This window comes from Enterococcus sp. DIV1059_2 (assembly GCF_051713685.1).
Taxonomy (GTDB): domain Bacteria; phylum Bacillota; class Bacilli; order Lactobacillales; family Enterococcaceae; genus Enterococcus_D; species Enterococcus_D casseliflavus.
Genome location: NZ_JBIOQK010000001.1, coordinates 3,555,172 through 3,612,842, shown reverse-complemented (window position 1 = coordinate 3,612,842; position 57,671 = coordinate 3,555,172). Strand labels below are relative to the sequence as shown.

The following is a 57,671-nucleotide window of genomic DNA, read 5'->3' as shown; positions in this document are numbered from 1 at the left end:
ATTCCCCTTCTTCCTTTTTACTTTCAAGACAAGGGATATCTTCATTTTCATGATGAACATAAAAAATTTGATCGAGAGAGGATAGATTCATATTATTGGCTTTTATCAAATCCACCTCGCCATTTTCCACAACTGATTCTGGAAAAGAATGAAAATAACGATCGGACCTTTCGAAGAAACTTATTTCGTTTAACTTGTAGGAATTCTGGGCCTCGATGACGGCGTGTACGGTATTTTTTATAGCCAGCAATTCATCGATCTTTTTTTGGATCGTTTGTTCGGCTTCAATAAAAAAAGGTGCCATGTTTGATTGGGTCAAAATGGTTTTGATGGAACGAAGCGAGTAACCAATATTTTTTAAAACGAGAATCTGATAGAGTTTGTAGACATTTTCTTCATCAAAGAAAAAATACCCGTTTTCATTCCGTTCCTTTGGTGTGAGCAATTCGATATCAATATAGTGTCGAATCGTGTGTTTTGAAATAGAAAACAATGATGCTAGTTCACTTGTTGTAAGTAATTTCATAAGCAGCCTCCTGAGGATAAGTATATCGTGTCGGGTAACCACACAGTCAATAGCTTATGAAAAAATATGTAATACATCTTCTTCTAAAACACAATTCTCGTATACTGTTATACCAAAATTGTAGATGGCAGTTTCTTTTTCTCTGTGATACGATACCTCGGTCAATTAATGACCTGCAAACAGTCAAATGCTTTTCCTTACTGCTTTATTTTGTATGAATAGTGGCATGGAAATTTTTTCTATAGGTAAATGGCTCATTTGGTGGATCAAAGGTAAAAAAGAAAGGCAGAGGTAAAGATGAAAAAAGGGTTTGTATCACTTTTTAGTGTGCTGTTATTAGTAGCTCCGTCTATGATAAATTCATACCAAGTAGCAGCGGATGTGATTGAAACTGAAAAAAATCAGAATCAAGAAATTACTACTAATAATAAAGCGACTACTGAAGATACTGGAAAAGAAACAATTGAAAGCAGCTTTTCGGAAAAAGACAATGATGGTGTAGAAAGTACGTCTGTCAATGAAACCAATGTTAGCGAAACGGATACCGCGGAGGAAGATTCCTCGAAAGAAAGCCGCAATGGGGAAGCTACCTCTGAGCAGACAAAAACCACGGAAAGCCAGACGATTTCGAGTTCGCCACAAGCAAATAACAGCAACCCTTCATCAGCGAACGAAGTGGATCAAGTGATACAAGATGCAGCAATTCCAGATATAGCTTCAGGAACCGCAGGGACTTCTCCTTGGCGGATTGATTCTAACGGTGTTTTACATATTGGTGCAGGACAGCTGGAAGATAATGTAATGAATCTCTGGGGTGGGTATTTAGAGACGATCAAAGAAATAGTCTTTGAAGGAAATGTTATAGCTGGATTAAGCTTACGAAGTTTTTTTGATGGAATGATAAACTTAACGGCTATTCAAAATTTGGATAGACTAGATACTTCTAATGTCAGAGATATGTATAGGATGTTTATTAATACTCATAGCCTTTCGTCCGTGGATGTTTCAAATTTTGACACGAGGCAAGTTCAAGATATGAGCGAAATGTTTTATGGCACCGGGATTGAAGCATTAGATTTATCCAGTTTTGATACGAGTCAAGTAACCAACATGAATGGGATGTTTTTCTTATCAAACTTAAAGCAAGTCAATCTTGCAAATTTTGATACAAGTCAAGTCGTAGATATGGGGAGTATGTTTTCACGGGCAAATTTTACATCTATAGATGTTTCTAGCTTTGAAACAAGTCAAGTCACGAATATGGCTTCAATGTTTGATCGTGCTGGGGAAGTTTCCTCTTTAGATCTCTCCAACTTTGACACGAGTAAGGTCAGAGATATGAGATATATGTTCAATGGCTTAGCAGAATTGGCATCGCTTGATGTAAGTTCTTTCGATACTGCACAGGTTCAAAACATGGCGAGTATGTTTACTGGTACTCAATCTTTAACAAACATCAACTTGTCAAGTTTTGACACCAGTCTTGTAAAAAATATGGACAATATGTTTGAAGGTATAGGTGTTTCTTCATTAGATGTTTCAAGCTTTGACACAAGCCAAGTGACCAGCATGACTGCCATGTTTAGAAATGCGGCAAGCATCACTGATTTAGATCTTTCAAATTTTAAAACCTCAAATGTGATAGGATTTTCTTTAATGTTTGCTGGAATGACGAACTTAGTATCATTAGATTTATCAAGCTTTGATACTAGCAAGGAATTTGGATATCTTAGCGCTATGTTTGACGGAGCAACGATGCTGAAACAGCTTAAATTAGGAACCAATATAAAAAAATTATATCCAGTTGCAGCACTTCCAGCCATTCCTGTAAGTAATATGTATACAGGCTATTGGCAAAATGTTGGTTCTGGAACAGTCGATAATCCCAAAGGAACCACTATATTGACAAGTGCAGATTTGTTACGTACTTATGCTGGAGGAACGATGGCGGATACGTATGTTTGGCAAAAACAAGCTTCTGCTTCGATTCAAGTCCATGATTCAACCATTTATACGGGAGATAGCTGGCACGCAGAAGATAACTTTGATAGTGCATTAGATAAAGATGGCAATCCAGTAGCTTTCCAAGATGTAACGGTAGAAGGCAGCGTAGATACTAACACTCCAGGGACATATCAAGTGAATTATCGCTATGATGGCGTGACTAGTACGGCCACGATTACGGTCAAAGCGAATCAAACTGCAGTCAATGTCCATGATTCAACGATCTACGTGGGGGATAACTGGGAAGCAGAAGATAATTTCGATAGTGCATTAGATAAAGATGGTAATTCAGTAGATTTCCAAGATCTAACGGTTGATACGAGTCAAGCTGATACGAGTAAAGCAGGTAGCTTTGAAGTTACCTATACGTATGATGGTGTAACCAGTAAAGCGATTGTTACAGTCAAAGAAAAACAAACCGCGGTGAACGTCCATGATTCAACGATCTACGTGGGAGATAACTGGGAAGCGAAAGATAATTTCGATAGCGCGTTAGACATGGATGGTAATTCAGTAGATTTCCAAGATCTGACGGTTGATGCGAGTCAAGCAGATACAAGTAAAGCAGGAACTTTCGAAGTTACCTATACGTATGATGGTGTAACGAGTATAGCGACTGTTACGGTCAAAGAAAAACAAACCGCAGTGAACGTCCATGATTCAACGATCTACGTGGGAGATAACTGGGAAGCGAAAGACAATTTCGATAGTGCATTAGACAAAGATGGCAATTCAATAGATTTCCAAGATCTGACGGTTGATGCGGGTAAAGCCGATACAAGTAAAGCGGGAACTTTCGAAGTTACCTATACGTATGATGGTGTAACGAGTACAGCGATTGTTACGGTTAAAGAAAAAATGACAGCCGTCAATGTCCATGATTCTACGATTTACGTAGGAGATAACTGGCAAGCAGAAGATAATTTTGATAGTGCGTTAGATAAAGATGGCAACGACGTTGCACTTTCAGATCTGACGGTCGATGCGAGTGAAGCCGACACGAGTAAAGCAGGCAGTTTTGACGTCATCTATACGTATGATGGTGTAACGAGTACAGCGACTATCACGGTCAAAGAGAAAATGACAGCCGTCAATGTTCACGATTCTACGATCTATGTGGGAGATAACTGGGAAGCGAAAGATAATTTCGATAGCGCGTTAGACAAGGATGGTAATTCAGTAGATTTCCAAGATCTGATTGTCGATGCTAGTAAAGCCGACACGAGTAAAGCAGGCAGCTTTGAAGTTACCTATACGTATGATGGTGTAACGAGTATAGCAACTGTTACAGTCAAAGAAAAAATGACAGCCGTCAATGTCCACGATTCCACGATCTATGTGGGAGATAACTGGGAAGCGAAAGATAATTTCGATGGTGCGTTAGATAAAGATGGTAACGACGTCGCATTTTCTGCCCTGACAGTAGATACAAGTCAAGTTGATCCGAGCAAAGCAGGTAGTTACAAAGTAATGTATACTTACGATGGGATTACAGTAACGGCCACCATCACAGTAAAAGAAAAACCTAGCCAAGAAGAACCTGCAGATGATTCAGAGCATACATCACAAGAACAAGAGAAAGAGAATCAGAAAAAGATAAACTCTGATAGTAAGAAACATGAAGCACTCCCAAAAACAAACGAAAGTAAATCAGTGGCTGAATTAGCAGCAGGTTTCATAATTGTGTTATTGGTAGGTGTAACTTTCTTTTGGAAAAAAAGAAAAGCGAATAAATCGTAACGATTAAATAAAGTACTTGGGATTCATTCCCAAGTACTTTATTTGTGCATTATAAATTTTTATCAGAACCAAAGGTATAAATGAACCCTGATAGTCGCAAGTTATTATTTATCGAAAATGATTGGCATAAGACTCTCATAATTTAGTATCAATTTTTTAAAGAGAGTATTGAAAAAATAGTACCAAGAAAACGACCAGTGTATGGGCATGGACTAAGCCGTTCTATGATAGATGTATCACTTCAATAGATAATTCATATGCTTTCTTGAAAAAGGAATTTCTTCCTAACAATGAATGAATAGATCGTATGTTGAGTGTTTGTTCCCGAGAAAAATGCACATCTATATCCTTTACAAACTGAATTTTTCCTTTTGGGTATGCTGTTTTTCCAAATAAACACGTTGAATCAGAAAAAGTAACTCAGCCCATCGTCCGTCATTTTCTATCGAGTTCAAATAAAACACTTTTTTCTTAGGATCGGATCGTACTAATGTATCAGTAACGACGATATCGGCTATCTCGTAATTATCGGTAATATTGATGTGTTCTTTATTAAAGAAGTTCATAAGACTATTTTCAATATAAAAACTGGCGGAATAGTCTTTTACTAGTTGTAAGTATATTGTAACTTCTGTCTTTATATTAGCGGTGTGGAGCGTATAGAGCAGACTTGATAAATATTTGGTGTGTTTTTCATCTTTGGTGTAGATAGAAACAGTTTTTTTTATGACATTCATATAGTCATTTTGAACATTTGATCGAAAAGATAAGGGTGGAATAAATAGTTGGGCGAAGCAGTCAATCGTATCTCCTATCAAAAAATAAAAAGCGTTGAATAAGGTTAAATAGTAGAGAACAAGATGCCTGTTCTGATCAGAGAGTTTGTCGTTTATTAGAACAGAACTAGCTGCCAAAACGTCGCGAGAGAACGTGCAATAAGAATGATCTGATTCGAAAAAAGTTTTTCCTAGTTTTATCTTTTCTTCTATAGGGATAATGTCTGAAATAAAAAGATGGGAAAGAAAATTAAAATAGAGAATCTCGTTATTTTTCGTACTATCATCAAGGGATCCGAAGCTGTTTTTTTGAAAGATTACTGCTGCATCAAAACTTTCAAAAATAATTGTAAACAAAGTTCGAGTCAATAAGGATTCTGGTTGAACCAAACGATGATTACTATGGATTCTTGTTTGCAAAACAGCATATAAAATATAAAGTGATCTATTTTTTGTAAAAGAACGTTTGTAAGATTCTTCCAGTATTTCTTCGGGAACTGATGCGCGAATACTGTGAAGGGAGATATCTTGAAATGGCCACTCTAAATCATGAAAAGAATCTTGCAAGTATAGATAAGAGAACAAGCGAATATTCATTTCATCGCCAACTAAAGTATAGTAGCCTTCCCTAACTGTAATGCGGAAATCAAAACCTGAGAAAAACTCATTTAATTTTTGGGTTAGTATGTTCAGATAGCTGGGGGAAATAAAGAGTTCATTTAATATATGATCTTTATGCAGTGCGCTTCGAGTAAGCAACAAAACGGTATAATTAAAAGCTGCATTGTTTTTTAATAGGTGCAATTTCAGAGAGTAGGCGGAAGAGACTGAATGTTCTTTAAATTCAGAGTTGATTTTTATCGTCCCAGAGTTTTTTATGAGAATAAAACTGCTGATGCTATGAAATTCCTCAAAATGCTTGTTGATGATGGTTAAGGTATCACGTACTTTTCGAGGAGTGATCTGCAGGCTTTCGGCAATTTCTTTTGTGGTTGTTTGTTCTTTGTTTATGATAAAAAATAAAACAGATATTTCCCTTCTTAAGTAATCAGGTATCACATAATCCTCCCCTTTTCTCCAACACAATTTCCGTACATTGGTATACCAGAATTGTAGATAGCGAGCGCTTTTTCTGTGTGCTATCATACCACCATGATTTAAAAAACGCAAAATAATCTAACGTTTTTTTATTGCTAATAAATTTATTAATTACAAATAAATGTTGTGCGAAAATAATTTTCATTAATAAATTGAATATGTGATAAATGTAAGAAAGAAAGGCAGCGCTAAAAATGAAAAAAAGATTAGTAATACTTTTTAGTATGTTTATATTGACAATCCCTTCTGTGATAAATTCCAGCCAAGTCGTAGCTGATGTTATTGAAAATCGGCTAACACAAAATGAAGAAAATCTTACTCCAAATGAAACAAGCATTGATGATAGTGGAGAAAAAACTTGTGAAAGCAATACAATGAGTAAAGAGACCGTTGTTAGCACTAATACTTTAAAAAGTGGATCGCAGACCGATGGGGCTGATTTTGTCAGTGAAACCGTTGCAACTAAGGAGAGCGTTGAACACACTGAACCAACGGAAAGTAAGACAGTTTCGAGTGACCAAAAATTAAGTAGTAAGGAGGGGGGCAATGACAAGGAGAAGCAAGCAAATAGTTCCGCTGTTGGCGACATAGCTACAGGAACAAATGGAACGAGTGCTTGGGTAATTGATGAAAATGGGATTTTACATATTTACTCAGGGAAGCTTCCTGAATTTCCAGCGGGAGGTGATAAGCCATCGTGGTTTGACTACGGACAGTCAATTAAAAAAGTTGTGTTGGAGGGAGAGGTGATTGCAGGCACTCACCTTGACTATTTTTTTGCGTACCTTACAAATGTAACTCAAATTGATAATTTAAATTTCTTGAATACGAATGCCACAACAACTATGATAGGTACTTTTCAACATCTGCCTGCACTTAAACAAATAGACGTATCCGGTCTTAATACGGCTAGTTTAGTTTCAATGGATTCTATGTTTTTTGGTTCAAGTGCACTTACGACTTTAGATATTTCAAGTTGGGATATGTCTAATATTGATACGTGGAAGTATGACACTAGCGCATTTCCTCCTAACTTGAATTATATAACTTTAGGTAAAAAAACAGTACTTGGCGGCTATTATTTAAATGCGCCACCGAATGACGGAGTTTACGGTGGTGTTTGGATAAATGTTGAAACTAAAGCTAGGTATGATAGAGAAAAACTAACTAAAACCTATGATGGTGATACGATGGCTGGCGACTATATGTGGGCGAAAGTTCCTAAATTAAATGTAAGGAACATTACCTTATATACAGGGGAAAGCTGGAACCCACAAGATGGTTTTATTTCTGCCTCAGACGATTTGGGAGATGAACTATATTCTCTGACTAATGATATTAAGATTCTTGGTGATCAAGTAGACTTAAGTTACCCAGGCGTTTATGAAGTAGAATATCGGTACTATTATAATAGTGCCAATACTACTAATTCTGTCAGCGGTATCTCTAAAGTGACAGTAAAAGATAATAAAACGACAGTCAATGTTCATGATTCCACGATCTATGCAGGAGATAGCTGGCAAGCTGAGGACAACTTTGATAGTGCATTAGACAAAGAGGGCAATCCGTTATATTTCCAAGACCTTGTGGTTGATGAGAGTAACGCCGATACGAGTAAAGCAGGAACCTTTGAAGTCAAGTACACGTATGATGGTGTAACCAGCATAGCAACCGTGACAGTCAAAGAAAAACAAACAACAGTCAATGTTCATGATTCCACGATCTATGTGGGGGATAACTGGCAAGCAGAAGATAATTTCGATAGTGCGTTGGATAAAGATGGCAACGATGTTGATTTTTCAGCTTTAACTGTCGATGCTAGTAAAGCCGACACGAGTAAGGTAGGTAGCTTCGAAGTTGCCTATACGTACGACGGTATAACCAGTACAGCGATCATTACGGTCAAAGAAAAAATGACAGCCGTCAATGTCCATGACTCAACGATCTACGTGGGGGATAACTGGCAAGCAGAAGATAACTTCGATAGTGCGTTGGATAAAGATGGTAATCCGATAGATTTCCAAGAACTGACGGTCGATGCTAGTAAAGCCGATACAAGTAAAGCAGGAACTTTCGAAGTTACCTACACGTATGATGGTATAACCAGTACAGCGATTATTACGGTCAAAGAAAAAATGACAGCCGTCAATGTCCATGATTCAACGATCTACGTGGGGGATAGCTGGCAAGCAGAAGATAATTTCGATAGTGCGTTAGACAAAGATGGCAACAATGTTGATTTTTCAGCTCTAACGGTCGATGCTAGTAAAGCAGATATGGGTAAAGAAGGAACCTTCGAAGTTACCTATACGTATGATGGTGTAACGAGTACAGCGATCATTACGGTTAAAGAGAAAATGACAGCCATCAATGTCCATGACTCTACGATTTATGTGGGAGATAAATGGACGGCAAAAGAAAATTTTGACAATGCATTAGACAAAGCAGGAAAGAAAGTCGTGTACGAAGACTTGACAGTAGACGCCAGTCAAGTTGATCCGAGCAAAGCCGGTAGCTATGAAGTATCGTATAGTTATGATGGAATTACGATAACGTCTACAGTCACAGTAAAAGAAAAACCTAGCCAAGAAAAACCTGCAGATGATTCAACGCATGCGACACCAGAACAAGAGAAAGAGAATCAGAAAAAAACAACTCCTGATAGTAAGAAACAGGTAACACTTCCTAAAACAAATGAAAATAAATCAGTAGTTGAATTAGTAGCAGGTGTCATAATTGTGCTTCTAACAGGTGTAATTTTCTTTTGGAAAAAAAGAAAAGCGAATAAAGCGTAATGGCTAAAAAATAAAGTATGCGGGATTTATTTCCGGGTACTTTATTTTATTTGAAAAAGACTTCAGTCAAGTTTTTCTTTTTTGCTAGGTGAGAGATAGAAATCTTCACAGAGGCCATGTAGATTACACAAAATCAACTCCCGAGTAACAGAATATGGATGATGAATCTATTAAATTTACTGTTCAGAAATGACTTTTACGAATTTCTTTATGCAATTTTTGCAAATCATCCGATACAGTGTAAGGGACTATAATACCCTGTATTTTGTTACATTTCTTGTATAATTTATTTGTTTTATTATTCTCTCTAACATAGAAAGAAGCTAATCAAAGAATCGTTTCTTATAATTAGCTTCTTTTTTACTACTTAGCTATTGTGGAGAGATACCATTTTATTTACTTATTCCTAGATAGTTTTCTTATCTTAACTTTTTGTTTATCCGATTTTCTTATAACGATAACCAAGAGTCTTTTTAGCAAAATATCAATTTTGACTCCGATACTATTTTCATCAAAAATAGTATAGTAGGCTCCTGATAGAATCGTTTCTTCTGGAAAGCTAACAATTGGAATCTGGATACCCGTGCCGCCAGGAGAGCTATGGATAGATTTTTAGTGGAAATTTATTTCACAGAGAATCATATCTTCTTACATGAAGGATGGTAAGAAGGTACTGACACCATTCTCATCAAAGAGAGGGTCACCTTTCAATTACTAATTATATTAAGTAGGAATTTTCGTAAGTAGATTAGCGTTCTTGAGAAAATTATATCTCCCTAAAATCAACCTTTGATCAACTCTACCAGCACATCAGCTGTTTCCTGTGGGTGGCTGATTGGAAAATGATGACCCAATGGCAGATCGACTATTTTAGTCGTTTCTCTTGGCGGTAAATAGCTTTTATCCTCGGTTCCCCATATGATCGGAATTGAAGGGTCTATTCTTTGGTGAAGGGTCATTTCTTTTAACAACTGATTTAGTTGAAGTGTTGTGTTGACTATCCGTGAAGAACGAACACTCTTCTTCACTCTTTTTAAATATTCACTAGAAGAGACTGCTTCGTCTATCAGCAGTCCTTTTTTTGTAAAATAGGCGAGTAGTTGTCGTTCAGAGGCATGCTTTAAAGCTAGTTTACTGAGCCATGTTGCAGGGACCGAATCGGTTTTGTGGACAGGTGGTTGTAAAAGAATCAGTTGATCGTTCTCTGAAAAGAAGCGCTGTTCAGCGGCTGTTAGTAACAAGGCAGCACCAAAAGAATGGCCGATAAAGGCAGAGCCATCAGGCAGGATATTCTTTAGTGAGCGTATCAACTCAAGATATGGTGTCAACAGCTGTTGCTTTTTAATAAACGGAGATCTTCCGAATCCTGGTAAGTCTGCAATGATAATTTTTCTGCCTGTTTGTTTATTCAATGCTAGTCCCAGTTGAAAGAGATCGGTGCCATCGCTAAATAAGCCATGCAAAAGCACGAGAGGAGTAGCAGAGCCCTCCAATTGATAGACCGTCGCTTCGTTGACAGCTATGCGTGTGTAGGGTGTTAGGCTTTCTTCCCCATAGGTCAAGCGAAAATCAATGTCAGCTACTGCTAATGGGATGTTTGATGCTGCTATTTTTTTTATCAGTTCCGGTTCAAAATCGCGTTTTGTCAGCCGGTTGTCAAACGTTCTATTGGTCAAAAAGTTTAAACTGTTTTCAGGAATACCCGTTAGTTTGCTTCCGCCAGCTGCCATAACGAACTTGAGTAAACCAAAAGGAACAGTCAGCCGAGGTTTGTTTCGATTAAGACTTTCAGAAATCAGTCCCATCAGTTGAACGATCTCTTTATCGGCGTGTTTATCGGCAACAAGGGGATACGTCATTTCGTCTTTTGTCTCATTGAATATGGTTTTGACAATAAATTGAGCGAGTACATTTTTATTGATCAACGGCAGTCGATAGTCGGTTCCTCCGGGGATAACAGGTAAGGCTCCACTTCGGATTATTTTTATAAATAAGCCAAAGCCTTCGAGTTGTTCGGTGCTGCCGGTTTGCTCATCACCGATGACGGTTGGCGGATTGATTACTGCTAAAGGAATATGGTGCTTTTTCGCTTCTTGTCGAATATAAATATCAGATAAAAACTTCATCTGCTCATAAGGCGGGGTTCCAAGTAACGCTGGATGCACCTCTTTGAACACATCCGTCGTTTCCCAGACAGAAGAATCATCCGTGAATGGGCTCATGTACCCAGCTACGTGGATGATCTTTTTCAATTTGTTTCTCTTGTTGATTTCTGTTGTAAGGGTCATGAGGTTTTTGCTGCCTTCTAAAAAGGAGTTCTTCGCGGCTGCTTCTGATAAAGTGATATCCATCGGACCGCCGCAGTGAAGAATCATGTTGCAGTGCATTGCTCGTTCGTGGTCGATCGCATTTAGGCCTAAGTTTTCTTTTGTTAAATCGCCTGTTACCAACGCTATTTTTTCAGGGGCTAATGCTTGTAATGGTCTTGCTTTCGCTGGATTTCTGACAAGTAATGTTAAGAAAACATCTTCCCTTGCGAGTTGTTTGACGATTTCTTTGCCAATAAACCCAGTTGCCCCGATAATTAAAATATTCATTATTTTCTCCTTCTTTAGAACTGTTTAGTCCTAATTTTATATAAAAAAATTACTCTTAAACGAGTAATTTAAATAAATTTTTGGCTGTAGTAGTGAGATACTGACTCTCTTTTTTTACTTCTGCTAAAAAGAGTGCCCCTTCAAGGTTATTCACAAAAATCTCCGCCGTTTCTTTGACGTTGATGTCTTCACGAAATGCTTTAGTATTTATTCCTTCTTGAATCAATCCCTCGCAGATACGCGTTAAATAATCAAAAAAATGATTGATTTTTTCTTGGACCTGCCGATCATTTTTCGGCGCTTGCATAATGAAAGTAATGAAGGGACAGCTGCCTTGATAGTCCCGCTCTTCAATTTCTTCAACCAAACTTTGTAGAAAGGTCAGCATTTTTTCTTCCAAAGTTAGATTAGTCTGTTTCAAAATGTCTGCTAGTTTTTCTCGGTATACAGTGATCCAAAAATCAATCACTGCTAGTAATAATTCCTCCTTACTTGAGAAATGGTAATAGACATTTGATTTTGACACACCGCTTTGTTGCACGACCTCATCCATACTGGTATACGTGTAGCCGACTTTGAGAAAAAGACTGGCGGCTGTTTCAATCACTCGGTTTTTATTTGAATGTTTATAATTTGTCATAATAGAACTATATAGTACTAATTGAATCTTGTCAATTTTTTGTTGACCGATTGATTCATTTTCTTTTTATTGTTGTAAAATTAATGTTAAAAAATAATTTAAGGTTCTTTTTTTAATGATTGGTATGTATAATAAGAACATGCAGTAAGAAAGTGTATGCTGAAAAGAGGACTCTTATGAAAAAATTTGCAATTGGCTGTTTTGGAATCAGCCTTTTTATGACGATCGTTGGCCTTTTTTTACAGACGATTTTGATCCCTATTCAAGATTTTGACACAATCAGCAAAGAAGAACTTAAGAATATCCAACTTGATCTTGCTATTAATTATCCATTAGGAACTGGTATGCTCTATGTCGGGCTTCCTTTGTTAGTATGCTCGAGTGGTTATTTGGTTTTTTGTTATTTTAGAGATAGGAAGAACTGAAGCTTATCTTGAAAAAAATGCTTAAGAGGAACGCAATATAATATGATGTACGTTTGTATTTAAATGAAAAGGTAAATATTGTTTGTTTGGATCTGTAATGTTTGAGGAAATACTAACTAATTAAGGAAGTGCTTTATGAAAATAAATGATGTTTTGCATAGACGCCAGTATACGATTAATTTATCTTCTAATACTCCACCGCTTGATTTAGCTTCTTTAAGTAATATGGGGGTCTGGAGTAATCCAAAAGAGAAACATTATATATTGACTTTGACACACAATGACGATCCCATTAACGATTCTTCTATGTTTGAGAAAATTTTTAAGGAGCGTACTGGATTACAGTCAAAAGATTTTATATATGAAGCAAAACATGGACCGATGACCCTACAACGTGCTGTTGATTCGACTTGGTTTTGAAAATATAGAGTTTTTTGAATAGATGCAATAGCACAATGCATGAAATCATGGTATTGAGATTATTTTGAAGGAATTGAAAATAATGAATTTTTTTAGGGAAGCAGGTCTGAATAGCTATGAACAATCACGAAAAGAATCGAAAACAACATTCAATTAGCAATCTATCTAGTAATTCCTTTAACGTAATGAATACAAAATCTGATCCTTCACAAACTGGATCACCAATACCTTTTCAAAATGGCGACTTTTCATCAGTTGATCGAAACATTCATTCTTCAAAAACAGTCGCTGAAATGCTTTGTTTCTATTTAGCAGGTAGTATTATTGCGGCAATTGGGTGTTATTTGTATATTAAGCTGCCCTTATTTGCTAATTTACTGGAGAATACGATTTTATCTTTTGCTATTACTTTTGGGATTATCATCCTAAGCTTTGTTTTGTCTCATTTTATAACGAAAGTACTTACTGCTCATATCAGAAATAAATGACCAATATGAAATGAATTGTGAGGATAAATAGATGTATTCAAATTACCAGAAGCTGCCGCACTATTTAAAAAAGTGGTATGCATTATTTTATATTTTACCATTGATGCTTCTCTTATTTGTTAATGCCCTGACAGCTTGGTTATCTTTTCCCATAAACATAGGATTTCTATTGATTCTTTATGGAGTAAGTTGTTTGATTGCTACCAAGGCGTCTCAAGGTAAAAAAGAATGGTTTGTTCTAGATGGCATCACTTTTTGGATTGCCTTGATCACTCTTTCTATCATTTAATTGAAATAAAGGGGTAGCCTTTGATGCAGAGATAATAGTGGAGAACCGATTATTGCGCATGTCGTCTCTTCTTTCGTTGTGATGGTAGCAACCATCTTGATCTAAAAATTACTGTGCAGTGGCTGTCTATAAGCGTAAAGGAATTGAGGATGGCTTGGTTGTACGCCTAGAAGCTCTAAAATTAGGTTGATTGAAGCCGATTTGAGAGTTCAGATAAGCGTTACGGGCTTGCTATTTTTTGCAGTCGTTATATACTGATGTCTATACTTCATGTTTTCGTATGTCGTCATCATTTCGGTAGTATTGCTGATATGAAAGACCGCAGCAAAAGTGAGCGAATAGGAGGAAGTAGTGATGCAGCAAACAGAAGAAACTGAATTATTTGTAGAATGCCCAGTGGCTAGCGTCCAGAAGGTCGTACGCGGCAAGTGGTCCATGGTCATCTTGTCCTTTTTACGGCACAAAACGCTTCGTTTCGGTGCGCTTAGTCGTAAAATGCCCATGGTGACCCAAGCAAATTTGACAAAGGAATTGCGCATGCTTGAAAGCTATGGCCTCATTCATCGTGAAGTCTATCCGCAAGTGCCGCCAAAAGTTGAATACTCACTGACCGAAATGGGGCATAAATTCATGCCAGTTTTGGATGCCTTAGAAACATTTGCTTCTACCTATGAGTCAGAAAACGAAAAAGTAGTCAATCCTTGAAGCGTTCAAGGATTTTTTTTGTGCCTGAAATCCGTATGATTACACAAATCTATTGAAAACGATAGTACCTATCAAAAAATATGGTACTTTTTATTATTGAGGGAACAGGTCATAATGAAATCATCTGAAGAAAGAAGGTTTTTTTATGAAAAAAATGATACTGAATCAATATGGCTCTGTAGATGTTATGCAAATGGTTGAAGCTGCTATCCCTGAGCCGGCTGCTAAACAAATTGTGATCAAAACCGCAGCGATCGGCGTGAATGATCCTGATATTGTTATTCGTGCGAATGGACCATTTCCAACGATGCCAAAAGAATTGAAACCTGTGCTTCCACACTCTTTGGGACAAGACTTTTCTGGTATCGTAACAGCTGTCGGAGATGATGTGACCCGCTTTTCAGTAGGTGATCATGTGGTTGGGATGGCGTTTATGAGTACATATTCTGAATACATTTTGTTAGACGAGTCAGCAGTTGTTGCTGCTGTACCGAAGGAGCTGGACTTGGTGCCGTTAGGTGGATTTTTCCTTGGCGTGGCCACAGCTTATGGTGCAACCATTCGTGATGGTTAAGCAAAAGCTGGACAAAAAGTACTGATCCATGGCGGTGCTGGCGGTGTCGGGTCTAAAGCTGTTCAGCTGGCAAAACATGCCGGAGCGTATGTCATAGCAACAGGTAGCGCTGAACAAGCTGACTATATGAAGGCACTAGGTGCGTATGAAACGATCGATTATCAGACAGAAGATTTCACAAAATTGGTTTCTGATGTCGATTTAGTGGTCAACTTGACTGGTCCTAAAACATTGGAGAACAGTTATCAAGTAATCAAAAAAGGCGGGCGCGTCACTTCTGTTAATGCGCCAATCAACCAAGAAGAAACGGAGCGTAGAGGAATTACTGGTATGTATTCTATGGGATTCATGTCTGTTGAAGAGCTAAAAGAAGTCATTGATCTTTATGCGCAAGGAAAACTTGATGTCCTTGTAGACAAGACATATCCCTTTGAATTAGAAGCAATCAAGCAAGCTCACCTTGATTTCGAAGCAGGCGGAAATACTGGCAAAAAGATCATTGTCTTTGATAAATAGGGAGTAGTAAATAGAAATCGTACAATAGAGATTTTAAGAGCGAGCGTAACAGAACGCTGTCCGTTGTTTAGCTACAAGCACAGTGCTCCAGAGAAATGAGTTTAATCGATGGATTCTTCAGTTACTTGATCAAGGCAGAATTTCCAAAAATTTTCTAAGAATTACCATGAAAAGAGACAAGATACGAATCAGTAAGAATCAATACAAGTCCGCTTCCTTTCGAAACGGAAGCGGACTTGTATTGGTTTCCTTCAATAAAAACCCTATTAGTTTTCAGTATCTAACATCCGATTCATAAACCATTCCACTTGTTGGGGGGCATCGTGGTCAAAGAATGCGGACTCTTTTTTATCTAAAGCGGCTATTTTTTCAACGTCTTCCTGGGAAAGCTCAAAGTCAAAAATAGCAATGTTTTCAGCCATCCGTTCTGGACGAACTGTTTTTGCTAAAGCGACGATCCCTCTTTGCATCAACCAGCGAAGCACAACTTGGCCAACCGTTTTGCCATATTGCTTGCCAATTTCTGCTAATGTCGGATTGGTAAATAGGTCATGGCGTCCTTCTGCAAAAGGTGCCCAAGCTTCAACTTGAACGTCGTATTTTTCATGCCATTCCTGATCTTCCACTCGTTGATTCCAAGGGTTCACTTCGATTTGATTGATTTGAGGTTTCACCTCATTCAAGCCGACAAACTCGATCATCTTAGCTGATTTGAAATTTGAAACGCCAATTGCACGTAATTTCCCTGTTTTTTGAGCAGCAACCATTGAGCGCCAAGCACCATAAATATCTCCATATGGTTGGTGAATAAGGTAGAGATCAAGATAAGACAATCCCATTGTTTCAAGCGAATGTTCAATCGTTTCTTTAGCTTTATCTTCGGAAGCTTGGAGAATAAATAATTTAGAGGTAACAAAAAGTTGTTCTCGAGTGACTAGACCTTCACTGATGGCACGCTTGATTCCCTCGCCGGTTTCTTTTTCATTTCCATAAATAGAAGCAGTGTCGATCAGGCGATACCCAGCTTTGATTGCTTGGTAAACAGCTTCAGCTGTTTCTTCCAAAGGAATTTGATAAACGCCAAATCCTAGTTGCGGCATGGTGACACCATTATTGAGTGTGATTGTTTGCATAGTGTTTCCTCCTCTAATTTTCATTACATGTTCTATCCTAAACCTTGGAGTTAGGTCTATAGCAAGTAAAAGATTTTATTTCTTTCGTTCCCATAATTTTTCCACTTTATCAGGAGTCATATTTCCTGCTTTGAATTTTGCGATATGCTCATCATACGTTTCTATCTTATAAATAAGCAGGTCTCGTACTTCCTGCATTTCTGCTAACTTTTTCTCTAATTCTTCGAGTTGATCGGATAAAATCTGTTTTTGGGCTTTTTCGACATTTTGACTTTCACGCACTTGTGCCAATTGGGCAAATTCAATTAGTGATTCGATCGACAATCCTGCATTTCGTAAATGTTTTACTAAATAGATCCAGTTTAGATCATTCGTTGTGTACACCCGATAGCCACTCTCATTGCGTTGAACAGGTGGGATCACACCGACTCGTTCATAATAGCGCAACGTGTCTACGCTCAAATCAAACATTTCCGCTGCTTTTTTTATATTCATCGTTGGTTCTCCTTATCTTTTTCTATAAGTAATCATAAACCCTAAAGTGGACTCTAGGGCAAGTGGTTTAAAATAGTTTATTTAAAAGAATATATTTTGTTCGTTATGGCGACTGGGAAGAAAAAGCTACAAGCATTTTTATTTCAACAGAATGATTTGAGCAATCATCAGTATTGAAAGCTTCTTTCTTAGTGTGTTTCAAAGCATATCATGCTCTCTTAGTATTCCGAAATACATGCATAGGTTATTGTTTTGCTATCTATATGAGCGAGGCATTTTTTTCCATAGATTTTAAATAAATCCATCTCATGGTATGATGATGATGAAAATTCTTAACTTGGATCAAGGAAACAATCGGTTCTTGTTATGAAAAACGAAAAAAAGCTGATGAGAGTGTGACTATTCATGAATATAAAAGAAGTAAGTAGTATGAATCAAAAGTTAGAACAACAATTAATTGAAGTTTGGGAGAGTTCTGTTAAGGCGACGCACACCTTTTTGTCAGAGTCTGAAATCCAAGCCATTAAGCAATACATTCCAGAGGCATTGCATCATGTGCCGCATTTGATTGTCGTAGAAAGTGAGCATGGAGAGCCAGCTGGTTTCATGGGGATCTCGGATCGAAATCTTGAAATGCTGTTTATAGCAAATGAACAAAGAGGCAAGGGCCTAGGAAAGAAACTCTTGGCATACGGGATGGAAAACTATGCTGTAAATGAACTGGGAGTAAATGAACAGAATCCTCAGGCGAAAGGATTTTATGAGCATATGGGATTTGAGGTATACAAAAGAAGCGAGTTAGACGAACAAGGAAATCCTTATCCGATTCTTTATATGAAGAAAGTTGCTAAAAAGTAGCTGTTTTTTTCATTCTTTGTTTTTGAGGATGGCTTGGCTGTATGCCTAGAAGCTCTAAAATTAGGTTGATTGAAGACGATTTTAGAAACAAGATAAGCGTCACAAGCTTTTTATTTTCAGCAGTCGTTATATATGACTGTCTATCATTCATCATTTTATAGGTCGTCATCATTTAGATTACGCTGGTAATGTGAAAGGCTGCTACCCAATCAAGTCAGCTTCATTTGCAATGCCTCCAAAAAACTTTCCAATTTGAATGAAAAGCTCACACAAAGCAGCCTCCGAAACTGTTTTTCGGGGGCTGCTTGGGATTTGGGGGGCTTAGCTAGCTAAGCAATGATTGATCACTAAAAAATGATCAAAACAGAATAGGCAATTTTTTGTTTTCAATCAAAAAAGTTTGATCGTTTTATCAAGCAGAGGATGGCACAAGTAAGTGGAAAGTAGGTAGTGGCTATTTTTTGTGTTCAGGATGGGGAAGTAGATTTGTCTAGGATACACGTGAGGATAAACGTTTGAGGATCATTTGTTTTTGACTTACCTATGTGCCATCACTGCGGAAACCCTGTGGATGAAGGCGTCATGTACGACACCAAATACTCGGATGAGAGCTAAGGACGGTTGATTGCCCGTGCCTGACACGCTTTTTCTAACCGCAAAGTCGTAAGGGCTGAAGAGCTGCAACGCTGAGTAAGTTGGCTGCCCCGTGCGGTTTTTGGTGTTTTTTGAACCCTACAAGCTGCTATTGCTGCTCGTCTATTCGTCGCAAGCTTGGAAGGCTTTCTCAGAAAATGCCCGTCAGCTGTCAGCACGTTGTCTTTTGCATCAGGAAGCATCAGCGTTCCAACAAATCTTGGTGACCCAGAAGGAAACCACTCATTTTTGGCAACTTTTATCCCAGAGATCGTTGCGCTAGAAGTAGGTCCGTCCGTACTTTCCAGAAAAAAGGCAGCTGAAAGTGGGCAGATACCAAACAAAAAGGCGGTTATGACGACCACAAGCGCTCTAAAAAAACTCAGTCCTTTCTTTTCAATGGTCATTGTTCTTATCTGCACTTCATGATAGCACCGAAACGCGAAGTATTTTTCGCGTTTTTTTGTTTTTAAAATAAAAAATTAGATATTCGCTTTTTTTAGATAAATGGTATACCTGAGATGGAATAAAAATAATAAAAGAAAGGACAGGATTTACAATGAAAAAAACATCATTAGTTGCAGGTTTCGTTTTAGGTGTAGGCGTTTTGTTCACTCTAGGTGCGTGCTCAACAGTGGAAGAATCAGGGGAAGTGGTCTCTGGGTCAGGAACCGAAACGTTGATCAGTGATTCTTCAGATGAGGTGATCGTGGGAAGTGAAAAATTGAGTGATGACGGGTATTTTGAAGAAATCGTAACCAAGGGAATCGATCCGAAAGTCAAAGATGTTGTTTGGTATGAAACGAATTATGAAAATGCTGGTTGGGATCACATTCGCTTTTTAGTGAACCATGTAAAAATTGTGAATGTAGAAGCGTTCAAACACAAAGACAAAGAATACAAAACATTGCTTTCACTGAAATACCAATTGTTTAATGAAGATTCGAAAGACAAAAAAATCAAACCTGACAAAGCATATTTGGTGTTGAATGATGGCAAGAAAATTGAAGCGGAAGTATTTGTGGACTATTTAGATGATGAAATTTTGACCCATGACAAACACAAAGATGGCTTTATTCACTTTAAAGTAGCGCAAGAACAAAGTTTGCCAGCGATCAAAGCAATCGAAATCGAATTTAAATCAGATGGCGATCTGACACATACGTACCATATTGATCTTTCTTCCGCTGCTGAAAAATAGTATCTAACGATAGGAGGTTGAAAAAAATGGATACTAGCAAGAAAAAACTATCATTGTTGAGTTTTTTTGCGATAACTGCTTCAATGGTGATGACGGTATATGAGTATCCAACCTTTGCGACATCGAAGATGAATCTAGTTTTTTATTTACTCGTCGGCGGTTTCCTCTGGTTTATCCCTGTAGCCCTTTGCTCTGCGGAGATGGCTACTGTAAAAGGATGGGAAAAAGGGGGACTCTATACCTGGGTCTCAAAAACATTAGGGAGAAAATGGGGCTTTGCTGCCATTTTCTTCCAATGGTTCCAAATCACGGTAGGCTTTATTACGATGATTTACTTTATTGTCGGGGCGCTTTCCTATGCCCTAAATTGGCCGGATCTTAATACCAATGTTTGGCTGAAGCTGATTGCCACTTTAGTGATCTTTTGGTTGATTACGATCTCGCAATTTGGCGGAACAAAAAATACCGCGAAGATTGCCAAAGTAGGGTTCTTTGTGGGGATCGTCGCAACTGGGATCATACTTTTTATCCTAGGAATTGTCTACATTGCTCAAGGAAATCCCATCAAAGTTTCCTTTGACTCAGGCGCTTGGATTCCTGATTTTACGAAAATCAATACGCTGGTCGTTTTTGTTTCCTTTATTTTGGCCTATGCAGGGGTTGAATCTTCTGCCAGTCACGTAAAAGATATGGACAATCCTGGAAAGAATTACCCGAAAGCCATTTTGATTTTAGTTGTAGCAACGATTCTTTTGGATACGTTAGGTGGGGCAACGGTGGCTGCCACGATTCCCCAAAATCAATTGTCTCTTGATACTGGTGTGATTCAAGCCTATTCTTATTTGATCCATCATTTTGGCGGCGGGGAATGGCTGGTTCGTTTGATTGCCGTGGTCATCTGTTTAGGTGTCATTGCAGAAATTGCCGCTTGGGTAGTTGGCCCATCGACGGCGATGCTTGAAGCAGCTGAAAATGGCTTGCTGCCAAAACAAATGGCCAAAGTCAATCAACACAATGTCCCAATCAATATCGTTTTGGTGCAAGGCATCATTGTTTCTATTTGGGCGGTTGTCTTGACATTAGGCGGCGGGGGCGCCAATCTATCCTTCTTCGTTGCGATGGCTTTGACGGTCTGCATCTATCTGGTTGCTTATGTTCTCTTGTTTCTTTCGTATATTAAGTTAGTCAAAGAAAAAGACGACTTAACAAGAACGTATCATATTCCTGGTGGGAAAAATGTGAAAATTGGTGTTGCGATGGTTGGTTTGCTTGTTTCTATTTTTTCTTTCTTTATTTCCTTCTTTCCACCGAGCGATATTGGATCGGGAAAAGGCGGAACCTATTTGGCCATCTTGATCATCAGCTGGCTGATAATTGTCGTGATACCGTTTGTCATCTATAAATACGTAGGTGAAAAAGCAAGCGATAAAAAATAAAAAGCACAACCTATGAGGAGGAGAGCTGCATGTTATTTAGTAAAAAAAATCGAAAAGAAGCCCAATATTTGGAACCTATCTATGGGAATGAGGCAATGGATCGGGCGATCCCTATGTACAAATTGCCAAAAGAGTCCTTGGTACCGCGGGACGCCTATGAACTAGTCAAAGATCAATTGATCGATGAAGGGGTCTCAAGACAAAATTTGGCGACGTTTTGTCAAACCTACATGGAACCAGAAGCAGTCAAAATCATGAGTGAAACCCTTGATAAAAACGCCATCGATAAAACCGAGTACCCACGGACAGCAGAAATTGAAAATCGCTGTGTCAACATGATCGCTGATTTATGGCATGCACCAGAAGCGTCTGATTTTATCGGTACATCAACGGTAGGCTCAAGTGAAGCGTGTATGCTAGGTGGATTGGCCTTGAAATTTGCTTGGCGCAATCGGGCAAAAAAACTTGGTTTAGATATCAATAAACGAAAACCAAACTTAGTGATTTCTTCTGCCTATCAAGTCGTTTGGGAAAAATTCTGTGTCTACTGGGACATTGAAATGCGGACGATCCCTATCGATGAAGAACATGGCAGCATCAATGTCGAAAAGGTCACAGACTATTTAGATGAATATACGATCGGGGTCGTCGGTATCTTAGGGATCACTTACACTGGACGATACGATGACATCAAAGCACTAGATAAGAAATTAGAGGAATACAACAAACACACCGACTACAAAGTTTACATCCACGTGGATGCGGCTAGTGGTGGATTGTACACACCATTTATGGAACCAGAGCTTGAATGGGATTTCCGTTTGAAAAACGTTCGTTCCATCAGTACGTCTGGACATAAATATGGGTTAGTCTATCCTGGTATCGGTTGGGTGCTTTGGAAAGAAAAAGATTTCCTTCCAGAAGAATTGGTCTTCAAAGTAAGTTATCTTGGCGGTGAAATGCCAACGATGGCCATCAACTTTTCAAGAAGCGCCAGCCAAATCATCGGACAATATTACACCTTTATCCGCAATGGGTTTGAAGGCTACCGCTTGATCCACAAAAAGACCAGTGATGTTGCCCAATATTTGGCAAAAGAAATTGAAAACATGGGTTACTTCGATATTTATAATGATGGGTCACGGTTGCCGATCGTCTGCTACAAATTAAAAGAAGATGCCGATATTTCTTGGAATCTGTATGATTTGACGGATGAATTTGCGATGAAAGGCTGGCAAGTCCCTACCTATCCATTACCTGATAATCTATCACATATCAATATCCAACGTTTTGTCTGCCGGGCAGATTTAAGTATGCAAATGGCAATGGATCTGGTGCAAGACATGAAAGAAGGAATCGAGCGCTTGAACAAGCGACCAAGCCGTCATGTTTCATCCGACCAAACCTATGGCTTTTCCCATTAAGAAACGGTATCGCTAGAAACCCGTTCATTGCTTTTTTCAATGAAGAAAAAGACCCTTTATGAAACGTTTTTTGCAAGACTGAATGAACAATGGTTTATAGAAAAATCAAAGGCGGTTGCATCGACTGCCTTTGATTTTTTTGCTTATACGAACGGGTAAGTACTTGATAGGGTCATTTTTTAAGAGAAAGTAAAAAAATGGCGCTTGATAATTTCATTTATTGACATTTCTAGCTTGTGATAGTATTAATTATTATGGTCTAAATATATTTTTTTAGAGAAGAATGTTTTACATAAATAAAAAGAAACTCCGAGAACATTGTCGCGAGAAAATTCTGAGAAAAGTTCGTCTGGCAGGGCGCATTTTTGTTCGTTCGTTTTGGTTTATTTGGGGAGTAAGTGAAGGAAAAGTATGTGTAGAAAGGGCATGTTTTTACTGCATTTGTTTGTTTCATAGGGAATGTACTGCTATCTTTTTCTGTAAATTGGTTGTAACTATTCGAAAAGAATAAGGATTTACACAGGAGGAAAAACAGTCATGTATAAAGAAGACTTACTGGATAAAGACTTGAAATTGGAGTATATCTTGCTCAAATTCTTGTATTTATCGACGGGTCATATCAAAAAAAGTGATGCGTGTCGGGAATTAGAGATTACGATGCCAACCTTGACGAAACTATCAGAAAATCTTCAGCAACAACTAAAAAATGAGAAGGTCTCTTTTGCAATCAACCGTTATACCCTTGATCTGCAAGTAAACGACAGCGTCTCATTGGATGATTTGACCGACACGTTATTGAAAAAATCTGTAAAATATCAAATCATCCATTATTTGTTTCAACATGCAGGCTATGATGCTTTTGTATTAGCCGATGAATTAAAAATAAGCGTCGGGACACTGAATCGTGTGATTGCAGAGTGCAATCAGCTGCTGCAGCATTTTGAATTAAAGATAAAGAACAAAAAGCTAGCGGGAACGATGACGCAACGCATTTATTTTTACTATAATTTTTTAAAAATGGGAGAAACAGCGATCGATTCTGTTTTGATCGATGACCTGGTGGCGGAGCTAGCGAAAAAAATAACCCTCTCGATTGCGCAACAAAAGCAGTTGAAGATCTGGCTATTTGTGATCATGAAAAAAGTCACGCCTCACACAACCTTGGGAAGCTTAAGTCCGGAGGAACAAATCAAAATCAATCGCTGCCAAGAAATGCCGATTTGTCGCTTTATTCGACAGGCCTATGTGTCGAAAAAAAGCATCTGTTCAGTAGACGAAGCCAAGATCGTCCCCTTCTTTATCTGTCTTTTTCTCGTTACGGTAGGAGGAATTCCTTACGAGGAGCTTCGCTTAGGGTTGTATACCAATAAAAATCCTGTTTTTGAGATTACCGATGAAGTCATGGCAGCGATCCAGTCCATTTATTGTCTTGAAGCCTCGCATACGACGATCGATATTAAAGCCAGTGTCTTCTCCTTGATCGCACAAGTCTATTACTTTCATGGGGTAAATTACTCCATTGACAGAGTCACCTTGAATTATTACCACAAGCTATTTCACAATTCCTTGCGAGATCAAGTGATTACAGACATCCTGCAACACATTATTGCACCAACCAACTTGTTTACGCCCACGAAACTCAACTACCTCAAGAAACGTCTGGTCTTTTTAATCTATCTGTTATCACCGAAAGAGGAATATCGGGTACGGATCGGGGTCTTAAATATGGGCTCCAGTCTTTTAGCAGATGCTTCCATTTACTTGTTAAAAAATGAACTAAAAGGGAAACAAAATGTAACTATTTCTCCTTACAACAATGAGGAAGAATACGATTTGCTGATTTCAAACGCCCGTGTCCCTCAACTTGGCAACAATTATGGTCAATTTTATCAAGTGACTGCCATCGGTGCCGATTTAGATGTCAATCAGGTTTCTGCGATCGTCGATCAAATTGCTTACTCTAAGTACCATTCTTTTGTGGTGTGAGCCATTACTTGTTAGTTAAAAAGCAGTGAGTCAACAGATAGGTGATTCGCTGCTTTTTCAATTATCTGCAAAGGATGAGAAGGAAAAGGAGCTTGAATTGCTCTTATCATTGATGACGGAATAAGAATAGGGATCAGTCAAGCAGCTTTCTGCTAGATAAATGTGCCCAATATCCTTGTATAACGTATCGCAACAGAGCAGAAGACATCAAGCGTGAAAATAATAGAAGGGATTCAAAATGCTGATTTTGGAAGGAGGTAAAAAAAGACCCACATAGAGATGTGAGTCTGGCATCGTTAATTGGCTCTATCAATATCGACAAACCGACTAGCTATATTTTTCCAAAAACAGAAGTATGATAAAATAGAATTCAACTAATAGTTTAGTTCTGATTTCCTCTATTCCGCACTCCGTTCATTGAAAAGTTAATCTCAAGGAAGTTGTCTTAATGGTAGAGAGAAGAAAAAGTCAAAGAATTAAGGCAATCTAAAAAGATGACTCAAAAAAGCTTAACAGAAATTCTGAACGATAATTTTTTTTTAATAACTAATGAAAGCGTTTAAACAAACCCTGAGATAGAACTCAACCAATAGTTTAGTCCCCATTCCCTCTATTCAACGATCCGTTCATTGAAAAATTAATCTGAAGGGAGTTATATTAATGTTAGATTTAGGAAAAAATATCAAAGAATTAAGACAATCTAAAAAGATGACCCAAAAAAGCCTAGCAAAAATGTTGAACGTTACGCCACAAGCTGTATCTAAGTGGGAAAGAAACGAGAGCAATCCAGACATTCAGACGCTTATATCTTTGAGTAACTACTTCAATGTTTCTGTTGACGAGATGTTAGGAAGGAAAAGACCTACTTTTTTTGAGACTCTTTTTTCTAAAAAGAAAGGATACCAGCAAATGGAAAAAACAGGAGATTTAATTAAACCAAAAGATTCAGTAGGAGAAAAGAAATGGAAAAAAGTTGTTATATTCGATATCGTTTTCAGCTTCATTGCAGACCAAGGACTTTTACAAACGCAAGCTTTAAGTAGGAAACTGGAGATGCTTATGCAGAAAAGAGGACAGAAAGTTTTCATTGAGACTTATAATTCGAATCAGGTAAATCAATATGGCGGTGAAGCCGATCTTATTTTGCTGACTCCAACTTTCGGATATGCGAAAAACGAAATTGAACAGAATTTTCCTACAACACCAGTCATAGCTATTTCAAAAAAAGATTACGGGATGCTTAATGTTGAAAAATTGTACCAAGAGATAGAAAATGCATTCGATCGATAGCAGTTCTCAAAAGATTTGCTATTTTTGTTTTACGTTTCCCTTTGGGCCTTTGGTTGGTTCAGCAACCTTATCCGCTATTTCGTTTGATTGAGTTTCTGTTCGTAGACTCAAAGTTGTGCGGCACCACTTCCTGCACATTGTCATTACTGTATTCGGCTTGTGGTTCACTGCACTTGCCAGTAACTATCTGTGAGTGGATTTGCACCAGCTAGAGAAGTGCCATCCATGTCCAGTAGACTCAAAAAAGATGAAAATCACTAACAAAAAATCTGAGCCAGAATGTGGTTTATTCTGTCCCAGATTTGATGTTGTGCAACTCATTAGTCCTTATTAACGAAGAGCTCATTAGTTTTGATTTTCTAATTTCTCTAGAACCTTTTTGGGAATTGCGTCTTTTTCAACGCCATTCGGGCCTTTTATTGTACGCTTTTCACTGATCACCGCTTTTACATATGAATTTGGTGTTAAGGGTTTTGCGTTATCTTCTGATAATGAAACCTCAAGGGTTTGGGTGCTGCCATCTTCTTTTACAAAGTTTAATGTGTAATCGTAAGAATACCAAGGAGACTGGTCGCCGATGCCGCTCTTACTTTCGTGTTGGACTTTAGGCGGAATCTCAGACGGGACATACGCGTAAGCTGTTTGTCCTGAGTAGGTGGATTGATAATATTCATATCCTTTGTATCCAACAAACCCTAAAAGTACGACTAAGATGAATCCGATTATTTTTTTCATATAAACCATCCTTATCCTCAAATATGGAGCTATTATAACAGAATGGTTCTATAGATGACCTTTCATCAGACGAACAGTTTTGCAAGGAGAAACGTTACTAGCCAGTCGTGAAAAAGCAGGGAACGCCGCTAGTAAAGGGTTCTATCTATAAATCGTCAGGGGATTGGTGCTTAGAGCGACTAGAAATAAGAGGGGAAGCAGACGGTAAGACCTTAATTAAAAAACACAGTATGGAAAATGTTTCTTTTATGTATGCCCAGCAGCAGACAGCTTGATGAGACGTGCCGTTTGTTTTTTCACTATAGAAAGGCGAAAGAGGGCGCACCAGTTTCATAAAAAACCAGCAAAGGCGCTCCGTAAGAGACCGTCTTTGCTGGTTTTTTTCTGCCGAAAATGCTTGAGAGCAGTCCATGGCAGCTTTTTATGGTTCGATTTTACTATACAAATCGAGGGCTCTTTTTCTGGCTTCGTTGTGGTCAACTACAGGCAACGGATAGTCGGTGCCTAAAACTACCTTTAGGTCGGCTTGTTCTTCGTCAGTCATCAAGTAGGGTTCATGGATGAATTTTAGCGACAACTGGGCGAGTTCGGGAACAAATTGTTTGATAAACGTCCCATCCTTGTCAAATTTTTTCCCTTGTGTGATGGGGTTGAAAATTCGAAAGTAAGGAACCGCATCGGTGCCAGTCGAAGCTGCCCACTGCCAGCCGCCGATATTGCTGGCAGCGTCGTAGTCGATCAATTGTCGAGCAAAATAGGCTTCTCCTTGCCGCCAATCGATCAGTAAATCTTTGGTTAGAAAGGAAGCGACGATCATCCGTAGACGGTTATGCATCCAACCGGTCTGATTCAGCTGCCGCATTGCGGCATCAATGATCGGATAGCCGGTTTGCCCTGCTTGCCATTTGGTTAGCTCCTCTTCATTTTTTCGCCAATCCATGTTTCGATATTTCTCAATGAGTTCATAGTTTTTTTGTTCAGGATGGCTGAAGTAGATCATATGATAAAAATCTCGCCAAGCCAGTTCTTTTAAAAAGGTCGCTTTGCCAGTGCTTGATGGCATTCCTTGGCAAGCGGCCCAAACCTTCCGAATGGAGATTTGTCCAAAAGACAAGAAAGGGGACAGGCGGCTGGTTCCTTTGATCGAAGGGATATCACGGTCTTTTTCATAGGTGGCCAAACGCTTTTGCACAAATGCTTGCAATTGCTTGTACGCATAGTCTTCCCCAACGATCGTTGAAAAATCGGTCTTTCTATTTTCTAGCAGCTTAGCAAGCAGCGCTGTCCCTGCTTTGAAGTGAGGGGCATCATCAAAATGAACGGCTTTTTCAAAATCGAGAGCCTGCTTTTGATACACCGGTTTGGGCAATTGAATCCATTTCTTATAGTAGGGGGTAAATTTTTTGTAGTACGTCCCATCCTCTTTGGTGACTTCTGTTGGTTGATGCAGATGATGATCTTCAAAAGAATGGACAGTGATGCCTTTTTTCTCGACCAATTCTTTTATGTAGAGATCACGTTTACGACCAAATCCACGGTTATCAAAGTTGAAGTAAAGCTGGCTCCATTCTGGATAGCAAGCGAACAACTGATCAAAGGCTTCTGTCAAAGTCCCTGTCAATAGGTGGATCGTCAGATTTTGCTTTTGGGCAGTCTCGATAAAGTGAGCAACTGCGCTAAAAAAGTAATCATGGCTTGGCGCCTCGGGGAGAAACTGCTTGTCATTGAGATGAAATACACACAACAAATGGTCGTTTTCTTGAAGAGACGCAAGCGACTCAGTCAGTGCCGTGTTGTCCTCTAAGCGTAGATCCTTTCTAAACCACATCACATGAATTGCCATACAAACCTCCTTGATAGTATAACCGTGCAAAAAACGATCGGATTTCGTTTATAGTAATGGAAAGATGGGATTTATTCAAATTTGGCGATTGCGTCAGCTAACCAGAAATCTTGGCAAGCGTCCGTGATTATAGAAAGCATATGGAACAAGAAGATACGTCGCTTTTCAATAGCCGATCTTGTAAACAAAAAAATCGAACACAGAACAAGAGTCTGCGTTCGATTCTAGCAATCAACAAAATTATTTCATTTTCCGTTCATCTGGCACGATGTCTGCTTTTAACAACCAGATGTGGAAGAACCATTCTGCCACACCGATCAATACTGCTGGGATCAATACTAGCATCCAAATATCATTTGTATAGTCCATATAAGTCAGATACAGCCATAGGATAAGGGCTGCTGCGCCGGCATCTGCAACCGTTGCCGCGATGTTACCGATCTTGCGCAAAATGACCAAGTCGCCTAGCACATAGATCATCACCACAATGATCACACCGACGATCGTCGAGTCCATAAAACTGACATCGTAAATCCCTGACAACACAATCCACAAAATCGCCCAAATCATTAGTGCTTTGACAACCAACGCTTTTAGATGTTTCATTTCATACACTCCTTTTTATTATTTATTCCAAAAGCAAGAAGGTCATCGTTAGTGATAACCTTCTATTTCAAGGCTATCATCTGACATTTTTTGTGTCAAAAAAAAGGATTGGTTTGGTTTTTTATTCAAAAGCACTAGCAAGAGGCACATGTTGCGAGCAGATTCGCTTTCTCCATTCATTTACTTGAGAAGCGATCTTGTTACATGGTTCGATTGTTGGTTATCAGTTGGTATTTGTTTTAATATATCTTGTAAGATTAGTTAGTAGTATTGCTAATATTATTCTTAAAAAAAGCAGGTAATCGCCTATTAGATAGTTTCTAGCAGGATAAAAAAATTCGACTCTTTTCATCAATATCAGAAACAATTTTTAATTGAAATTCGCTTAGTTTACTAGGGCTTCTTCTGCTTGATCTGGTTCTAGTACAACTTCCTTTCCTATTTCGGAAGCAGCAGCTTCTTCCTCAGGATCTTCAATTCCTAAGAATAGTTGAATAATAAATGATGCGGAAAAAGCAATGATACAACCGATGATTGCATAGATAAAATTCGAAAATCCATCCGCGCCAATATAGCTTGGAAGTGATACGAGACTTGGCGCAACTTGGGCATAGCGTCCAACATTCATAACTCCTATAAACAGACCACCCAATCCACCTCCGACCATTGCTGAAATCAATGGTTTTTTAAACCTTAAGCTAATGCCGTATAGGACAGGTTCAGTTATTCCTAAGAGAGCAGAAATACCTGAGGAAATCGCAAGTTGCCTAACTGAACTATTTTTTGTTTTGACAGCTACTGCAAAAGCGGCGGCACCTTGAGAAACATTCGAAATCAACATTCCCGGTCCAACGACTGTATCGATCCCTATCGTGGCAAGAGAATTGATGCCCAATGAAATCAATACATAATGCATACCAGTCATCACTAAAAGAGGATTCAAAATACCAACCACAGTTGGTGCCAGCCAACTTACATGTTCATTCAGAAAAGTTACCATATCTCCTAATCCTGAGCCAATCAGAGCACCTAATGGTCCTAGTAAGACTAAAGTTACTGGCGCAACAATAGCTAGAGTTAGAAGAGGTACCATAATGAGTTTGATGGATTTATGAACAATTTTATCTATAAAAGGTTCAACATAAGACATAAACCAAACTGCAAGAATGATTGGTACAACGGATGAACTATAAGTGGCAACTGTGACTGGAAAAGCAAGAAACCTTACGGCATTTCCCGTCTCTATACTGTTATTCAACAGGCCTATGAAAGTGGGATGAACAAGTGCTCCTGCTATAGCCATAGCAATGTAAGGATTGACGGAAAATGTTTTAGCAGCTGAATTTGCTAATAAAAGTGGTAAGAAGTAAAAAGCAGCATCACTTATCATCTCTAGAAGAATATAGGTTTCTGATTCTGTTGACAAGACTCCTAATAAAGAGATGATTGCAAGCAGGGCTTTTAACATCCCGGCACCAGCAATGGCAGGGACGATTGGCATAAAAATTCCTGTGATCATATCGATGATTTTAGTTAATACACCATTTTTCTTTTTCGCTGTGGATTCCATACTAACCCCCGTTAAACAGTTATAGTTTCTTTTATTAAATCTGTTGGTGAACTGCTGTTTCCTAGATAGACTTCGTAAGGAATTTCTTCTAGCTCCCATTGTTCAGAATCAGGATTGTACCATTTCAATTTTTCGATAGGACATTTAATCGTAATATTCTTTTTTTCTCCAGGAAGTAGATGCACTTTCTTGAACCCGCGTAATACTTTGATGGGACGATCGATTTGCGAGTGACTAAATCCTACATATAATTGAACAACTTCTGCTCCAGGTAGTTTCCCTGTGTTTTCAACTGTACATTTTGCTGTCAAAAGCTTTTTATCTATTGTAAAATCATGGTTTGAAATATCAAAATTGGTATAAGAAAGCCCATAACCAAAAGGAATCGAAGGCACTTTTCCTTCCTTTTCCAACTTCGCATATCCATGGTAATACTCATAGGTGATTTGATCTGCATTCCAATCAATCTGTGGCAGATCTTTCTCTTTGTAAGGGATTACAAATGGGAGTTTTCCACTCGGATTGGCTTCTCCAAAGAGGATTTTTGCCAGCGCTGTGCCACCTTCCATTCCTGTGTAGTAGGTAAAGAGAATCGCAGATACTGCATTTTTCCATTTTTCAATCATAATTGTATTACCACCAACTAAAGCAACAACTGAATTATTGTTTTCTGGGCCAACTTGGTTTATTAGTAAAATATCTTCAGAATGGAGTTCTAATGATTCTTTTCGATCACCGCCTTTAGCGTCAAAAATCGCACCAGCAGGAACCTCTCTGTTTTCTGCTTCACCAGTATATTCACCTTCATCATCATAATTATATCCAACAACAAAAATCGCTGCGTCCGCTTCTCTGGCAATCGTTTTTGCTAATTCAATATCTGATCCTTCGTTATAAATAACCTGAATGTGTGGAGAGTATTTTTTTAATCCTTCTAAATAACTGATAACATAGGGAGGGTAAACTCGACTAGAACCACGATCGCCTGTATTTTCTTCAGTCGCTAATTTTCCAAAAATAGCAACTTTTTTAATATTTGCGTTTAAAGGAAGACAGTTGTTTTCATTTTTTATCAAAGTAATCGATTGTTCTGCAGCATCTAAAGCTAGACGTATATGTTTTTTGTAATCAATGGTTTCTTTGGAATCATCGTTTTTCCTAGCTTCTTCAAAGACGAGTAGGGTACGAATAATTCTTAATGCAGCATCGTCAATTGTTTCTACAGGTACTAATCCATCTTCGACAGCTTTTTCTAATTTTTCTCCGTAATGATTTGTTACATGCATTTCAATATCTAATCCTGCCAATGCTGCTTTTACAGTGTCTCTCGTTCCGTTAACGAAATCACTAATGACAAAGCCGTCGAAATTCCATTCATTTTTTAGTACATCTCGAACTAAATAAGTACTATTGCCAGTATGTTCGCCAAAATATTTATTATAAGAAGTCATTACCGAAGCTGCACCAGAATCAATAACATCTTTAAAATGCGATAAATAAATTTCTCGTTCTGTTCTTTTGCTAGCATGAACATCGACTTTAAAACGAGCATTTTCCATACTGTTAAATGCATAATGCTTGACGCAAGCAACCACACTTTCAGATTGAACACCTTCTGAAAGGGCAGATCCCATCGCACCGAGAAGGAATGAATCTTCTCCGTAGACTTCTTGACTGCGCCCCCAACCGGGATTATAAGGTAAATTAATACACACGCCGCCAAAAAAATTCCCACCACTATCTTTGATTTCTTTCGCAATCGCTATTCCAATTTGCTTTTCTAACTCAGTGTCGAAGGAAGCGCCCCTTGCCATAGAAACTGGAAAACAAGTTGTTTTGTCTCTGCCGGTTACTGCACCGCGAGGACCGTCTACAAATTTCATGGAGGGAACATTCAATCGTTCATTTCCACCGGCCTCATAAGGAAATTCGTTGTAATGCTGCCCATTTGCCATATCCCTTCTTACATCTGCTAAAACCATATTGCCGCTCATCAAGTGCACTTTTTCTTTTAGGGTCATTTGCTTCAAAATCTTCTCAGCTGCTTCCGTATATTGGAGCCGATTTTTTCTCATATTCACATCAATTTTCATTTGATCTCCTTCCTTGTTACATTTTATCTGTTAGTGATACCGTTTCCATTATTAAGTTAGTTTTGCGTACTAACTTAATAGGTGAAATATAAATCATAAAATATAAAAAGTCAATGGAAATTTTAGTTATTATGATTAAATAAATAGATATAATTTGGAATATTGAAGAAAAAAGAGCACGACCCAATAGAGTCGTGCTCTTAATCATTTTCTCCTAACAGCTCGAAAATAATTGATCCCGGTTCCTGTAAATACTACGAAACTAGCCAATAGAAACAAGAATCCTACGGGAATCAGGTAGAAATTTTCATGTAAAATACCGGATTGATCGATATATTCTACGGCGCTTGCTTTGATGAAGAAGCAGGCAAAGCCGAATAGTAGTAAAAATGTTCCGATCAAGGTCGTGATCAAATTGAGTTTGGCGCGTCGGGTCTCGCTGCCGTCTTTGATTAGTTTTTCAGTGATCTTGTTCACTTGAGTTCCTCCTAAAATCAATTCATCAAGCGAGAGTTCAAAAATCGTGGCGATGGCAATCAGCATTTCTAAATCTGGTAGATTGCGATTGTTTTCCCAGTTCGAAACGGCTTGTCTCGTCACGTGTAGTTGAGTGGCAAATTGTTCTTGGGTCAAGTTATTTCTCGTACGTACTTCTTTGATTTTTTCGCCAAATTCCATCTTTTCTTCCTTTCGCTGATGTGACTTAAGCATAGTCGAAACCCTCATTGGTTCCAAGAAAGCAGGGCTTGCTGCTTGATAAATCAAGGGAAAGTGGTGCTTGCGTCACTTGTTTGTCCGCTATTGGTTAGGGAGAGAGCCAATCATCTTTAATAATCAAAGCGATCAGCTGCTAAGTAAACGATTTGATGTGTGTTATTTTTACAATGTATCTTTTCTTTTATTATAGCATTGTGATCGAGGGGAGGGAAATGTGTGATACGGGTCTTTCGCTACTTGATTGGTAGATGTCTAATAGCTGTCGAGAGTATCGAGCGGGGAGCAGCGCAACAGCAAGTTTCTTTTCTTAAAGAAAATCACTTAGTTGACAAATCGCAAAACATCTTGTTTAATATACCCCGAGGGGTATAAGAAAGGAGCAAGAAATGTTTTCACTATTTAAGCGCATACCAAGTATGTCAACAGCAGATTTACAAAAAGAAGGAGCCAAAGAATGGACGGTTCTGGATGTACGCACGCCAGCGGAGTACCGCAGCGGGCACATTGCCTATGCGAAAAATGTACCGTTAAATAAGGTTGCTGGATTTACTCAAAAAGGCGACAAGAAACTGGCAGTCATTTGCCAATCGGGGATGCGAAGCAAACAAGCAGCCAAAATCCTAAGTAAAAAAGGTTTTGATGTGGTCAACGTTCGTGGCGGCATGAATCAATGGCGCGGAACAACCAAAGGAGGAAAGTAATGATGGAAAAAATAGTTATTGTCGGTGGGGTAGCAGGGGGAATGTCGGCAGCCACGCGCTTACGTCGGCTTAAAGAAGCAGCGGAGATCATTGTTTTTGAAAAAGGTCCTTTTGTCTCTTTTGCGAATTGTGGGCTGCCGTATGCCATTTCTGGTGAGATCAAAGAGCGAGATGCCCTATTGGTCCAAACACCTGAAGCATTAAAGAAACGGTTCAACTTAGATGTACGGCCTTTTCATGAAGTACTGGCGATCGAGCCAGAGGAGAAAACGGTAACGGTCAAACATGGCGAACACGTCTTCACGGAATCTTATGATGCGTTGATTTTATCGCCGGGGGCAAAACCGCTAGTACCAGCGATCAAAGGGCTAGAAGAAGCAACCAACGCTTTTTCTTTGCGCAATGTTCCTGACTTAGACCAAATCATGGCGCATCTTGAAGACAAAAAGCCTCAAAAAGCGACGATCATTGGCGCTGGGTTTATTGGGTTAGAAGTCGCTGAAAATTTACATAAAAAAGGCCTCGAAGTAACGATCGTAGAAAAAGCACCCCACGTATTGCCACCTTTGGACGAAGAAATGGCTGCGTATATCAAAAATGAATTGATCAAGCAAGGGGTCAAAGTTTTGACCTCGCAGTCAGCGACCGCTTTTGAAAAAGCAGGGCAAGAAATCGTTCTGGAAGATGGCACGGTCCTGGCTTCAGATGTCACGATTCTTTCGGTTGGTGTTCAACCAGAAACGGATTTGGCGAAACGTGCTGGTATTGAATTGGGACACCGGGGGGGTATCCTAGTAGATGAGCAATACCAAACCAGCAAGAAAGATATTTACGCGGTGGGTGATGCCATCGTTGTGAAACAACAAATCACCAACGAAGACACGTTGATCTCCCTGGCGTCACCAGCCAACCGCCAAGGTCGGCAAGTAGCTGATGTGTTGGGAGGACTGGCTCGTAAAAACAAAGGCAGTATCGGGACTGCGATCGTGCGCGTATTAGATCTTGCAGCAGCTTCCACAGGGTTGAGTGAGCGCAGCGCCAAACTGGCAGGGCTAAATCCCCAGGTGGTTCATCTGTTAGGCAAAGACCATGCAGGGTATTATCCTGATGCGACGGATATTTATTTGAAACTGATTTTTGATGCGGATACTGGAAAAATCTACGGTGCGCAAGGCATCGGTGCCAAAGGAGTCGATAAACGGATCGATATATTGGCAACAGCGATCAAAGGCGGCTTAACGATCTTTGACTTGCCTGAACTGGAATTCACCTATGCACCGCCTTTTGGCTCAGCCAAAGATCCAGTGAATATGCTTGGCTATGCAGCGATCAATCTGGCGGAAGGAATCAGTGAGAATATTCAGTGGCACGAATTGACGGATGCCTTAGAAAACGGTAAGCAGTTGTTGGATGTTCGTTCAGAGATGGAATTAGCCAATAATGGACGTTTTCAACAAGCGCTCCACATTCCGTTAGATGAATTGAGGGATCGGTTGTCTGAATTGGATCCAAGCGTTTCGTATGTCGTTACGTGTCATAGCGGATTGAGAAGCTACATTGCCGAACGCATCTTAAAACAAGCGGGCATCAATTGTCAAAACCTCGATGGTGCCTTTTCGTTGTATAATACTATTAAGCCGGAGATGATTATTCATGATTAAAGCAATATCTATGGAGGAATTTGCCCAAAAAGAAAAACGTGAACCACTTGAGATCCTTGATGTCAGAGAAGTCGATGAGTTTGCACAAGGACACATCAAAACAGCACAAAACCTACCGTTGAGCGAACTGACAGAACAAATCAGCGACTTAGAGAAGGATAAAAACTACTATGTCATCTGTCATTCAGGGGCTCGTTCGCAAATGGCATCTGAGTTTTTGAGCCAGCAAGGGTTTCAAGTGACCAATGTCCTCGGCGGCATGTCAGCATGGAGAGGAGAAATCAAACGATGACCGCATGCAACAAAGATATCTTGAATCGGTTAAAACGAACCGAAGGCCAGTTGCGGGGGATTCAAAAAATGATCGAAGACGAGAAAGAATGCGTCGATGTCATCACGCAATTGTCCGCCGTCAGTTCCAGTGTTAACCGTATTATGGGGATCATTGTCGCTGAAAATTTGAAAAATTGTTTGGAAAATCCAGACAGCGACACGGAAACCCAAAAGCAGAAAATCGATCAAGCCGTTCAGCTGATCGTGAAGAAATAACGGGATTTTTGAAAGGTTTGTCGCGTTTTTATCATCCCGTTCAAAAGGTTCAGAAGAGCACCAAGTTCTTCTGAACCTTTTTATTATTTATCAGTGATTGCTTGTCGACACCAATAGAGGAAACAAGCGGAAATTGTCGGTATGTTTTGTTTTTTAATTATGAAGGAATATACACCGAGAAGGCTGTATGGTTAAATGGAGGGAGAAACGTCAAAACGCCCGATGGGTCGTTGAGTATATGTAGCGACCAACGATCGCTTTTCTTGTGACTAAAATCACAATAAGCGAGTGGGTGTTACGCAGTTATGACGAATGAGAGAGGAGAGCTTCTTGAACAAAAAAATACAGTCTTTTACATTGCCTTTGATTGCTTCCAATTTGTTTCAAATCATTATTGCGCAAGTTTCATTAGCGATTATTTCAAGAAGATCCACGGAAGCATTGGCGGCGATCGCACTGATCGACGGGTTTCTTTATGCTTTTGCGGGTATCTTAGGTGCGATTGGTCTGGCTTTTAATATTTATGGCGCAAAGGCAGTCGGACAAAGAGAAGAGACGCAGTTAAATGATTATCTGTCCTCGGTTCTTTTTCTAGTAGTCGCGATCGGCGTGAGCTTTTTCCTGATTTTCCTGCTTTTTGGACGCGGCATTTTGCAGGTTATTTACGGATTTAGTGGGGAGCTGCTAAGGACCGCAACATTGTATCTTGCAATCATGTCTCCCTATATTTTACTTACGTTAGTCACGTTTGTTTTTACTAGCCTTTTAAAAATTGAAAAGAAAACGAACTACATCCTCGGTGTTTCCATTATTAGTGCGTTGGTACAGGTGTTGCTTAGCTATCTATTGATCAACGGCAATCTCGGTTTTCCCGCAATGGGGGTCTTAGGCAGTGGCATCGCAAATATGCTTGCGACTTTGTGCTTGCTGGGGATTTATGGGGTTCTTTTACGAGAAAGTCTAGCCAGGGGGCTGAAACAAAGACCACGAAAACGCACCTTTTTATTGAAAAAAGCGGTCCCCTTAATGATTCAGGAATGTTTTGAGGGTTTAGTCTTTATTATTGCTTTTGAAGCTTTCGTCTCACGATTGGGTGTCAGTACGTTGGCAGCCTATGCGATCGGCAGCCAAGGATTGATGATCGCACGTTTGCCTGCTTTGATGTATGGCAACGCAGTGACCGTCTTTGCTAGTGAGGCGAATGGACAGAAAAACCGTCAGAAGATTTTAGCAGTGGGGAAAAGTGCCTTCGCTTCTTCTTTTGTGGCTTATGTTGGAATCGCCAGTCTGATCTGGGTCTTTCGTCCCGCTTTTTTTCAGTTGTTTACTACAGATGTCGCTGTTTTAGACTTGTTGCCAGCTATTCTGCCAATTATGCTGGGGATAATGCTCGTCAGTCCGTTATATGAAATCACAAAATACCTATTACAAAGCTTGGAGTGCAGTCGCACGGTTTGTGTGTTGACAGGATGCGTCAACAGTCTGGTTTTAATGGGAATCATGGGCTTTTGGAGTAGTGGGCAGCTGAACTTTTTCTTCCTATACTGTCTATACGGCATGAATTTCCTGATTCTCGGTGGTTTCTTTGCAGGGCTGTTTTATTGGACGATCAAGCAGCGTGATCCTCAGGGCAAAGGACGCCTTTGAGGGTTAAAAAAGCGAAGGTGCTGCTGAGCCTTCGCTTTTTCGTCGCCTACAATTGGACAGGGGGATTAATTGTGGCTGACTTCTTCGTAAAAAATGGCGTTGCGTTCTGCAATCAGTTGGGTTTCCCTTCGCTCTAATTCAAGAAAGGTTTCGTCTGCCAGCAATTCGGCAGCAGAGTAGCCGGCAGCCAAGAAATTTTCGGCATAGGTCAATTTTTGATTCGTAATGTTTCTTCGTTGCTCGGCAATAATGAGTAGCTGTTTTACATTCATATACACACTCCATTCTTTTATAAAAAGCAAGTACTAAAAAGAGGACAGCTAAGGCAGTACTTGCAAGTCAACGGTGAAGGTAGGGCTGCGCGCTTGCTTGGCTATTCATCGTTCATGAGGAGAACGTCCGGTTTGTTTCTGATTGGTCGTTTTTATACGGAAGCTTTGTACTAAGTATAAAAAAATTTCCCCCGAAGCAACAGAACCTAGTCGTTTACATAAAGCAACCATTGGTTTACATTCTTTGGACAAGCGGGTGTTACAAGAAAATCAAGCAATTTTGTCCTGGAAAACGGTGGGATTTGACGACAAAAAAACCTGCGACCAGCCTGAAGCAGTCGCAGGTTTCATAGATTAGTAGAAGTAGCTTAAACGGGTTGTTTTGCTGGGCGCAGCAAGACTTCGCTGATCGCCACATGTTTGGGCTGTTGAATGGCATAAACCACTGCATTTGCTACATCTTCTGGCGTTAGGCTGTTGCCTTCTACGCGAGAGGTTTCTTTCAAGGCTGCTTCTAGTTGAGCATTGCCGACGGTTTCAAACAATTCCGTGGAGACCATTCCTGGAGAGACGATGGTAGAGCGAATGCCATGTTCACGTTCTTCTTGTCGCAAGCCTTCCATGATTGCACGAACTGCAAACTTTGTCCCGTTGTACACGGCAGAACCTGGGTAAATGACATGTCCGGCAACTGAGTCAGTGGCGATGATCAAACCGTCTTGCTGTTTTTGCATGATGGGCAGCACAGCGCCGATTCCGTTCAATACCCCCATGATATTGATATCCAGCATTTTTTGCCAGCTGTCATAGTTCAACTCTGCCAAGTTTCCTTGAGGCATGATGCCAGCATTATTGAAAAGGACATCAATCCGACCAAAGGAGGTCATGGCTAAATCAATGACTTGTTGGACTTGTTCGCGATTGGTGACATCAGCTGTTTGATACAAGACATTTTCTCCTAATTTTTCAGCCAGTGCTTTGATGCGCTCTTCACGGCGGGCAGCGATCACTACTTTTGCCCCTTGCTCGGCTAGTTTAACGGCAGTTGCTTCCCCAATTCCTGAAGATGCTCCCATAATTACGATAACTTTTTCTTTGATTTCTGTCATTTGTATTTCCTCCAATGAATGATTTTTTCAGCGAATCCTGCTACTGCCAATGGTGAACCTGTGAAACGATAGGTGATTGACAATACAGTGCTTGCGGTGTATTTTAATTGTAGAACTTGAAGTTAGGTTTAGGTCAAGCAATAAACAAAATTTTTTTTAGGAGCGATGCAAGTGAGTTACTCGATTGGCGAAGTATCACAAACGACTAATATCCCCATCTCGACTCTGCGTTATTACGATCGAGAAGGGATGTTTCCGAAGCTGGCCCGCAGTAATGGCGGCATTCGGGTGTTTTCAGAAAAAGAAGTAGCGACGATCAAAGTGATCGATTGTTTGAAGAATACTGGCATGCCTATCAAAGACATCAAGAATTTCTTGGATTGGGGCGAGGAAGGCGATGCGTCTTTGCAGAAACGGCAGCAGCTGTTTCATGAACGTCTGGAAGAAGTCACAAAGCAAATGGCAGCCTTGCAAGAAACCATGAATACGATCAAATACAAATGTTGGTACTACGATACCGCGATGGCAGCAGGCACCGAAGCGGTGGTGAAAGAGTTGCCGCTAGAAGAAATACCAGAAGAAGTCCGAGCATACAAACTGTAAGCCCATCGAAAAACCACCTGCTGTTTTTGCAGGTGGTTTTTCGATTCTACTAGTTTTTCTGGGAAAATCAACCTTGCCAGTTGCCATTTTCTAACGGCAGTTCGGCAGTCCCATGAAAATTGGGTTTTGTTCGTCGGCAGTGTTACTCAATAACGCCTACAGGAATCAAATAGCGGGGTTCATTTTCCGGTGGCAGCTGCAGCAGCTCTGTGAGTTCATGATCCGTGAAGGCGCCGATCGGCACAGCACCTAAGCCTAACGCTTGGGCTTGCAAAAGGACGTTTTGGGCGGAATGACCGACTTCGATATAGGCATAGCGTTCGATTCCTCGGTCCCCATAGCGCTCGATCAGTCGTTCATAAACCACTGTATAAAGCAATGTGGCAGGTGCCCGTTGAATCGCTGGCTGGTCCAACGAACCTTCCGCCAGTGCGGTCCGAAAATCGCCGGCAAGAACTTTTGCTAAGACATGTTGCTCAGGTTGATACAGATAAAGCCCTGGCTCAAGCCCCGTTACCTGTGTGATTACGACATAGAGATCTAAGGGATACAAGGCACCAGCCGAAGGCGCTGTCCGGCGACCATCTTCTGTAGTGACACCGGCAGCGGCCCATAAAAGCTGTGCCAGCTGTTCTTGTGTTACCTCAGTGTCTAGAAAATCCCGTTGCGAGCGCCGCTCGAAGAGAGCTTCCGCCACACTGGTTTCCCCGTCTAAGATTGGTTGCGGCAATGGAAAGGTTTCATAGGAAACTGCTGATTCAGAAGAAGTGGCGGTGTTGGTAGTCGGTTGTTCTTCAATTGGTGCCGTATCCGCACTGCAGCCAGTGAGGAGTAAGCCCAACACCAAAAGAGCGCCTAAATGAACAAAGCGAAATCGTTTGTAACGGGTCATGAGGGTTCCTCCTTTTCTAAGGACTTCGTGTTATTTATAAGTATAACAAGGATTGCTTTTTCATGCGTTTTTATTCACAAACGGGTGAGCAGTGACAAGCGTATCAGCTCAATCAGGTCATAGGAAAAGCAGACTTTTTAATATTTTCTAAAGGCTTAAAAAGTATTTGCCATCGAGACATCATCAAGATTCTGTTCTGGCTCTTTCCATCAATGATCATTGGAGAAGGATGCAGCAAATGCCAGAGTGTTATCTAAAGGAAGAGAATCATCAGAAGATGGAGAACTGCCCTTTAAGGAGCTTTCTGGAATCAATAAAGCCCCTTTGTCTCTTGCGACAAAGGGGGCGGGGCTAACTATTCATTTCTGCGACTTCTTCCTCCATATCAAATTCCAACTGTTTGGCAGCATTGAGCTGGTCGCTATAGTAGCTGGCAAGCTCTTCAGCAGATTGCGGTGTTAGATTGTTGAAGGCAAAAGTCACATAGGTGCCATGATCCTCCAGGCAGATCGAATTGATGGTGAAGCGGTGTTTGTCATCATAAAAGGTATAACTTTCGCCTGGTACGAATAGTTGCTCGGGATGAGTACGGATACGGAAGCCGTTGAAACTCATTTGATACATTTCGAACGTCTTCGCATCATAAGAAAGCTGACGATTGATGGCGATACTCAAGGCTTCACTATCACTTTCGATAAAACGGTTTTTCCCGATCAAAATGGCATAAAACAAGCCATAGAGGTTATAGAGCGACCAAACCAAGGTCACGATATAGCCGAATTCATAGCCTTCTCCTCGGTACAAACGATACCCAGCCACCAGACAGGCAAAGGAAATCCAAGTAAAGAGGATGATGTGGGGCAAGACGGTCCGCCAATCAAAGGCGTTGCTGCCGACGATCTCTTTTTTGGTCACGTTGAATTTTTTCTGTGATTTCATAAATTCTTTGATCAATGCCCCAGTGTGGATAGGAGCGACAAAGCAATCATAGATGTGGGAGCTTGTCAGGTTCCTGATCTTAGGGACATACAGCCGAAACGACAGGGAAATCATAATGAAAGGCGGTAAAAAGAACAGCAACAATTGGTGATTGTTGCTTCTGACGATAAAGATATCAAAAACCATAAATAAGGTTGGTGCCAATAAAAAGATGATTTTTTGGAAAGAGGTAAACCAATACAAATAGGAGTTGTAATAACAAAGTTTTTGCATGAACGACAATCCTTTTAAGCGGCGTGGTTTGAAGTGGTCAAAAATTTGTTTCGTTCCTTGCGCCCACCGAGTCCGTTGTGAGGTCAGCTCTTTGGCAGTGTAAGGAGTGATCCCCAAGGCATAGGCTTTATTGATAAAAATCGTTTCATAGCCGGCGTCTTGTAAAAGCATCCCGGTCGCCATATCTTCGGTGATACTGCTGGTAGGAACGCCGCCGATCTCTTCAAGGGCACTGCGACGAATGATGGCATTGGTACCGATATGGATCAAAGCATTCTCACGAGAAAGTGCGGGTTCTAGAAAGCGCATGAATAATTCCTGTTCGTTGTACATGGATTTGCGCAGTAATTGAAAAGGATCTTTGTTATAAAATGTTTGTGGATATTGCACCAATGCAACTTTAGGATTGCGGAAATAGTCGACAGCTTCAAAAATAATGTTCTTTTTGACGATAAAGTCAGCATCCAGAAGCAAAATCAAGTCACTGCTGGTTTGGGACAAGGCATAGTTGATATTCCCAGCTTTAGCATTGGCATTTCCTTCGCGGGTCAAATAGCCGAGGTTCATTCGCTCGGCCATTTCTTTTAGTTCCTCTCGATGGCCATCATCGCAGATATAGATTTTTTTGTTGGGGTATTTCAAGGCTTTGACAGCTAGTGCGGTGGCGATCACCAGCTTGATGTCTTCATTGTAAGTACAAATAAAAGCGGCGACACTTGGCAAGAATTCTTCTGCTTCATCCCCCTCGTAGCGGTATTCTTTTGAGAGCTTATTGGAAAAAAGGTAAACAAAAAAGCCATAGACAAACAAACCAATGACTTCCGCAATATAGAGAATGATCCCAAATACTAGTGAAGCAGAACTATCCATAGGGATCGTGAAAAACAAACGCCAAACCAAGTAAATAAGCAGAAAAGCAATCGTGATCTTCGAAAACAACTGTTTGATGCGATTATTTTTCTTTGCCAGAAAATACAACAAGAAAATGACCAAAAACAACCCAGATAAATAAACCAATTCCAAACCGATCTCCTCCTTTGTTATACTAAAATAGTAATAAGTTTTTAAAAATAAATCAAAGCAAACGATTGCATGTTTTTTAACATGTAAGAAAGAAGAAGGAGGACAAGTACGAAGAAGCGAAAAAAGGACATACAAAAACCCTCCAACAACGAATTGCTGGAGGGTTTCATTTAATTGGCAGCTGCCAATGCTGCTTGGTTTTGTTTGGCATGATAGGCTTCCACGTCTAGGATTGCCTGTTTAAACATTTCTCGCGTGATCTCATAAGGCACGTGGACGATGTCATTGGTGGTCATTGCTTTGTCTAAGATTGCCTCAAGATCGCTGGTGTCGTTAAGGCCCATATCCGCTAGGCAAACCGGCAGTTTGTTTTCCTTCATAAAGGCGTAGATGCGCTGGAAGAGGGCATCTTGCTGATCGAGCTGCAACAAGGCCAAAACGCCGTAACTAACGGATGCGCCGTGTAAATAGTCTTCCATTTTTTCCAAAACGGTCGTTCCGTAGTAAAAGGAATGAGCAAGGGCGGAGTTGTAATCATTGATGACTAAGACGGAAACTAAGCCGGTGGTCACGATGATATCCAAGACGACTTGCTCAATGGCATAAGACGGCTGATTGGCGGCACTGTCTTTCAAGGCTTGTGTGCCGTATTGCAATAAGCGTTCCGTACACATTTTGCCGATTTGGATGCCTAACCCATCGGTGTAATCTAGCTGATCGCCCCGCGCTGAAAATGTCGATTCGATCTCTTTGGAGAGGGCATCGCCGATTCCTGCCCATAAGTACTTGTCGGGGGCTTGGGCGATGATCTCACTGTCGATAAAGGCATGGGTCGGCGGTTGCGAAGGGAAAAACAACCCTTGCATCTCGCCGTTTTCTTTATAGATGACACAAACCGCGGTGACTGGTGAGCAGTTGGAGCCAATCGTTGGGAAGGTGAAGACTGGTTTGCCAGCTTTTTCCCCAACCACTTTGACGGTATCGCAGACGCGGCCGCCACCAACGGCGAATAGAACATCGGCGGCTTGGACACTTGGAGTAGCGAACAGCTGATCGACGTTTTCATAGGTCGAGTTGCCGCCGTACCACAAGGTATCCGTCACTTGGACTGCTGACGTTAACGCGGCTTTGATCTTGTCTTCGGCTTTTTCAAGGGCGGTTTTTCCGCCGATGATCACGGCATTGGTGCCGTATGGTTTTACGATGTCATTTACTTTTTCGTAGGCGTCCGCCCCGATTGTGTAGTTTGGCAAAAAGATACTTTGACTCATACTTTTCTCCTTCTTTCTTGGCCACGAGATTGGCTAAAATTGGTCCGGTAATTTGATGGATCACCATGCCGACTGCGGCAGGGGTAACGGCTGCAGCAATGGCGGCAAAGTGGGCATTGGCTAACGAGATCGCTAGGCCAGTATTTTTCATTCCTAATTGAAACATGATGGATTTGGCTTGGGTGGCACTGACGCCCATCACACGGCTCAGACCATAGCCTGCGCCGTAGCCGATCAAGTTATGGAGCAAGACTAAGAAAATCACGATCAAGCCAGATTGGACGATGACGGCGCCGTTGCGAGCGACAGTTCCTGCAACGATCAATAAGATACTGACGGAAGAAATCAACACAAATGATTGCAGAAATCGCTCGATGTGCTTGGCAATGAGTTTGTGGACGATCACCCCTAAAATGATCGGCAAAAGCACCATCTGCAAGACAGACAAGAGCATTTCCCAGAAGGAGATCTCGGTGTACTGACCAGCTAAGACATAAACCAAAAAGGGTGTAACGACGGTCGCTAACAAGGTTGATACCGTGGTCATGGAAACGGTGAGGGCGACATCGCCTTTGCCGATGAAGGTCATGACATTGCTGGCGGTTCCGCCAGAAACGCAGCCTAGTAAGACAAAACCGATGATCAAACCAGAAGAAAGACCAAACAGCTGCGCTAAGCTGTAAGCCACCAAAGGGCTGATGGTGAACTGGAAAAGCACCCCTAAGATGAATGCTTTGGGCTGTAAGACGACCATTTTAAACGCAGCAACGTTTAGAGTCATCCCCATACAAAACATGATGATGCTCAAAAGAATCGTTGTACGAGGCGGAATCCATAAGAAGGGTTGCGGGAAAAAATAAGAGACGATCATCAATAAAATCATGATGTAGATCAAATACTTGTTTACAAAAGCAGCGATCGTGTTGACGGTTTTCATAATAAAAAATCATCCTTCCTTTTTCTGCTTGACCAATCAAGTGTCCAAACAGAAGGGGTCTTTAGAATAAGTGCAGTGCATAACCGCGGGGAATCGGCAGCAGTTGGTCAACGAGCGTTTTGGATCTATCTGACATCAAGGTGTCAGCTTGCAAAAGGCCGCTTTCTTGAAAATGAGTATAAAAAAACACTCCATCTCAAGAAGCTGTTCTTCTTTTTGGATGCAATGTGAATAGGGACTCTTTGAATGTATAAAATCAAACAGTCCCGACTATAATAATAAAATAATTCGTTTGCTAACATTGGTGCGGGTCATATACGCCACCGTCCTTTTCTTTATTTTGAATTTTCTAAATATTTAAATTATTTCTACCTAGTCTACAAAAGAGTCAACGCTTTGTCAATCGTTTGAGAAAATTTTTTTCATTTTTTTGGGTGTTTTTTAAAAAACATGGGTTTCTATGGGGAAAAACAGCAAGAATTGGGTTGTGCTGTGCTTTTTTCCCCTTCGTTTAGAAACAGAATAGTTGTTGGATCTTGGTTTTTGTCCTACGATGATACTAGCAAGAGTTGGAAAAAGAAACGAGAGGAGCAAAGAAAATGAAAATTTTTGTCGTTGGTGCTACTGGACGAGTAGGCCAAAAATTGATCACCTTTCTAGAAAAACAAGGACACATCGTTTATGCTGGTGCGCGCAGCAGTGAGAAAATCACAGAAACGGAGACGATCAAGCCCGTGTTCTTTGATTTACACACGGAACCGGAAGAGATGGCGGCGAAATTCGCAGATGCGGAAGCGGTATACTTCGTGGCGGGTTCCCGAGGCAAAGACTTGCTGCAATCTGATCTGTATGGTGCGGTCAAAGTGATGCAAGCCGCTGAAGCAAAAGGAATCAAGCGCTACATCCACCTTAGCTCAGCCTATGCCTTAGAGCCTGAACAGTGGCAAAGTGAAGGCGTGGCGTCATTGATGGATTACACGATCGCCAAATTTTTCTCTGATCGCTGGCTGATCGACAACACTGCACTAGACTATACGATTTTGCAGCCGGGTGCGTTGAAAGAAACACCAGGTTCTAGTTTGATCGAGATCAGTGAAACGACCTCTGGTGCGATCCCCATCGAGGATGTCGCCGTCTTGTTAGGTGAAATGCTGGAACGTCCAGCAACTTATCAAAAAGTCATCAAAGTCCAAGCTGGGGAAACCCCCATCAGCGAGGCACTGGATCAGCTTTAAGGCGAGCCTTTGGGCTTGAAGAGAATGTACTGAAGGAGCTGTACGGCAATGAATCGTTGGCGTGCGGCTTTTTTTTGTGAAGAAGCCAGCCACTTTTCATTTTTGAAAGCGGTGACTCTTGACTTTGGAAAAATAGTTTGTTACGCTTATTGCTAACTTTAGAGGGGGTGGTAAACGAATGTCAAGCGACTCGAGTGACGGTGAGCAGAAACACTATTTTGACTTGCCTTACTTTTTAATTGAATAGGAGACAAACAACAGCGCGTTATTTAGGAGCAGTTTCTAAATAAGGGGCTTATTTGTGTTATCCATCAATGAAAAAGAAAAGGAAGAAGAAAAAAATGAATAAAAAAGAGTTTCAGTTATCAGTGTCAGAAACAATCGAACAGTATCAGGTGCCGTCAATCGATCAAGGGTTGACTGAGGCGCAAGTAACCGAGCGGTTAGAAACCTACGGATTGAACCAATTAGCGGTCAAAAAAACCGCCAAGTGGCGGTTGCTGCTGCGACAATTCCATAACACGATCATCTACATTTTGATTTTCTCTGCCATCTTAACGCTGCTGATGGGGCATTTCTCCGATGCCGTGATCATTGGCATCGTCGTGCTGGTCAATGCGTTGATCGGTTATTACCAAGAAGCGAATGCTTCCGATGCATTAGAACGGATCAAAGAGATGCTATCAGCAGAAGCCACGGTCTATCGGAATGGGATTCGTCAAGATATTCCAGCTGCCGAAGTCGTTCCAGGGGATGTCGTATTCCTAGAAGCTGGTGACAATGTGCCCGCAGATCTGCGAATCATCGAAGCCGACAACTTGCGTATCCAAGAATCCGCCTTGACTGGTGAAGCCGATTCGGTGGAAAAAATAACAGATGCCTTAATGGATGAAGCAACTCCATTAGCGGAACAACGGAATTTGGCGTTTGCTTCGACTTCCGTGACGTCAGGAAGCGGGAAAGGGATCGTGATCGCTACTGGCGTCACGACTGAAATCGGGAAAATCTCAGCTGAAGTCAATCAAACGGAAGAACGAAAAACGCCGTTGATGAAAGAGATCGATGGACTGGGGAAAGGCATCACCTATGTGATCATGGGCGTGGCGGTCTTGCTATTTGTCGTCAGCTTGTTCCAGCAAACCTATGCGATCTCTGTCTTATCCTTAGCCGTTGTCACCATGATCGTCGGCTCGATCCCAGAAGGATTGCCAGCAACGACCTCGGTGGTTTTGGCGATGGGTGTCAGCGACATGGCAAAAAACAAGCACACCATCATCAAAACGCTGCCAGCGGTTGAAACGCTAGGCTCAGTGGATGTGATCGCGACGGATAAAACAGGTACCCTGACCAAAAACGAAATGACGGTCAAAGACATCGTATTGGCTGAGCAGGAATATGAAGTGACGGGTGACGGCTATGCGCCGGTGGGCGTGATTCGTCCAAAGCAGGAGGACGTCCACGCGCAAGACACCTTGCAGTTGTTTTTGGAAGCTGGTTACGAAGCCAACGATACGGTACTGGTCCCAGAAGGAAATCACTGGACGATCAATGGGGAACCAACAGACGGCTCCTTTTTGACGCTGTATCATAAGCAGTTTGCCTATCCGCAAGCACCTGCTTACCAAGAGCTGGATATGCTGCCCTTTGATTCGGACAACCGCTACATGGCGAAACTAGTGGCAAACCCTGCGGGGGAACGCTTGCTATTTGTTAAAGGCTCCCCAGACAAATTGTTTGAAATGGTGCAAAAACAAGCGGCGCCTTTTGATGAAGCCTATTGGACAGGCCATGTCCGCCGCTTGTCGGCAGAAGGCAAACGAGTGGTAGCGGTGGGCTATCAGAAAGTTTCGATCGATCACATTGACGAAACGATTTTTGAGCAAGGGCTGCAATTACTGGGAATCGCTGGGATCATCGATCCGCCGCGAGAAGAAGTGATTGCCTCCCTGAAGGAAATGAACCAAGCCGGTGTTCAAGTGAAAATGATCACTGGCGATCATCCTCTGACCGCCAAAGCGATTGGGGAAAAGCTTGGCTTAGCGGATGAGATTCACGTCGTGACTGGTGCCGAGTTGGATCAGATGAGTGAAGCCGAATTTCAAGATGCTGCCTTGACGAATCAAGTCTTTGCACGAACCACACCGAAAAATAAATTGGACATTATCAAAGCGCTACAAGCCAAAGGCAAAGTCACGGCGATGACAGGGGACGGCGTTAACGATGCCCCTGCGTTGAAGCGGGCGGATATCGGTGTAGCGATGGGGATCAGCGGCACGGATGTAGCCAAAGATTCTGCTGATATGATCTTGACCGATGACAATTTCGGTACCATGTCCTTAGCGATTCGCGAAGGACGCAGGATCTATGACAACATCAAAAAGAGCATTCTGTTTCTGTTGCCGACATCTTTTGCCGAAGGGCTGATCATTGCCTTTACGATCATGATGCAAAAAGAATTGCCGCTGCAGGCGACACAACTGCTGTGGATCAACATGGTTTCTGCTATTACGATCCAGTTTGCGTTTATCTTTGAACCAGCAGAGTCTGGGATCATGAGCCGCAAGCCGCGAAAGACAGGCAATAAATTGTTGAATCGTCACGATATTTGGCAGATGGCGTATGTATCGATCTTGATGGCAGTCATCAGTTTGATCGCCCATGACTGGCTCTTGCTGCAAGGCGTAAGCGAAGCCGTTGCTAGTACCATGATGGTCAATATCGTGGTCTTAAGTAAGATTTTCTATTTATTCAACATCCGTACCAGTGCACCAGCGTTTTCTAAAGCTTCCTTCACCAATCCAAAAGCGTTCGTGATCATTGGTGTGATGCTAGTTCTGCAACTGTTATTGACCTATGTTCCATTTATGCAAAGCGCCTTTCATACGGAGGACATGTCCTTGATCGGCTGGGTCATCTCAGCAGCTTCTGGAATGGTCGTCTTACTCGTGACGGAGTTTGATAAATGGCTTCGTTCGAGAAAAAATATTTAACCTAGGTTTTCTCGTGTTTTTTTACAGGCAAAATCGCCTTGCTGCAGCTTAGGAAAGTGGCGGAACGACAAGGGATTTCTGCTGTCGCTGCTTTGGGGTTGCCAAAAGAAAAAGCCAAGAGGAATTCCTATTGGCTTGTAATCAGGCCTATTGACAAACAAAAATGGTCGGGCTAAAATGCACATGAATTGAATAGTATTCTTCGGGGCAGGGTGTAATTCCCGACCGACGGTGACAAGCGTAATGCTTGAAGTCCGTGACCCGCATAGCTATGCGGTGGAGCCAGTGTAAATCTGGCACCGACAGTGAAAGTCTGGATGGGAGAAGAAAAACCACAAAATTTCAAGGGGCGCAGTGCGTCTAAAATTGATTTTTTGCCGGTCTTGTTTGTCTATGCCTCGTGAGATTCTCACGAGGCATTTTTTTATTGAAAGGAGGAAGGAAGATGCATAACGAATACATGCGTTTGGCGATCGCAGAAGCCAAAAAAGGGCGTTACCAAACCTTTACCAATCCGCTAGTGGGCGCTGTGATCGTCAAAGAGCAACGGGTCATTGCTAAAGGGGCTCACTTAGTCTATGGGCAGCCCCATGCGGAACGAAACGCCATCGAACAATGCCATTCCTCCGAAGACCTAATCAATTCGACTTTATACGTGACGTTAGAACCTTGCAACCATCAAGGAAAACAGCCGCCTTGCACCCAGCTGATCATCGACAGCGGCATCAAAAAGGTAGTCATCGGCCAGTTAGACCCTAACCCGATCGTGGCTGGACAAGGCAAGCGCTTTTTAGAAGAACAGGGCATCGACGTGTTGGTGGGCATCGAAGAAACAGCGGTGCGCCGTTTGAATCCACACTATAATTTTTACCATCAGCATCAGCGACCTTACGTGGCGTTGAAGCAAGCGATCACTTTAGATGGCCGGATCGCTCATGATGCGTTAACCCGCAGTGCGATCACTGGTTCAGCGGTTTGGCAAAACGTCCATCAAGAACGTGGAGACTATCAAGGAATCTTAGTGGGCAGTCAGACGGTGTTGACGGATGATCCCACGTTATTGACCACGGTTGAAACCAGCTTTCCGCCGATTCGCATCGTGTTAGACCGTCGGGGGCGAACGCTGTCGCAACCCCATTTGGCACTGTTTGCCGATGATTCGGCACCTGTGTGGATTTTTACGCAGCAGACAACTGTCAGTGATTTGCCAGCTCATGTGTCAGTGATCCAGCTGGAAGAGTTGACAATTGTTTCATTGCTGAAGGAGCTTGCCGAACGACAGGTCCAATCGCTTTACGTAGAAGGAGGCGCTGCGATCCATGATGCCTTTTTAGCCAGCGGACTGTGGCAAGAAAGCATTACCTATGTGGCGCCAAAGTTTCTTGGGGGCAATAGTCTCGCAAGTTTTACCAGTGAGCGTACCCCGAAACAGCTGCAGCAGCTAACAGAGGTGACGGTGACTGCAGTTGGGGAAGATGTTTGCATCCGAGGAAGGAGACCAGAGGAATGTTCACAGGATTGATTCAGGAAAAAGGCCGCATCAAAGAGATCCGCAAGCAAAGCCGCACGATCCAGCTAACTTGCAGTGCGTCCGAAGGATTACTGGCGGATTACCAGATCGGAGACAGTATGGCGATCAACGGGACGTGTTTGACGGCGATCGCCAAACAAGCGACGACGTTTACGGTGGATATCATGCCAGAAACCTTTCAACGAACCACCTTTAAACAACTCTCGGTGGGTGCCGAAGTCAATTTGGAGCGAGCGATGGCAGCGACGCAGCGTTTTGAAGGCCACTTTGTCGCAGGCCACATTGATGTAACGACCCGTTTGATCCAGAAAAAGCAGTTGGAAAATGCCTTGATCTTGACGTTTGCTTATCCTGTCAGTGTGCAAGGGGAAATCATTCCGCAAGGGTCGATTGCGATCAATGGCGTCAGTTTGACGGTTACCCAGACGACGGCACAGGCATTTTCCGTTAGCTTGATCCCCCATTCCAAAGACCAGACGACGCTGGGGCAGTTGAAACAAGGGGAGTGGGTCAATATCGAGACGGATATGATCGGGAAATATGTCAAATACCAACGAAAATGAAAGAAGGCAGACGATGCATAAAGTAGAACAAGCAGTGGAATGGTTAAAAAAAGGCGGCTTAGTGATTGTCGCCGATGATGAAAATCGGGAATCAGAAGGAGATTTGATTGGGATCGCTGAATACGCAACGCCAGAATCTGTCAATTTTATGGCGACTTATGGCCGCGGCTTAATCTGTGCACCCATCTCACAAGCGATCGCTGAAAAGCTGGCATTGCCTGAGATGACCGCCAATAATACGGATGCCTTTGGCACCGCATTTACCATCAGTGTCGATCACGTGACGACGAGTACGGGAATTTCTGCGAAAGACCGGGCAGTGACGATTGAAAAATTGGCTGATCCAGCGTCACAAGCTGCGGATTTTTATCGCCCTGGTCATATCTTCCCTTTGACCGCTCAACCTGGCGGCGTGTTGGAACGCAGAGGACATACAGAAGCGGCTGTGGATTTAGCAAAGCTTGCTGGCAGCGTGGAAGCAGCCTACATTTGTGAGATTTTAAATGAAGATGGCACGATGGCTCGGGTCCCAGAATTGAAAAAATTAGCAGAAAAATGGCAGCTGCCGTTTTTGACCATTGATGAGTTGGCGGAATATCTACGAGGAACCACGCCTATCACGGTGGATCTGCCAACGGCTTATGGGGCGTTCCAATTGTCCTTATTTGAAGATGAGTTCGGCAATGAACACCTTTTACTAGCCAAAGGCGAGATTCAACATACTGCCGAGCCGCTGTTACTACGGATCCATTCAGAGTGTTTAACAGGCGACGTCTTCGGCTCTCATCGCTGTGATTGCGGCGAACAGCTGCAAGAAGCGATGCGGCAGATCGAAGCAAAAGGCCGCGGTGCGATTTTGTATCTACGCCAAGAAGGCCGCGGTATTGGCTTGCGGAACAAGCTCCGTGCCTATCAGCTGCAGGAACAAGGCATGGATACTTATGAAGCAAATATTGCATTAGGGTTTGCAGCAGATGCCCGTCATTACACGTTTGCCGCTGATGTTTTACGTTCCTTAGAAGTGCAGGAGATTCAATTGATGACCAACAACCCTGACAAAGTGAAGGAATTAGAAAGCTTAGGGATTAAGGTAGCAGAACGAGTACCGCTGGAGATGCCTGCGCATAAAGAAAACAGCAGCTATTTGAAAACGAAGAAAGAAAAGTTTCACCATTACCTATCTATTTAATCAACCAAAGGAGAATGAGCGATGACAGTATTTGAAGGAACGTTTCAGGGAGAGGCAGTCAAAGTAGGGATCGTGGTCTCACGATTCAACGAGTTTATCACTTCCAAGTTAGTGGAAGGCGCCAAAGACAATTTGGTGCGTCATGGAGTCAAAGCAGAAAACATCGATGTGTATTGGGTTCCAGGGGCTTATGAGATTCCGTATATTACCAAAAAAATCGTTGACCACAAACAATACGATGGGATCGTGACATTAGGTGCCTTGATTCGCGGAGCAACGACCCACTATGAATTGATCTCAAATGAAGTGGCGAAAGGCGTAGCCCAAATTGGTCTGAATGCCGACATTCCGATCATGTTTGGTGTGTTGACGACTGAAACGATCGAACAAGCCATTGAACGGGCGGGAACCAAAGCTGGCAACAAAGGCAGCGAAGCCGCTCAAGGTCTTTTGGAGATGATTTCGTTGAATCAGCAAATCCTTGGCAACGCATAGGTTTCACGTTCGAACAAAGGGAAGCTAGCAAGAACAAGCCTGCCTGAGCATAGGCATCAGACTGGAGACAGACTTCGTACAAAATGAAGTCTGTCTTTTTTTCATCATAAAAAAAACACTTGATTATTATGCCAAAGGATTCGCTTCTTCACGGGTACCGTGTTTTCGATAGGTCAATGGAGAGGAAAACGCCCAATCAATCACGAACATTAGAATAACTCTTATTTAAGGAAATTTTCAGAAAATTATTTACATTTCACAAAAGGTTCCTTATAATGACTCTATTCATTGAGAGTGATTCTCATTTGCAAATAGATGTCAAAGCAGCACATGGCTTTGGCGCTTTTCATGAGAAGAACTGTTATAAGCGAAAAAACGCACAGATGCTTCTTTTATGATGACGGCGAGGCAACAGTCAAGGTTGTTTTTGCTGTGAAATCAGGAGGGAGTCGTGCTGAATAAAGGAGAATCACATGTCGGTAGGGTTGATTAAATCAAATCGTTGGATGGTTTCGACAATCATTTGCTGTGTTTTAGTTGTCGCCATTCTCTTATCTGCAGGAGTTGCTTTGGCAAACGGTCAAGCCAATATCACCCTTGGCGAAGTTTACCAAATTCTCTTCTATAAAATCAGCCATGGATTGGTTGGTGATCTTTCAGGCATTTCAGACGCAAACATCAATATCGTCTGGTTTGTTCGGGCACCCCGGGTCTTGCTCTCTATTTTTGTAGGCATGGGGTTAGCGATCAGCGGGGCAGTGATGCAAGCGGTGGTCCAAAATCCGCTGGCAGATCCCTATATCTTAGGAATCTCTTCTGGCGCATCCTTAGGGGCGACCTTCGCCATCTTAGTCGGTTTTGGCGGCTCGGCGCTAGTCTTACAACTGGGCTTATCGTTTGGTGCCTTTGCAGGAGCGGGGATTGCCACTATTTTGGTGCTGCTGCTTGCCAGTATCGGTGGGAAAATGACTTCCACAAAACTTGTGCTGTCGGGGACGATCGTCAGTGCCTTATGCAGCTCTGTTTCAAACTTGATCATCTATCTGGCTAGCAATGCAGAAGGGATGAAGACTGTGGCGTTTTGGTCGATGGGCAGCTTAGCCTCGGCTTCTTGGAACAAATTGGGCTTTATCGTGGTTCTGGTTTCTTTGATCACGCTGTTCTTCCTGACGCAATACCGTGTTTTGAATACGCTTTTGCTGGGAGATGAAGTTGCCTCCACCTTAGGGGTCAAGCTGACCTTCTATCGTCGTTTTTACATGCTGCTAGCAGCGCTATTAACCAGTATCATCGTTGCGAATTCTGGTATGATCGGCTTTGTCGGCTTGATCATTCCTCATATCGTACGTGGAGTCAGCGGGTCGGATCATCGCCTGTTGATGCCTTTGACCGCTTTGACAGGCGCGTTGTTTTTGATTTGGGCGGATGTGATCGCCCGCTCGACCCTGCAAGGAGTCGAACTGCCGATCGGGATCATTACAGCGCTGATTGGCGCACCGATCTTTATCTATATCATTGTCAAACGGCAATACAACTTTGGGGGGTGACGGAATGAAATTAGCAGTTGAAAAGCTCAATCTGACGATCGGGGATCAGCAGATACTAAAAGACATCTCCGTCCAAACCGCACAGGGGCAATTTGTCGGCTTGATTGGTTCCAACGGCAGCGGCAAATCTACATTGTTAAAAGCTATCTACAAAACGTTGAAACCTGACAGCGGCGACATTTATTTGGGTGAGATGAATATTTTGAAAAGTTCCGAAAAAAAAGTCGCCCAGCAAGTCAGCGTCGTCAGTCAGTTCAATGAGTTGAGCTTTGATTTAACAGTAGAACAGATGGTGCTTTTAGGCCGCACGCCCCACAAGGGTTTGTTGGAACAAGACACCAAAGCCGATCATGAGCTGGTCACTGAAGCCTTAGCCAAAACAGGGTTAAGTGCCTACAGAAAACGCAGCTACCTCTCATTATCAGGAGGCGAAAAACAGCGGGTCGTCCTTGCTCGTGCCATCACCCAAGAACCGAAATTTATGATTCTCGATGAGCCGACCAATCATTTGGATATCCGATATCAACTGGAAATCTTAGAGACCGTCAAGCATCTGAAGATTGGCTTGTTGGCGGCGCTGCACAATTTGGAACAAGCAGCCAACTATTGCGACATCATCTATGCCTTAAAAGATGGTCGGGTCGTAGGGTATGGCGAACCAGAAACGCTGCTGACAGAAGAACTGATCGAAGAGATCTATGGCGTGAAATGCAGTATTTACCATCATCCGATCACAGGCGGATTAGGGTTTCATTATTATTTTGAAAAGGAGCAAACAGATGAATAAATGGGGAAAAATGATTGGGATAGGATTGGCAGTCTTTACATTAAGCGCTTGCGGCAATACGAAGGATGAAGGAACTTCGGCTTCTTCCTCACAGGCAGAAAGTACGTATCCCTTAACCATCAGCAACTACACCAAAGCAGAAGGCGGTACGCAGTGGACTGCCAAGGACCAAACCTTTAATGAGGCACCGAAAAAAGTCGTAGCCAACACACGACCAGCAGCGGAATTGCTGCTGCATCTCGGCCTCAAGGATCAGATTGCGGGTGTCGGTGCAACCTTTGGTGCCGCCGATGAGGAAGTTGCTGCTGATTATGCAGAACTAAACGACCTTGGCAGTGACTATATCAGTAAAGAAACGGCGCTAAGTGTGGATCCAGATTTGATTTTTGGTCGCGGGGGACTTTTCGATAACCAAGATTGGGGCGTCGGCACCGTTGATTCCTTGAACGAGATGGGTATTCCGACTTACGTCCAAGAAACCTCTGTCACTGGGGCGACATTTGATTCCGTTTATCAAGACATTGAAAACCTTGGCAAGCTCTTCAATGTCCCTGAGGCAGCCGCTACTTTTGAAAAAGAATTAAAGGATCGCCAGAGTGCCTTGGAAGAAAAAGTAGCAGACAAAGAAGAGCAAACCTTTGCCCATCTCTTTATGTCTGATCCAAGTGTGGTCAGTGTCTATGCCGCTCAAGACGAGTCTTTTTTCAACAGCAACTTTGATATGATCAAACTGAACAATGTGTTTCAAGACTATTCAGGAGAAGTCAGTGTCGAAACCTTGATCGAAACGGATCCCGATGTCTTGATCGTCGGCGACTGGTCAACGATCGAAGGCAGTGTTTCTGGTCAAGAAATCATTGAAGGCTTGTACAAAAATGACAAACTCTCCAGCATGAAAGCCATCAAAAACAAACAAGTCTACAGCATGGACTACAATTATCTCTTTGGCTACGGCTACCAAGCCTTGACTGGATTGGAAGAACTGGTAGAGCAAATGGCACAATAAGCACCTCCTATTGCATAAAAAGGAGAACCAACTTTTTATATAATAGAAGAAAACCAACGTTTCACTGGCCAATTGACCACAGAAACGTTGGTTTTTTGTATTTGGGAAAAGCAACCTTTGCCGCTGCCCGTTCCGCAACAAGTACCCCGTTAGCTGTTTTTTTCTGTCATATGGTCCATTTGATAGCGAGACAATAGCTTCTCTTTGTGTTTTTGCATGATCGTCTCTAGAGAAATATCGTATTTATTAGCGAGAATAAATAAGTTATCCAGTACATCGCCCAATTCTTCCGTCAGGTTTGCCAGTTTTTCTTCTGGCAAGCCTTCTTGTTCATCGGGACGGTCACGACCGATCTCCAATGTCCGAATGGCACGGCTCACTTCCCCAACTTCCTCTGCTAAAAAATTCGCCCGAATAAACGGATCGTACTGATACCAATTGCGGGCTTTGTAGAAGTCACTGATAAATCGTTGATACTCCTCAATGTTCATAAATTTTTTTTCCATCCTTTCCCAGAACCTTTATCAGAATCATGATATACTATTTCAAAATGATTGAGAAGGATGATGGAGAGTTTTATGAAAATTGCAGTCTATTGTGGTGCCAGTGTCGGTAATGAACCTAGTTTTGCAACAGCCGCTCAAGAATTGGGGCAGTGGATCGCTTCACGGAAAAATACGCTAGTTTATGGTGGCGGAAAAGCAGGCTTGATGGGCGTATTGGCAGATGCTGTCTTAGAAAATGGCGGTCAGGTGATCGGGGTGATCCCAACCTTTTTGAAAGATCGGGAACTAGCACATCCTGGATTGACCGAACTCCATGTCGTCGAGACGATGTC

At 41.6% G+C, this 57,671-nt stretch carries 51 protein-coding genes and 1 riboswitch (2 of these 52 only partly in view); of the genes, 31 read left to right on the top strand and 20 right to left on the bottom strand.

All coding sequences use genetic code 11. The annotated features are described in order from the left end of the window. Positions 1–526, bottom strand: partial view of a MerR family transcriptional regulator gene (locus tag IGI72_RS17165; protein WP_438754920.1) — the 5' portion only. It extends 206 nt beyond the left edge of the window; only the first 526 of its 732 coding nucleotides appear in the window; its start codon is at positions 524–526; its stop codon lies beyond the left edge, outside the window. A 351-nt stretch (positions 527–877) separates the two neighbouring features. On the opposite strand from IGI72_RS17165, the gene IGI72_RS17160 reads away from it, so the two are divergent. Continuing rightward, a complete protein-coding gene (locus IGI72_RS17160) occupies positions 878–4,270 on the top strand; it encodes a bacterial Ig-like domain-containing protein (RefSeq protein ID WP_438754918.1) in 3,393 nt (1,130 codons plus the stop codon). 350 nt (positions 4,271–4,620) lie between these two features. Here the strand turns inward: IGI72_RS17160 and IGI72_RS17155 are convergent, their stop codons facing one another. Next, positions 4,621–6,105, bottom strand: a complete 1,485-nt coding sequence (locus IGI72_RS17155; protein ID WP_438754916.1) for a helix-turn-helix domain-containing protein — start codon at positions 6,103–6,105, stop codon at positions 4,621–4,623. A gap of 413 nt (positions 6,106–6,518) precedes the next feature. Between IGI72_RS17155 and IGI72_RS17150 the strand changes: the two genes are divergently transcribed. Further along, the gene (locus IGI72_RS17150; protein WP_438754914.1) at positions 6,519–8,939 is read left to right on the top strand and encodes a bacterial Ig-like domain-containing protein; all 2,421 of its coding nucleotides are present in this window, start codon (positions 6,519–6,521) and stop codon (positions 8,937–8,939) included. A 782-nt stretch (positions 8,940–9,721) separates the two neighbouring features. Here IGI72_RS17150 and IGI72_RS17145 read toward each other — a convergent pair. Both IGI72_RS17145 and IGI72_RS17140 read right to left on the bottom strand, forming a co-directional pair. Continuing rightward, on the bottom strand, positions 9,722–11,536 hold the full coding sequence (locus IGI72_RS17145) for an alpha/beta fold hydrolase (RefSeq protein WP_438754912.1): 1,815 nt from the start codon (positions 11,534–11,536) through the stop codon (positions 9,722–9,724). Positions 11,537–11,591: 55 nt separating this feature from the next. Then, on the bottom strand, positions 11,592–12,176 hold the full coding sequence (locus tag IGI72_RS17140; RefSeq protein ID WP_438754910.1) for a TetR/AcrR family transcriptional regulator: 585 nt from the start codon (positions 12,174–12,176) through the stop codon (positions 11,592–11,594). Between the two features lie 176 nt (positions 12,177–12,352). Between IGI72_RS17140 and IGI72_RS17135 the strand changes: the two genes are divergently transcribed. The 7 genes from IGI72_RS17135 (at position 12,353) to IGI72_RS17105 (ending at position 15,593) form a co-directional block, all read left to right on the top strand. After that, positions 12,353–12,601, top strand: coding sequence for a hypothetical protein (locus IGI72_RS17135; RefSeq protein ID WP_015510558.1), 249 nt, complete (start codon positions 12,353–12,355; stop codon positions 12,599–12,601). 135 nt (positions 12,602–12,736) lie between these two features. Beyond that, on the top strand, positions 12,737–13,021 hold the full coding sequence (locus tag IGI72_RS17130) for a hypothetical protein (RefSeq protein WP_016608520.1): 285 nt from the start codon (positions 12,737–12,739) through the stop codon (positions 13,019–13,021). A gap of 116 nt (positions 13,022–13,137) precedes the next feature. Next, positions 13,138–13,509 carry a hypothetical protein gene (locus IGI72_RS17125; RefSeq protein WP_005230536.1) on the top strand — a complete coding sequence of 124 codons (372 nt, stop codon included), beginning with the start codon at positions 13,138–13,140 and terminating at the stop codon, positions 13,507–13,509. A gap of 31 nt (positions 13,510–13,540) precedes the next feature. Then, positions 13,541–13,798 (top strand): hypothetical protein, encoded by a 258-nt coding sequence (locus tag IGI72_RS17120; protein WP_230319184.1) that lies wholly within the window; start codon positions 13,541–13,543, stop codon positions 13,796–13,798. A gap of 354 nt (positions 13,799–14,152) precedes the next feature. Then, positions 14,153–14,503 carry a winged helix-turn-helix transcriptional regulator gene (locus IGI72_RS17115; protein ID WP_015510556.1) on the top strand — a complete coding sequence of 117 codons (351 nt, stop codon included), beginning with the start codon at positions 14,153–14,155 and terminating at the stop codon, positions 14,501–14,503. Between the two features lie 145 nt (positions 14,504–14,648). Beyond that, on the top strand, positions 14,649–15,077 hold the full coding sequence (locus IGI72_RS17110; RefSeq protein ID WP_438754907.1) for an alcohol dehydrogenase catalytic domain-containing protein: 429 nt from the start codon (positions 14,649–14,651) through the stop codon (positions 15,075–15,077). A gap of 21 nt (positions 15,078–15,098) precedes the next feature. Beyond that, on the top strand, positions 15,099–15,593 hold the full coding sequence (locus IGI72_RS17105; protein WP_438755121.1) for a zinc-binding dehydrogenase: 495 nt from the start codon (positions 15,099–15,101) through the stop codon (positions 15,591–15,593). Positions 15,594–15,859: 266 nt separating this feature from the next. Here IGI72_RS17105 and IGI72_RS17100 read toward each other — a convergent pair whose 3' ends face one another. Together IGI72_RS17100 and IGI72_RS17095 are read right to left on the bottom strand one after the other, a co-directional pair. After that, entirely contained in the window at positions 15,860–16,726 is an 867-nt protein-coding gene (locus IGI72_RS17100) for an aldo/keto reductase (RefSeq protein ID WP_438754905.1), read from the bottom strand. A gap of 75 nt (positions 16,727–16,801) precedes the next feature. After that, the gene (locus IGI72_RS17095) at positions 16,802–17,221 is read right to left on the bottom strand and encodes a MerR family transcriptional regulator (protein ID WP_438754903.1); all 420 of its coding nucleotides are present in this window, start codon (positions 17,219–17,221) and stop codon (positions 16,802–16,804) included. 405 nt (positions 17,222–17,626) lie between these two features. On the opposite strand from IGI72_RS17095, the gene IGI72_RS17090 reads away from it, so the two are divergent. Beyond that, positions 17,627–18,079 carry a GNAT family N-acetyltransferase gene (locus IGI72_RS17090; RefSeq protein ID WP_438754901.1) on the top strand — a complete coding sequence of 151 codons (453 nt, stop codon included), beginning with the start codon at positions 17,627–17,629 and terminating at the stop codon, positions 18,077–18,079. 611 nt (positions 18,080–18,690) lie between these two features. On the opposite strand, the gene IGI72_RS17085 is transcribed toward IGI72_RS17090, so the two are convergent. Beyond that, positions 18,691–19,119 carry a hypothetical protein gene (locus IGI72_RS17085; RefSeq protein WP_438754899.1) on the bottom strand — a complete coding sequence of 143 codons (429 nt, stop codon included), beginning with the start codon at positions 19,117–19,119 and terminating at the stop codon, positions 18,691–18,693. Positions 19,120–19,271: 152 nt separating this feature from the next. On the opposite strand from IGI72_RS17085, the gene IGI72_RS17080 reads away from it, so the two are divergent. The 5 genes from IGI72_RS17080 to IGI72_RS17060 all read left to right on the top strand — a co-directional run bounded on the left by IGI72_RS17080 (position 19,272) and on the right by IGI72_RS17060 (position 26,049). Then, complete coding sequence (locus IGI72_RS17080) at positions 19,272–19,913, top strand: hypothetical protein (RefSeq protein WP_438754897.1); 642 nt, start codon at positions 19,272–19,274, stop codon at positions 19,911–19,913. 26 nt (positions 19,914–19,939) lie between these two features. Beyond that, a complete protein-coding gene (locus IGI72_RS17075; RefSeq protein ID WP_438754895.1) occupies positions 19,940–21,349 on the top strand; it encodes an amino acid permease in 1,410 nt (469 codons plus the stop codon). A gap of 29 nt (positions 21,350–21,378) precedes the next feature. After that, positions 21,379–22,773, top strand: coding sequence for a glutamate decarboxylase (locus IGI72_RS17070; protein ID WP_128432573.1), 1,395 nt, complete (start codon positions 21,379–21,381; stop codon positions 22,771–22,773). A 537-nt stretch (positions 22,774–23,310) separates the two neighbouring features. Further along, positions 23,311–24,759, top strand: a complete 1,449-nt coding sequence (locus IGI72_RS17065; protein ID WP_010748935.1) for a helix-turn-helix domain-containing protein — start codon at positions 23,311–23,313, stop codon at positions 24,757–24,759. Between the two features lie 660 nt (positions 24,760–25,419). Beyond that, positions 25,420–26,049, top strand: a complete 630-nt coding sequence (locus IGI72_RS17060) for a helix-turn-helix domain-containing protein (protein ID WP_438754893.1) — start codon at positions 25,420–25,422, stop codon at positions 26,047–26,049. 345 nt (positions 26,050–26,394) lie between these two features. Here the strand turns inward: IGI72_RS17060 and IGI72_RS17055 are convergent, their stop codons facing one another. From IGI72_RS17055 to IGI72_RS17030, 6 genes are all read right to left on the bottom strand, one after another. Continuing rightward, positions 26,395–26,793, bottom strand: a complete 399-nt coding sequence (locus IGI72_RS17055; protein WP_010748936.1) for a YxeA family protein — start codon at positions 26,791–26,793, stop codon at positions 26,395–26,397. A 412-nt stretch (positions 26,794–27,205) separates the two neighbouring features. Beyond that, on the bottom strand, positions 27,206–28,627 hold the full coding sequence (locus IGI72_RS17050; RefSeq protein WP_438754891.1) for a cryptochrome/photolyase family protein: 1,422 nt from the start codon (positions 28,625–28,627) through the stop codon (positions 27,206–27,208). A gap of 240 nt (positions 28,628–28,867) precedes the next feature. Further along, entirely contained in the window at positions 28,868–29,233 is a 366-nt protein-coding gene (locus IGI72_RS17045) for a DUF2512 family protein (protein WP_074934178.1), read from the bottom strand. A gap of 385 nt (positions 29,234–29,618) precedes the next feature. Continuing rightward, positions 29,619–30,803 (bottom strand): PTS transporter subunit EIIC, encoded by a 1,185-nt coding sequence (locus tag IGI72_RS17040; protein WP_289230088.1) that lies wholly within the window; start codon positions 30,801–30,803, stop codon positions 29,619–29,621. Between the two features lie 11 nt (positions 30,804–30,814). Next, positions 30,815–32,896, bottom strand: a complete 2,082-nt coding sequence (locus tag IGI72_RS17035) for a beta-glucosidase (RefSeq protein WP_438754888.1) — start codon at positions 32,894–32,896, stop codon at positions 30,815–30,817. 204 nt (positions 32,897–33,100) lie between these two features. Next, entirely contained in the window at positions 33,101–33,574 is a 474-nt protein-coding gene (locus IGI72_RS17030) for a DUF3955 domain-containing protein (RefSeq protein WP_438754886.1), read from the bottom strand. A 425-nt stretch (positions 33,575–33,999) separates the two neighbouring features. Here IGI72_RS17030 and IGI72_RS17025 point away from each other — a divergent pair, with 425 nt between their 5' ends. The 5 genes from IGI72_RS17025 (at position 34,000) to IGI72_RS17005 (ending at position 38,171) form a co-directional block, all read left to right on the top strand. After that, complete coding sequence (locus IGI72_RS17025) at positions 34,000–34,314, top strand: rhodanese-like domain-containing protein (RefSeq protein WP_010748940.1); 315 nt, start codon at positions 34,000–34,002, stop codon at positions 34,312–34,314. A gap of 2 nt (positions 34,315–34,316) precedes the next feature. Then, entirely contained in the window at positions 34,317–35,975 is a 1,659-nt protein-coding gene (locus tag IGI72_RS17020; RefSeq protein WP_438754884.1) for an FAD-dependent oxidoreductase, read from the top strand. Continuing rightward, positions 35,968–36,267, top strand: coding sequence for a rhodanese-like domain-containing protein (locus IGI72_RS17015; protein WP_010748942.1), 300 nt, complete (start codon positions 35,968–35,970; stop codon positions 36,265–36,267). Before IGI72_RS17020 ends, IGI72_RS17015 begins: the two co-directional genes overlap by 8 nt. Beyond that, positions 36,264–36,524, top strand: coding sequence for a metal-sensitive transcriptional regulator (locus IGI72_RS17010; protein WP_005230585.1), 261 nt, complete (start codon positions 36,264–36,266; stop codon positions 36,522–36,524). The genes IGI72_RS17015 and IGI72_RS17010 overlap by 4 nt, the downstream gene beginning before the upstream one ends. Before the next feature lie 330 nt (positions 36,525–36,854). Next, entirely contained in the window at positions 36,855–38,171 is a 1,317-nt protein-coding gene (locus IGI72_RS17005) for an MATE family efflux transporter (RefSeq protein WP_438754882.1), read from the top strand. Positions 38,172–38,236: 65 nt separating this feature from the next. On the opposite strand, the gene IGI72_RS17000 is transcribed toward IGI72_RS17005, so the two are convergent. Together IGI72_RS17000 and IGI72_RS16995 are read right to left on the bottom strand one after the other, a co-directional pair. Next, a complete protein-coding gene (locus IGI72_RS17000; RefSeq protein WP_005230591.1) occupies positions 38,237–38,443 on the bottom strand; it encodes a hypothetical protein in 207 nt (68 codons plus the stop codon). Positions 38,444–38,811: 368 nt separating this feature from the next. Continuing rightward, positions 38,812–39,552: an SDR family oxidoreductase gene (locus tag IGI72_RS16995; protein WP_438754880.1), complete on the bottom strand. Its 741-nt coding sequence runs from the start codon at positions 39,550–39,552 to the stop codon at positions 38,812–38,814. Between the two features lie 165 nt (positions 39,553–39,717). Between IGI72_RS16995 and IGI72_RS16990 the strand changes: the two genes are divergently transcribed. Beyond that, on the top strand, positions 39,718–40,155 hold the full coding sequence (locus tag IGI72_RS16990; protein WP_005230594.1) for a MerR family transcriptional regulator: 438 nt from the start codon (positions 39,718–39,720) through the stop codon (positions 40,153–40,155). 142 nt (positions 40,156–40,297) lie between these two features. Here the strand turns inward: IGI72_RS16990 and IGI72_RS16985 are convergent, their stop codons facing one another. From IGI72_RS16985 to IGI72_RS16970, 4 genes are all read right to left on the bottom strand, one after another. Then, the gene (locus tag IGI72_RS16985) at positions 40,298–41,047 is read right to left on the bottom strand and encodes a SagB/ThcOx family dehydrogenase (RefSeq protein WP_438754878.1); all 750 of its coding nucleotides are present in this window, start codon (positions 41,045–41,047) and stop codon (positions 40,298–40,300) included. A 351-nt stretch (positions 41,048–41,398) separates the two neighbouring features. Beyond that, complete coding sequence (locus tag IGI72_RS16980) at positions 41,399–43,282, bottom strand: glycosyltransferase family 2 protein (protein ID WP_128487678.1); 1,884 nt, start codon at positions 43,280–43,282, stop codon at positions 41,399–41,401. A gap of 170 nt (positions 43,283–43,452) precedes the next feature. Next, the gene (locus IGI72_RS16975; RefSeq protein ID WP_017144437.1) at positions 43,453–44,553 is read right to left on the bottom strand and encodes an iron-containing alcohol dehydrogenase family protein; all 1,101 of its coding nucleotides are present in this window, start codon (positions 44,551–44,553) and stop codon (positions 43,453–43,455) included. Then, positions 44,489–45,490 (bottom strand): bile acid:sodium symporter family protein, encoded by a 1,002-nt coding sequence (locus IGI72_RS16970; RefSeq protein WP_438754875.1) that lies wholly within the window; start codon positions 45,488–45,490, stop codon positions 44,489–44,491. Before IGI72_RS16970 ends, IGI72_RS16975 begins: the two co-directional genes overlap by 65 nt. A 599-nt stretch (positions 45,491–46,089) precedes the next feature. On the opposite strand from IGI72_RS16970, the gene IGI72_RS16965 reads away from it, so the two are divergent. From IGI72_RS16965 to IGI72_RS16925, 9 genes are all read left to right on the top strand, one after another. Then, positions 46,090–46,725 (top strand): NAD(P)H-binding protein, encoded by a 636-nt coding sequence (locus tag IGI72_RS16965; RefSeq protein ID WP_438754873.1) that lies wholly within the window; start codon positions 46,090–46,092, stop codon positions 46,723–46,725. A 341-nt stretch (positions 46,726–47,066) separates the two neighbouring features. Then, a complete protein-coding gene (locus IGI72_RS16960; RefSeq protein WP_438754871.1) occupies positions 47,067–49,715 on the top strand; it encodes an HAD-IC family P-type ATPase in 2,649 nt (882 codons plus the stop codon). A gap of 194 nt (positions 49,716–49,909) precedes the next feature. Then, positions 49,910–50,048, top strand: a riboswitch (FMN riboswitch). A 112-nt stretch (positions 50,049–50,160) separates the two neighbouring features. Continuing rightward, positions 50,161–51,237 (top strand): bifunctional diaminohydroxyphosphoribosylaminopyrimidine deaminase/5-amino-6-(5-phosphoribosylamino)uracil reductase RibD, encoded by a 1,077-nt coding sequence (ribD, locus tag IGI72_RS16955; RefSeq protein WP_311953646.1) that lies wholly within the window; start codon positions 50,161–50,163, stop codon positions 51,235–51,237. Beyond that, the gene (locus IGI72_RS16950; RefSeq protein WP_005230617.1) at positions 51,222–51,809 is read left to right on the top strand and encodes a riboflavin synthase; all 588 of its coding nucleotides are present in this window, start codon (positions 51,222–51,224) and stop codon (positions 51,807–51,809) included. The genes ribD and IGI72_RS16950 overlap by 16 nt, the downstream gene beginning before the upstream one ends. Next, positions 51,787–52,998, top strand: coding sequence for a 3,4-dihydroxy-2-butanone-4-phosphate synthase (ribB, locus tag IGI72_RS16945; protein ID WP_438754869.1), 1,212 nt, complete (start codon positions 51,787–51,789; stop codon positions 52,996–52,998). The genes IGI72_RS16950 and ribB overlap by 23 nt, the downstream gene beginning before the upstream one ends. Positions 52,999–53,019: 21 nt before the next feature. Then, positions 53,020–53,493 (top strand): 6,7-dimethyl-8-ribityllumazine synthase, encoded by a 474-nt coding sequence (gene ribH, locus IGI72_RS16940; protein WP_061053393.1) that lies wholly within the window; start codon positions 53,020–53,022, stop codon positions 53,491–53,493. A 473-nt stretch (positions 53,494–53,966) separates the two neighbouring features. Next, the gene (locus IGI72_RS16935; protein WP_005233272.1) at positions 53,967–55,040 is read left to right on the top strand and encodes a FecCD family ABC transporter permease; all 1,074 of its coding nucleotides are present in this window, start codon (positions 53,967–53,969) and stop codon (positions 55,038–55,040) included. A gap of 4 nt (positions 55,041–55,044) precedes the next feature. Then, the gene (locus IGI72_RS16930) at positions 55,045–55,827 is read left to right on the top strand and encodes an ABC transporter ATP-binding protein (protein WP_010748955.1); all 783 of its coding nucleotides are present in this window, start codon (positions 55,045–55,047) and stop codon (positions 55,825–55,827) included. Beyond that, positions 55,820–56,833 (top strand): ABC transporter substrate-binding protein, encoded by a 1,014-nt coding sequence (locus IGI72_RS16925; protein WP_284591977.1) that lies wholly within the window; start codon positions 55,820–55,822, stop codon positions 56,831–56,833. The genes IGI72_RS16930 and IGI72_RS16925 overlap by 8 nt, the downstream gene beginning before the upstream one ends. A 149-nt stretch (positions 56,834–56,982) precedes the next feature. Here the strand turns inward: IGI72_RS16925 and IGI72_RS16920 are convergent, their stop codons facing one another. Beyond that, positions 56,983–57,324 (bottom strand): MazG nucleotide pyrophosphohydrolase domain-containing protein, encoded by a 342-nt coding sequence (locus tag IGI72_RS16920; protein ID WP_438755118.1) that lies wholly within the window; start codon positions 57,322–57,324, stop codon positions 56,983–56,985. Between the two features lie 87 nt (positions 57,325–57,411). On the opposite strand from IGI72_RS16920, the gene IGI72_RS16915 reads away from it, so the two are divergent. Next, a protein-coding gene (locus IGI72_RS16915) for a TIGR00730 family Rossman fold protein (RefSeq protein WP_438754866.1) crosses the window boundary here: on the top strand, positions 57,412–57,671 show its 5' portion. It continues 301 nt past the right edge of the window; only the first 260 of its 561 coding nucleotides appear in the window; its start codon is at positions 57,412–57,414; the stop codon falls past the right edge of the window.

What these genes read in the sequence shown, in the direction of transcription:
- IGI72_RS17085 (WP_438754899.1), bottom strand. Translation starts at nt 19,119, where the DNA reads ATGACCATTGAAAAGAAAGGACTGAGTTTTTTTAGAGCGCTTGTGGTC.
- IGI72_RS17025 (WP_010748940.1), top strand. Translation starts at nt 34,000, where the DNA reads ATGTTTTCACTATTTAAGCGCATACCAAGTATGTCAACAGCAGATTTA.
- IGI72_RS17040 (WP_289230088.1), bottom strand. Translation starts at nt 30,803, where the DNA reads ATGGAATCCACAGCGAAAAAGAAAAATGGTGTATTAACTAAAATCATC.
- IGI72_RS17010 (WP_005230585.1), top strand. Translation starts at nt 36,264, where the DNA reads ATGACCGCATGCAACAAAGATATCTTGAATCGGTTAAAACGAACCGAA.
- IGI72_RS17055 (WP_010748936.1), bottom strand. Translation starts at nt 26,793, where the DNA reads ATGGTTTATATGAAAAAAATAATCGGATTCATCTTAGTCGTACTTTTA.
- IGI72_RS16965 (WP_438754873.1), top strand. Translation starts at nt 46,090, where the DNA reads ATGAAAATTTTTGTCGTTGGTGCTACTGGACGAGTAGGCCAAAAATTG.
- IGI72_RS16995 (WP_438754880.1), bottom strand. Translation starts at nt 39,552, where the DNA reads ATGACAGAAATCAAAGAAAAAGTTATCGTAATTATGGGAGCATCTTCA.
- IGI72_RS17135 (WP_015510558.1), top strand. Translation starts at nt 12,353, where the DNA reads ATGAAAAAATTTGCAATTGGCTGTTTTGGAATCAGCCTTTTTATGACG.
- IGI72_RS16920 (WP_438755118.1), bottom strand. Translation starts at nt 57,324, where the DNA reads ATGAACATTGAGGAGTATCAACGATTTATCAGTGACTTCTACAAAGCC.
- IGI72_RS16930 (WP_010748955.1), top strand. Translation starts at nt 55,045, where the DNA reads ATGAAATTAGCAGTTGAAAAGCTCAATCTGACGATCGGGGATCAGCAG.
- IGI72_RS16960 (WP_438754871.1), top strand. Translation starts at nt 47,067, where the DNA reads ATGAATAAAAAAGAGTTTCAGTTATCAGTGTCAGAAACAATCGAACAG.
- IGI72_RS16985 (WP_438754878.1), bottom strand. Translation starts at nt 41,047, where the DNA reads ATGACCCGTTACAAACGATTTCGCTTTGTTCATTTAGGCGCTCTTTTG.
- IGI72_RS16975 (WP_017144437.1), bottom strand. Translation starts at nt 44,553, where the DNA reads ATGAGTCAAAGTATCTTTTTGCCAAACTACACAATCGGGGCGGACGCC.
- IGI72_RS17035 (WP_438754888.1), bottom strand. Translation starts at nt 32,896, where the DNA reads ATGAAAATTGATGTGAATATGAGAAAAAATCGGCTCCAATATACGGAA.
- IGI72_RS16925 (WP_284591977.1), top strand. Translation starts at nt 55,820, where the DNA reads ATGAATAAATGGGGAAAAATGATTGGGATAGGATTGGCAGTCTTTACA.
- IGI72_RS17130 (WP_016608520.1), top strand. Translation starts at nt 12,737, where the DNA reads ATGAAAATAAATGATGTTTTGCATAGACGCCAGTATACGATTAATTTA.
- IGI72_RS17110 (WP_438754907.1), top strand. Translation starts at nt 14,649, where the DNA reads ATGAAAAAAATGATACTGAATCAATATGGCTCTGTAGATGTTATGCAA.
- IGI72_RS17030 (WP_438754886.1), bottom strand. Translation starts at nt 33,574, where the DNA reads ATGGAATTTGGCGAAAAAATCAAAGAAGTACGTACGAGAAATAACTTG.
- IGI72_RS16990 (WP_005230594.1), top strand. Translation starts at nt 39,718, where the DNA reads ATGCAAGTGAGTTACTCGATTGGCGAAGTATCACAAACGACTAATATC.
- IGI72_RS17050 (WP_438754891.1), bottom strand. Translation starts at nt 28,627, where the DNA reads ATGGCAATTCATGTGATGTGGTTTAGAAAGGATCTACGCTTAGAGGAC.
- IGI72_RS17100 (WP_438754905.1), bottom strand. Translation starts at nt 16,726, where the DNA reads ATGCAAACAATCACACTCAATAATGGTGTCACCATGCCGCAACTAGGA.
- IGI72_RS17115 (WP_015510556.1), top strand. Translation starts at nt 14,153, where the DNA reads ATGCAGCAAACAGAAGAAACTGAATTATTTGTAGAATGCCCAGTGGCT.
- IGI72_RS17065 (WP_010748935.1), top strand. Translation starts at nt 23,311, where the DNA reads ATGTATAAAGAAGACTTACTGGATAAAGACTTGAAATTGGAGTATATC.
- IGI72_RS17075 (WP_438754895.1), top strand. Translation starts at nt 19,940, where the DNA reads ATGGATACTAGCAAGAAAAAACTATCATTGTTGAGTTTTTTTGCGATA.
- IGI72_RS17020 (WP_438754884.1), top strand. Translation starts at nt 34,317, where the DNA reads ATGGAAAAAATAGTTATTGTCGGTGGGGTAGCAGGGGGAATGTCGGCA.
- ribH (WP_061053393.1), top strand. Translation starts at nt 53,020, where the DNA reads ATGACAGTATTTGAAGGAACGTTTCAGGGAGAGGCAGTCAAAGTAGGG.
- IGI72_RS17080 (WP_438754897.1), top strand. Translation starts at nt 19,272, where the DNA reads ATGAAAAAAACATCATTAGTTGCAGGTTTCGTTTTAGGTGTAGGCGTT.
- IGI72_RS16970 (WP_438754875.1), bottom strand. Translation starts at nt 45,490, where the DNA reads ATGAAAACCGTCAACACGATCGCTGCTTTTGTAAACAAGTATTTGATC.
- IGI72_RS17140 (WP_438754910.1), bottom strand. Translation starts at nt 12,176, where the DNA reads ATGACAAATTATAAACATTCAAATAAAAACCGAGTGATTGAAACAGCC.
- IGI72_RS17120 (WP_230319184.1), top strand. Translation starts at nt 13,541, where the DNA reads ATGTATTCAAATTACCAGAAGCTGCCGCACTATTTAAAAAAGTGGTAT.
- IGI72_RS17000 (WP_005230591.1), bottom strand. Translation starts at nt 38,443, where the DNA reads ATGAATGTAAAACAGCTACTCATTATTGCCGAGCAACGAAGAAACATT.
- IGI72_RS17090 (WP_438754901.1), top strand. Translation starts at nt 17,627, where the DNA reads ATGAATATAAAAGAAGTAAGTAGTATGAATCAAAAGTTAGAACAACAA.
- IGI72_RS16950 (WP_005230617.1), top strand. Translation starts at nt 51,222, where the DNA reads ATGTTCACAGGATTGATTCAGGAAAAAGGCCGCATCAAAGAGATCCGC.
- IGI72_RS17125 (WP_005230536.1), top strand. Translation starts at nt 13,138, where the DNA reads ATGAACAATCACGAAAAGAATCGAAAACAACATTCAATTAGCAATCTA.
- ribD (WP_311953646.1), top strand. Translation starts at nt 50,161, where the DNA reads ATGCATAACGAATACATGCGTTTGGCGATCGCAGAAGCCAAAAAAGGG.
- IGI72_RS17070 (WP_128432573.1), top strand. Translation starts at nt 21,379, where the DNA reads ATGTTATTTAGTAAAAAAAATCGAAAAGAAGCCCAATATTTGGAACCT.
- IGI72_RS17160 (WP_438754918.1), top strand. Translation starts at nt 878, where the DNA reads ATGATAAATTCATACCAAGTAGCAGCGGATGTGATTGAAACTGAAAAA.
- IGI72_RS16935 (WP_005233272.1), top strand. Translation starts at nt 53,967, where the DNA reads ATGTCGGTAGGGTTGATTAAATCAAATCGTTGGATGGTTTCGACAATC.
- IGI72_RS17095 (WP_438754903.1), bottom strand. Translation starts at nt 17,221, where the DNA reads ATGAATATAAAAAAAGCAGCGGAAATGTTTGATTTGAGCGTAGACACG.
- IGI72_RS17045 (WP_074934178.1), bottom strand. Translation starts at nt 29,233, where the DNA reads ATGAAACATCTAAAAGCGTTGGTTGTCAAAGCACTAATGATTTGGGCG.
- ribB (WP_438754869.1), top strand. Translation starts at nt 51,787, where the DNA reads ATGTCAAATACCAACGAAAATGAAAGAAGGCAGACGATGCATAAAGTA.
- IGI72_RS17145 (WP_438754912.1), bottom strand. Translation starts at nt 11,536, where the DNA reads ATGAATATTTTAATTATCGGGGCAACTGGGTTTATTGGCAAAGAAATC.
- IGI72_RS17015 (WP_010748942.1), top strand. Translation starts at nt 35,968, where the DNA reads ATGATTAAAGCAATATCTATGGAGGAATTTGCCCAAAAAGAAAAACGT.
- IGI72_RS17060 (WP_438754893.1), top strand. Translation starts at nt 25,420, where the DNA reads ATGTTAGATTTAGGAAAAAATATCAAAGAATTAAGACAATCTAAAAAG.
- IGI72_RS17150 (WP_438754914.1), top strand. Translation starts at nt 6,519, where the DNA reads ATGAGTAAAGAGACCGTTGTTAGCACTAATACTTTAAAAAGTGGATCG.